Genomic DNA, 55,412 nt, shown 5'->3' with positions numbered 1-55,412 from the left:
AGGCCTCCGTGCGCGAACTGGAAGCGAGCCTGGGGCGATTGGAGTTGGAGCAGCGTGGGCTGGAGGGTGACTCGCGCGTGGCTTCGCTCTCGGATGGAGCTGCGCTGTCGGCGGCGAAGGTGGAGTTGGAGCGCTACACGGGGGAACTGGAGGAGACGCGATTGGAGGCCGCGCGGCTGGAGGTGGTGGCGCCGCGAGCGGGCACGGTGCAAGGGTTGACGGTGTTCGACCGAGGGGACGTGGTGCAGGCGGGGAGTGTGCTCGCGCTGGTGGTGCCATCGGAGGATGGGCTCGTGCTGCGCACGGTGGTGGCATCGGAGGGCATCGCCTTCCTGCGAGACGGGCAGCCGGTGCGCATCAAGCTGGACGCGTATCCCTTCCAGGACTTCGGCGTTCTGTTGGGGGAGCTGTCGCGAATCGCGGGGGACACGACGCGGCGGCAGGAGGACACGCTGGGCGCCGCGCCCTATCGCGTCGACGTGAAAGTCCCCGGTGAGCCCCGCTCCACGGCGGGAGTGCCCGTGCGGCTGCGTCCGGGGATGACGGGCACTGCGGAATTCGTCGTGCGACGCGAGCGGCTCATCTCCGCGCTGATGCGCCCACTGCGCGGCGTGGACAGCCTGGGTCACTGAGTCGCTACTGCTGCACGGAGAGGATCCGCCAGCCTGTGACATCAATGGCGTAGGTGGCGCCGATGTCCAGCAGCGGAGGCCCGCCGAACGTCGAGGCCTATCCGGGTCGAACCCTCATGAACGTTCCGTTGAAGGCGTCGGCTGGAGGCATGGACAGAGACTCCGCACGCGTGGCACTACTGCTCAGGGTGGAGTCCTGGTGGGGGAGTGCGCATGGCTGAGAGCGGCGTGGACAATGACTTCTCCATCAGTGGCGAAGTCGCGCAGTCGGTGGCTCAGCGATTCGTCCGCGGACTGAGACGAAGGTGGCCCAAGCTCGTGTGTAGCCAGGCTTGGAGAATCCTTTTCGAAGAGGGACGGATCCCGAACCCTTTCCCTCGGTACATCCTGGTCTCCAAAAACCTGGAGATGCAGAAGTGGGCAAGTGTGGAAGGCGCTGTTCTCGACGAGAACGGTGAATGCGCCGTCGGCATCTATCTTCTTCCACTCGTCGATGGTGGCGTCGACATCGACCTCATCACCGCCGAACCTGTCCCTGATGCCTTCACGGAGTTCGTCCTCGGGTGTCTCTGCTCCGCGATTGTCTCCGGGTATCGACTGAAACAACTGCGCATGCTTCGGGACCGGGGTCATCTGGTTGCGAATCGATACGCGGTGGAGGTCCCCGCGGAGCCCGTGTGGTTGAAGACCGCGATTCGACTCTGCGCGGAGAAACAGTGGCCCGGAGTCGTCGTGGTCGAGCATGCCGTCACGGTGGAACCCTTCTGGTCGATGACCGTGCCCACACCGGAGCCACGGCGGACGACGACCTTCTTCTGTGAAGCCCCGTCACAGGGACGCAGCGGAGTGTTGGTGGGAGTGAAGTTTCCTCCGGGAACCACCCGCGAATGGCGCGGTTCCGCCCAGGCCGTGCTGTGTGAAGCCGTGGGGATGTGGCACCGGGTCTTGTTCCGAGGCAGGAAGCCGCCGCACGAAGTCTTCACCGCTCCACCGGGAGAGCCTGTCCTGGAGGAGGGTGTGGTGACCTTCCAGGGAACAGGAGGGTCATTCGCGGGCGTGAAGAAGGACACTCCAATCGCGCAGGAGTTCCGCCCCATCAACTTCAAGGACTTCTGGGACCGATTGCACCGTGCCGCTGAAGCGTGCCGTCAGCTTGGGGAGATGCTGGTGACGGAGACGCTCCCTCCCTCTCTGCGCTTCGACTTCAAGGCCGCGGAGTGGCCGCCCGAGAAGGATGGCCGCGTGAAGTTCCTGGGAGGCCGGCTCCTGCGGCCAGAGGTGCTGATGGGAGTGGAGGAGAAGCAGGCCGCCCGTTACCTCTGGGTGGATGGGAAGGCCCCTGTATGGGTGAACCTGAAGGTCTGCGCCGTGGACGAGCACCACACGTACATTCAAGTGCTCTTCAATCCCGACCGGCTCACCAACGATGACACGCGCCTGATGTACCAGCAGGAAGGCTATCCACCGTTCTCCACAAGGGGTCCTCCAGGTGGTGCGCCAGACAGGAAGGTGTCGCTCCCGCCGCGAAAACCCATCAAGAGGAGCACCCATGATTGAACTCGCCGAAGGCAATCTCCTTCAAGCGGACGTCCAGGCGCTCATCAACGCCGTCAACACGGAAGGAGTGATGGGCAAGGGCATCGCACTCCAGTTCAAGCGAGCCTTCCCCGCGATGTTCAAGGAGTACGAACGCGAGGCGAAGGCGGGTCGCCTCGAGACGGGCCGCGTCCATGTCTTCGACCTGGGAGCGCTGAAGGGCCCGCGGTGGATCATCAACTTCCCGACGAAGCGGAGCTGGCGCCAGCCTTCGCGCCTGGAGTGGATTCGCACGGGCCTCGAGTCCCTCGTCGAGGAGGTCCAACGCCGGGGGATTCAATCACTGGCCGTTCCCGCCCTGGGCTGCGGAAATGGAGGCCTGGCGTGGACGGAGGTCTTCCCCTTCATCCAGGAGTCCTTCGCGCGAATCTCCTCCGTTCGGGTGCTCGTCTATCCCCCCGGCTGACGCACCCGTTCCCTGAGGTCCCGCGCGGCCCTTCGTGTCGGACCAGAGCAGTCCCTCAGTTCTTCGCCCCGCTCCCCCGCGCCTCATTCAGCGCGCTCAAATCCACCAGCCCGTTGATGTCCGAGGTGGGGATGAAGCCCAGCTCCTGCGCATGCTTCGCGGCGGTGCTCAGCGCCGTGGGCACCGGGTCCAGACTCGGCTCCAGTCGTGAGAACGCACCCTGCAGAATCGCCGGCTGCAACGGCTTCTGCGTCAGCTTCCCGAACGCCTGGTTCACCTCCGCCGTGAAACCCTTCGGGTTCTGCTGCCACCGCTCGGTCAGCTTCACGTGCGCGCGCAGCAGCGCGACGATGCGCGGACGCTGCGTCTCCAGCACCTTGCGCGTCGTCACTATCACCGTGGTGGGAAAGCGCCCCTCGGGCCACAGCGTCTTCTCATCCACGAGAATCTGTCCGCCACCCTCCGGCTCCAGCAGCATCCGCGTGCCCCAGGGCTCCGGCACCCACGCGCCCTCGATTCCTCCCCGCAGGTACTGCACCAGGATGTCCGAGTTCGTCAGCGGCACAATCTGCACGTCACCCTGTCCATCCAGGTTCGTGCTCAAGCCCTGCTGCTTCAGCCAGTGGCGCAGCGCGATGTCCTGCGTGTTGCCAAGCTGGGGCGTCGCGATTTTCTTCCCCTTCAGCTCCGCCGCCGACTTCGCCGTGCGCGTCACCAGCACCGCCCCGCCATTCACCGCGCCCGCGATGATGCGCAGGTCCTTGCCCGCCTTGAGGTACGTGTTGATGGCGGGCCCCGTGCCCACATACGACACGTCCAGCGAGCCGCCCACCAGCGCCTCCATGGCCGCGGGCCCCGCGTTGAACTGCTTCACCTCCAGCTTCCCCACGCCAGGCTCCGCCGCGAAGGCGCCCTCCGCGTTGCCCACCAGCGCCTGCGCATGCGTGATGTTGGGGAAGAACCCCATGCGCAAGGGCGCGTCGGCACCGCCAGACGCGTCACGCTTGCAACCGACCCCCAGCCCCGCGAGGCCAGCGAGAACAAGGACAGCCAGGGAACGAAAGGCGCGCATAGGCACCCAAGAGTGGGACGGCGGGACGGGTTGGCAACGGGTGTCGAAGCACAAGCGTCGGGCGCTTCACGTCCCACGCCTCACAGCGTGCCTTCCAGCCCCCACCGACGCCGCAACCGCCCCTCCACCGTCTGGAAGAAGACACGGTCCACGGTGATGCCGATGAGGATGATGGCCACCATCACCGCCATCACTTGAGGAACGTCCATCAGCTCGCGACCCACCGTGAGCAGCTGTCCCAGGCCCCCCGAGACGAACAACAGCTCGCCGGCCAGCAGCGCGCGCCACGCGAAGCTCCACCCCAGCTTGAGCCCCGTGACGATGCCCGGCAGCGCCGCCGGCAACAACACGCCGAACTGGAAGCGCAGGCCGCGAACGCCCAGCGTGCTGGCCACTCGCAACAGCTGCGGGTCCACGCCCTGCACGCTGTCCTCCGTGGCGATGGCGATGCCCAGCACACTGCCCATCACCACGACGAAGAGGATGGACGTGTCCGTCAGCCCGAACCACAGGAGCGCCAGCGGCAGCCAGCAGATGGACGGCAGCGCCTGCAGCCCCATCACCACCGGCTTCACCGCGTTGCGGAAGAAGGCCAGCCGCGCCATCAGCAGACCCAGCGGAACGCCGATGGCCACCGACATCAGATAGGCACGGCCCAGTCGCCCCAGGGAGCGCAGCGTGGCATCCAACAGCCGCCCGTCGACCGCCATGCTCCACAGGCTCTTGGCCACCGTCACCGGTCCGGGGAAGAGGTACGGAGACCAGATGCCCAGCCGGGACAGGCCCTCCCAGGCGCCCAGCAGCAACAGCATCAGGCCCAGCTTCTGCCCGTAGTTCTTCAAGGGGGCATCGCGCTTCATGGCTCACCTCACGGGCCGAGTCAGTCCCGACGCGGGCAGCGTGTGGGTCGACGCCGTCGTGGACGCGGTCGCCCGCGGCGGTGTCGCTTCCGGCAGGGTGTTTCGCTCCACCTCGCGCAAGAGTCCCTGGACATGGCGGACCATCTCCGTGAGCGCCGCGTCCTCCGGGTGTCGCGGCATGGGCAGGTGGACCTCCAAGTCCCTCACGATGCGCCCCGGCCTCGGCGCCATCAGGACGACGCGGGTGCCCAGCATCAGCGCCTCGTGCACGTCGTGCGTGACGAACACAATCGTCTTGTGGGTGCGCATCCAGATGGACTGAAGCATCTCCTGCATGTGGATGCGCGTCTGCGCGTCCAGCGAGCCGAAGGGCTCGTCCATGAGCAGCACCGTCGGGTCCACCGCGAGCGCCCGCGCCAGGCTGGCGCGCATCTTCATGCCGCCGGAGAGCTGGTGCGGCAGCGTCTCCTCGAAGCCCTGGAGCTGTACGCGGCGGATGTACTGGTCCGCGCGCTCCTTGCGCTGGGAGCGCGGCACACCTCGCGCGGCCAGGGCGAAGGTGATGTTTCCGCGCACCGTGAGCCACGGGAAGAGGGCCGCCTCCTGGAACATCAGGAGCCTGTCCGGCCCGGGGCCTCGGATGCGTTGTCCATCAATGGACACCGTGCCGCCGGTGGGCTGCACATGGCCGGCCAGCGCGTAGAGCAGCGTGGACTTGCCGCAGCCCGAAGGACCCAGAAGGCAGACGAGCTCCCCCGAGCGGACGTTCAGGTCCACGTCCTGGAGCGCCACGACCTTGTTGGCGTAGCGGTGGCCCAGCTGGGTGACGGAGATTTTCGCGTGGTCGGCCTCCACGTGCGCTGGCCGGAGCAGGCGCAGCGAGCTTCGCCATCGGCCAAGGAGGGCACGCAGCATCGGCCACAAACTAGGCACATGTGGGCAGGGCGGAAGGGGGTGGCGAGCCGCTTCGAGAGCGCTCGCCATCCTGCTTCCTCGTCCAGCAACCAGGGAGGCCCGGTGCTTGGACGTGGGTACAAGCACTTCGTGACCTCGGCTTCTGAAACGTAGGGACTCCGGAGGCGCTTGCTTCCGGTGCCCGCCCGGCTGTCCCGGACCGGAGGGCAGGTGTGGGGGTTCCCTTGGAGAGAGACCTGGGGGAATCTCCCGCCAATGCACCTGGGGAAATACGAACTCGTCCGCAAGCTGGCGACCGGAGGCATGGCGGAGGTGTTCCTGGCGAAGGCGGCCGGGCCCGGGGGCTTCGAGAAGACGCTGGTGCTCAAGCGCATCCTCCCGCATCTGGCGGAGGACCCGTCCTTCGTGGAGATGTTCCTCGGCGAAGCGCGGCTCGTCGCGGGGCTCAACCACCCGAACGTCGTCCAGATTTTCGACTTCGGTGAAGCCGAGGGCAGCTACTTCCTGACGATGGAGCTCATCGACGGGCCCAACCTGCGGCGCTGGCAGCGACAGGCCGCGACGCGGGGACAGCCGCTGGCCCCCGGCATCTGCGCCAAGGTCGTGGCGCAGGCGGCGGAGGGCCTCGCCTTCGCGCATGAGTTCGCGGACCCGACGACGGGCCAGCCGCTCGGGTTGATTCACCGCGACGTGAGCCCGGACAACATCCTGGTGTCCCGGCAGGGCGCGGTGAAGGTGGTGGACTTCGGCATCGCCAAGGTGGCGGGACAGAAGCACCGCACGCAGACCGGCATCGTGAAGGGCAAGGTCGCGTACATGCCGCCCGAGCAGGTGCGGGCGGACCCGCTGGACCGGCGCGTGGATGTGTATGCGCTCGGCGTGGTGCTGTACGAGCTGCTCACGGGACGTCTGCCCTTCGATGGGCCCTCGGAGCTGGCGATGATGCAGGCCATCGTCTCGAGCGAGCCGGTGCCCGTGAGCCGTCATCGCAAGGATGTTCCCAGCGCCCTTCAAGCCATCATCACCCGGGCGCTGCACAAGGACCGCGAGGACCGCTACGCGGACTGTCGCGCGCTTCATGCGGACCTGGAGCGCTTCGTGTTGTCCCTGGGCGAGCCGGTGGGCGCGTATCAGATTGCCCAGGCCGTCGGGCAGGTGGTGGAGGAGCGCCTCGTTCCGACGCCCGCGCCGATGTCGTCTCGGCCCGAGCCGCGGGACGCTCGGGTGGAGACGCCCGAGCGCACGGTGCCCTCCGGCCCCTCGCGAAGGCAGCACCCCGAGACACAGGACCCGCCCGCTCCCTCGGTGTTCGAACAGGACACGGAGCAGCGTCCTCGCTCGGAGGCGGGCGCCGCGCGGAAGAAGAGGCTCGTGCCGGTGGTGCTCGTGGGTGCGGCGCTGCTCGTCGCGGGGGGTGGTTACGCGCTGCTCGGAGGAACTCCGTCCCCTGTGCCCCAGACTCAGCCGGGAGCGGCGACGCAGGCACCAGGGACTCCCGCGCTCGTGGCCGCCGCGCCGCCCACGGTCCCCGCGGACACGAAGGGCACGAAGGGCGTGGAGGAGAAGCCGGACGAGGCCGAACTGGAGGCCCAGCTCGCGGTGAAGCGGGAGCAGGACGAAGGGCCCCCCGACACAGACGACTTCGACCTGCTCGCGCCCGTGGTGCCTCCCGCGAGTGACAAGCCTGTGGAGAGCAAGGAGCCCGCGTCACCAGCGGTGAAGCGCGCGCTGGGCTCGGTGGAGTTTCGCATCCGCCCCTATGCCGTCGTGTATCTCGACAAAAGGCTGCTGGGCGAAACACCGCTCGCCGTCATCGACGTCCCAGCGGGCGTCCATACCGTGACGGCCGTCAACCCGCGATTGGGGAAGAAGGTGACGCGCAGCTTCGAGGTGAAGGCGGGCGTGGCCAATGTCTTCAAGCTCAATCTGTTGCAGGAGGACTGAGCCGAGATTCATCCCGCGTGGCGGGCGGCGGGACGGAGCGCTTACGGCTCATCTTTCGCGGCGGCGGCGGGCTCGGGCTGCTCGGGTGGCGGAGTCGCGGGCTTGTCTTTCGGGCCCATCACCGTGTCCAGCGCGGAGCCCAGCGCCGAGCCGACATTCTTTCCCAGCGAGGAGCCCGCGGCGCCCAGGCGCGAACGCAAGCCTGGCTTCGACTCGTGGATGGGCAGCGGCTTCGGCTCGGGCGTGGCGTCCGCCTGCTTCTCCACGGGCGCGGGCGCGACGGCCTTCGGTTCCTCGACGACGGGGGGTGGTGCCTCCACGGGTGCGGCCTTCGCGGACTCGGTGCCCTGCTTGAGCTGCACCTGCTTGCGCACCGACTCGAAGTCCCGCTCCACCTTGGGCGCCGCCGCGACAGGCAGCTTCGCCAGGGGCCGCAGTGTGAGGCCGGTGCGGAACTCCTCCAGCGCCTGCTTCCTGCGGCCCAGGTCCGCGAGCACCAGCCCGCGATAGAGCGCCACCTCCACCTGCTCGTCGGTGGTGGACGCGACCTGCTTCGCCTGCGTCAGCCAGTTGAGGGCCTTCTCGTACTCCAGCGACTCGTACAGCGTCCCCGCGCGCTCGATGCGGTGGCGGAAGAGCCCCGAAGGGTCTTCGGCCTCAGGGGGATTCGCGGTGGCCAGTCCCGGCGCGAGCCAGGCGCACAGCACCACCATCCAGGCCCCCCAGCTTCTCGGGTTCGTCGAAGCTTCCATGTCTGGCAAAGCTAGCACGGAGCCCGTGGACAGGAATCCACCCCCTGGGGCGGCAAGCCCACGGGACGCGCGCTGGATGTCTGGGGTTGACCGGGTGCGGAGTGACCGTGTCAGGCCGCTGAAGCCTGAGCGGCCCGCTCGGCGCGGCGGTGGGTCCGCGTGCGCCACGCCAGCCACAGGCTGAAGATGAACAGCGCCACGCCCACGCCGGTGAAGGCGCCGCCCACGCGCAGGGACGCGCGCCGGTCATCCCGGGTCACCTCCAGCGGTCCCGCGCCCGGCGCGGCGAGGTAGCGCTCCACCTGCTCCTTCACGGCGGTGGCCTCGCCCTCCTCGGTGGCCCACTGCGCGAAGAGGGGCAGCTTGCCCTGCGTCGTCTCCAGTTGGGGTCGGAAGATGGGCACGGACGCGCGGCGGGCGCTGCGGCTGCGCTCCACCTTGACGGCCTGAATCGCGTCCAGCGGCAGCGTGGCCAAAGGCTCGCGCGTGAGCCACCCGGAGCGAGTGAGTGTGCAGGGCCCACCCGGCTCACAGCGGAGGTCCATCCGCGACTTTCCGTCCAGGAGCCACAGGCCGAACACCAGGAAGGGCAGGGCGAGGAGGAGGAAGGCCGCGGTGCCAATGGCCGTGGAGCGGCTGGCGAGGGGCGTGTCGTCGGTGGGGGCAGCGGGAAGGGGCTCGCTCACGGTCACCACTCATAGACCGGGAGCCTCCGGCTGGCAGCGGTTTCGTGCACTCGTCGACAGCCGCCCCCGGTCAGCGGGCGACCGGGCGCTGTGTACCCCCCAACCCTTGACCCTGGTGTCCCAGCCGCGCGGTGAACACCTCAACCAGGATTCGGCACTCGAATGGGCAGGAGCCGCGCATGAAGGCCGTCGCCGTCTTTCCCGGGAAGAAAGAGGTGCGCGTCATCGACGCGCCAGAGCCCCAGCTCCAGTCTCCCACTCAGGTGAAGGTGCGCACCCGCGAGGTGGGCGTGTGCGGCACGGACAAGGACATCGTCTCGTTCACCTACGGCTCGCCGCCTCCGGGCTCGGACTTCCTCATCCTCGGCCACGAGTGTCTGGGCGAGGTGGTGGAGGTGGGCTCGGCCGTGAAGGGGCTTCAAGTCGGGGACCTCGTCGTCCCGCGCGTGCGCAGGCCGTGTCCTCACGCCACCTGTCCCGCGTGTCGCGGCGGTCATCCCGATTTCTGCATCACCGGGGACTTCACCGAGCGCGGCATCAAGGAGGCCCATGGCTTCTGCTCGGAGCACTTCGTGGAGGACGTGGCGTATGTGCACCGAGTGCCCACGGAGCTGCGCGAGGTCGCCGTGCTCACCGAGCCGCTGACCATCGCCGAGAAGGGCCTGCGCCAGTGGGAGCACATCCAGGAGCGCCTGCCGTGGCGGCCCGCACCGGGGCGCGCGGTGGTGCTGGGCGCGGGTCCGGTGGGACAGCTCGCGGTGCTGACGCTGCTGCGGCGGGGCTTCGCCACCACGGTGTACTCGCACAGCCGCAAGCCGAACCCGAAGGCGGACGCGGCGGAGGCGGTGGGCGCGCCCTACCTCTCCACCCAGGACGTGTCCCCGGCTGAGCTGGTCCGCCGCGTGGGTCCCGCGGACGTCATCTACGAGGCCACCGGCGTGGTGAAGCCGGCGTTCGACGCGCTCGAGGCGCTGGCGAACAATGGCGTCCTCATCTTCACGGGGGTGCCGTCGGACAAACAGCCGCTGACGCTCGAGGGCGCGGAGTTCCTCAAGCAGGTGGTGCTGCGCAACCAGGTGCTGCTGGGCACGGTGAACGCGGCGGCCACGGACTTCGACGCGGCGCTGGAGGACCTGGCTCGCTTCCGTGCGCGCTGGCCGGGGGGGCTGGAGCGGCTCATCACCTCGCGCCATCCGCCGGAGGCCTTCCTCGACGTGGTGACGGGCAAGGCGGGCAAGGGAATCAAGCAGGTCATCACCTTCAGCTGAGGGCGAGGTGCGTATGCAGGGAGGCAGACATTCGGTGGCGGGGGGCTCGGTGCCCATCGAGGACCACGGCGTCATTGGCGACCTGCGCACGGTGGCGCTGATAGGCAACGAGGGCACCATCGACTGGATGTGCTACCCGCACTTCGACAGTCCCAGTGTCTTCGCCGCGCTGCTGGACCCGGAGAAGGGTGGCCACTGGCGCCTCCATCCCCAGCCGGACGGAGTGATGTGCAAGCAGTTCTACTGGCCGGACACCAACGTGCTGGTGACGCGCTTCTACACGCCGGACGGCGTGGGGGAGCTCATCGACTTCATGCCCATGGGGCGGGATGACGAGAAGGACGTGCGCGAGGTGCTCCGGCGCGTGCGCGTGGTGCGCGGAGAGATGGCGTTCGAGATGGAGTGCTTCCCGGCCTTCAACTACGCGCGGGACACGCACACGACGCACCTCATCGCCGGCGGGGCCGCCTTCGAGTCGGAGAAGCTCCAGCTCACCCTGGCGTCCTCCGTGCCCATGCGGCGCGCGGAGCGGGGTGTCACGGCGAGCTTCGTGCTGCGGGAGAACGAGTCCGCCGTCTTCACGCTGCGCGAGGGGATGCGGGTGTCGTGCGAGGAGCTGGTGCACAGCCACGACTCGGCGGAGAAGGTCTTTCGCGCCACGGTGGAGTACTGGCGCCACTGGCTGTCGGGCTGTCAGTACACGGGGCGCTGGAGGGAGACGGTGCAGCGCTCGGCGCTGGCGCTGAAGCTGATGACGTTCGCCCCGACGGGCGCGATTGTCGCGGCGCCCACGTGCAGTCTGCCCGAGTCACCCGGTGGCACCCGCAACTGGGACTACCGTTACTGCTGGCTGCGGGACGCGGCCTTCACCGTCTATGCGTTCCTGCGCATCGGCTTCAAGAAGGAGGCGGCGGCCTTCATGCGGTGGGTGGAGGCGCGGTGCGCGGAGCAGGGGGACGGGCCGCTGCCGCTGATGTTCTCGTTGGATGGCAGCCGGGTGCCGGACGAGGTGGAGCTGCCGCACCTGGCGGGCTATGGCGGCGCGAAGCCGGTGCGCATCGGCAACGGGGCCGCGGACCAGCTCCAGCTCGACATCTATGGCGAGCTGATGGACTCGGTGTACCTGTTCAACAAGTACGCGGCGCCCATCTCCTACGACTTCTGGCGGCACCTGCGGAGGCTGGTGGATTGGGTGTGCGAGCACTGGAACCAGCCGGACGAGGGCATCTGGGAGGTGCGCGGAGGGCGGCGGCACTTCGTGTATTCGAAGCTGATGTGCTGGGTGGCGGTGGACCGGGCCATCCGGCTGGCGGACAAGCGCAGCTTCCCGGCGGACCGACCCCGGTGGCTCGCGACGCGCGACGCCATCTTCGAGGACATCATGGCGCGGGGCTGGAGCGAGGAGCGCGGCTCCTTCATCCAGGCGTATGGGAAGGACACGCTGGATGCGGCGAATCTGCTGATGCCGCTGGTGTTCTTCCTGTCGCCGGTGGACCCGCGGATGATCTCCACGCTGGACCACATGCGCCAGCCGCCATCGAAGGGCGGGCTGACGTCGGACGGGCTGGTGTTCCGCTACGACGTGGAGGCCACGCTGGACGGCATCGCCGGCAGCGAGGGCACCTTCAACCTGTGCAGCTTCTGGTTGGTGGAGGCGATGACGCGAGCGAACCCGGTGCGGCCGGATTTGCTGGAGGAGGCGCGGCTCACCTTCGAGCGGATGCTGGGCTACGCCAACCACGTGGGGCTGTACGCGGAGCAGACGGGCATGTCGGGCGAGTCGCTTGGCAACTTCCCGCAGGCGCTCACCCACCTGTCGCTCATCAGCGCCGCGTACAACCTGGACCGGACGCTGGGGCGCAAGGACTGACGGGACGCAGAACCACTCGTCGTCGGCCTCCGTATTGAGGGAGAGTGAGGCTCCACCGCGTCAGGTGGGCTCACCTCTCCGGTTCCCTTCATGGCCGCTCCGCTTCCGTCCGTCCCCGTGTCCTCCCCCGCACCCGGCGCTCGTGTCCTCCGCGTCCTCAAGGGCGTTGTCGCCGTCGTGGGGTTGCTGGTGCTCGCGACCCTCGGCGTGCGCCTTCGCTACGGGGGAGGCGAACCGTACCCGGACGTGACGGGCATGCCCCTGTTGCCGGACAGCGCGCTCGAAGAGGTGGTGCGCAGCGCGGAGCCCATCGGCAACGTGGCGGTGTCCTCGACGGGGCGCCTGTTCTACACGCTCCACCCGGAGAGTCGGCCGGAGGGCGCGAAGCTGTGGGAGTGGGTGGACGGCAAGGCCGTGCCGTTCCCCGCGGAGGCGCTCCAGAAGAGGCTCTTCGACACGGTGCTCGGCATCACCATCGACCGGCGTGACTGGCTGTGGACCATCGACCATGGCAATCACGGCCTCGGCGTGCCGCGACTGCTCGCCTTCGACCTGGCCAACGGGCACCTCGCGCACGAGTTCGACTTCCCGCCGCAAGTCGCGCCGCCAGGCTCCTTCCTCCAGGACCTGCGGGTCGATGCCCAGGGCGGCACGGTGTTCATCGCGGACGTGGGCTTCTGGCGCCGCTCGCCCGCGCTCATCGTCTACGACGTGGCCGCGAAGCAGGCGCGCCGCGTGCTGGAGAAACACGAGTCCGTCTTCCCGCGCGACTTCGTCATCCGCAATCCCATCAAGGAGATGGTGTTCTTCGGCGGGCTCGCCGCGCTGAAGTGCGGCGTGGACGGCATCGCCCTGGACCCGAGCGACGAGTGGCTGTGGTTCGCCGCGATGAACCACGACACCATGTACCGGGTGCGCACCCAGGACCTGCGCGACGCCAGCCTGGATGACGAGGCGCTCGCCCAGCGGCTCCAGGCCGTGGGCCGCAAGCCGCTCAACGACGGGCTCAGCGCGGACGCGCAAGGCAACGTGCTGATGACGGACGTGGAGCACGGGGCCGTGCTGCGCATGAGTCCGGATGGACGGCTGGAGACGCTGGTGAAGTCCCCGCGCATCCGCTGGGCGGACGCGCTCAACCACGGGCCGGACGGCTGGCTCTACGTGGCCGACAGCGCCATTCCCCACCACATGCTCCAGTCCAAGGCGCACATCGCGGCGAACGGCCCCTACTTCATCTGGCGCTTCAAGCCCGGCATCGGCGGCATCGCCGGCATGTGAGGCCCGGCGCCCGGCGAGTCTCCACCCGTGTCAGCCGCCCTTGTCCGCCCGCGTCCGGCCGGCGCACGAAAGGACACGGCCATGGGAGACCCACGCAATCCGAAGCGGGCGAACGAGCCCTGGAACCCCGAGCGACTGCGCGTCAGCGAGGAGGAAGTGCTCGCGCTGGCGCCGTGGGTGACGGTGTCCGGCGGTTGGGCGTGGCACTTCATGGCGCCCCCGCATGAGGAGCTGAAGCTCTTCCACGACCACAAGGACGTGGACCTCTTCGTGGAGCCCTCGCGCTTCCCGGAGGTCGTCCCGGTGCTCACCGCCCGGGGCTACCACCGCATCTGGACGCGCTTCGACGCGACGAGCACGCACTTCTACCGCTACGCGCGGCATGACGCGGGCGGCAAGGTCATCCTCGACGTCTTCGTCCGGAGCGTCCCGTCGGTGGAGGCGCGCGGCGTGCGCGTGGTGGACCCGGCCACGCTGCTCACCTTCTACGGCGACATCCACAGCACGGAGGATTGCGTGTCCGTGCTCGCCGCCCGCGCGCTGCTCGCCAAGGGAGAGAGCCCCATCGGCCGCGCGGAGCTCGTCACCCGGCCCTCATGACTTTGGAGCGCGCGAGGCCCGTGAAGCCTCGCGCGCTTGAGTCACGTCACTGCACGTTGAAGTGGTAGTTGTTGCCGAAGTTGGAGTCCCACGCCTGGCAGCCCCAGCGGCTGGTGTTCTCGAACCAGATGGCCAGGTCGCCGCGCGTGTTGAGCGGAATCGACGGCGCGGGCGGGTTGGGCGTGGACGAGAAGCCCGCCACCCAGAAGCTCTGCACCGGGCCGTTGTTGAACTGGTAGTGGCCGGTAATCGTCCACCCCGGCGTGTTGGCGTTGATGTTGCCCCGGCACTGCGTCAATCGCGAGGCGTCGTAGACGATGCTCACGGCGCCGCCGAAGGGCAGCGGGTTGGAGGAGGCGAAGACATTCCAGCCCTGGGACGGGGACTGGAAGGTGATGCTCGGCGCCGTTTGAGACACGGCCACCGAGGCGACGAGCAGCGAGACAGCGGCCAGCAACCACCGGAAGTGACGACGCAGCAAGGCAGGACTCCTTGTCGAAAGAGGCACGGCACCAGGGATACGCGGGCCGACGGCTCCACGGGCCACGGCGACTTCCTCGCGGCTTTGCCCCGCGAGCCGCCCCGGAGTCTTCTACAGTCGGGCTCCCCCACTCCTTACGCTCCGCGCCATGGCCGACCCAAGACTCGCCTTCTACCGACTCGCCGTCCGCGTCGACGCCCACTATGACGCGATGAGCCGGAGCTTGCGCCGCTCGCTGGGCATCGCCCCGCCGCTGCGCATCCTCCCCTACCGGGGCCATGGCACCTCCGAGCGCGCCGTCATCAAGGCCCGCGTCCTGGAGGACCGCCACATCCGCCCGCAGAAGCAGCGCCACACGCTGTGGAGCAGCGCGGTGGCCTCCTACAAGCGCTACATGACGCGCGAAATCGCGGGCGCCCACGTGGCGGTGCGCTGGGGCGACAAGCGCTGGGAGGGCACCACCGACGAGGAGGGCTTCCTGGAGCTGTGGGTGACCCCTCCGGAGGGCGTGCGCTCCGGCTGGCACATGGTGGAGCTGGAGCTGTTGTCGCCGGAGCCGGAAGGAGTGCCTCGCGTGGCGGCCCCCGTGCGAGTGGCCGGCGCGAGCGCGAGCTACGGCGTCATCAGCGACATCGACGACACCGTCATCGTCACTGGCGTGACGGACCCGCTCAAGCGCGCCTGGGCCTTGTTCCTCACCGAGCACCGCGTGCGCCTGCCCTTCCCGGGCGTGGACGCCTTCTACGCCGCGCTCCAGGCGGGCGCCGAGGGGACGGGCGACAACCCCATCTTCTACGTCTCCAGCAGCCCGTGGAATCTGTACGAGCACCTGGACGAGTTCCTCGCGCTGCACCACATCCCCACCGGCCCGCTGCTGCTGCGCGACTGGGGCCTGTCCAGCCAGGGCTTCGCGCCCGGCGGCGGCCACGGCCACAAGCTGGACAAGATGCGCGGGCTGCTTGGCGACTTGGAGCACCTGCCCTTCATCCTCATCGGCGACAGCGGCCAGGAGGACGCGGAGCACTACCGCACCATCGTCCGCGAGTTCCCCGGCCGCGTCCTCTGCGTCTACATCCGCAACGTGCCCGGCCACCCCGACCGCGCACGCGAGCTGGAGCGCATCGCCGCCGACATCCGCGACGCTGGCAGCCAGCTGCTCGTCGTGGACGACACCACGACGGCTGCCCGCCACGCGGCCCGCTCCGGGTGGATTCAGTGGAAGGAGGTCCTCGAGGTGGAGGCCCATCGTCGTGAGGAGGTCTCCAGGGACCTCGGAGGCTGACTTACGAAATTACAGCGTCGGCATCATTTTGTGAGCAATGCTTGAATTCCAACCTTCAGTTGTGGCACAGGCGCACCTGATTATCCGGTCTGTCCGTTGTTTCCACATCCCTGAGGGAAGCGAGTTCTCGCGTGGCCACCTGGTGCATCCGTTTTGCTGGTCACTCACCGCGCTGGTCCCAGGCGCGTGGGGTCTGGCGGTGTTCGAGGACGCCCAAGCAGGTGTGTGCGCCGAGGGCGCGTCAGCGTCCGCCCCTGCGCACCCCGCGCCGCAAGGCGAAGTGCTCGTGGTGGACGACGCGGCGGCCCTCGTCGGCGCGCTGAAGCGGGCTGTCGGTGGGGCTCCGGACGTCGGGGCCCCGTGGTTCAAGGCAGGGGACGGCCGCCCTGGAACTGGGCCAGGCGGGTGGCGCGCTCCATGACTTCTCCCTGGGCCCAGCGCTTCTCCGCGCCCGCGGGAGGCGTCAGCCGGCGCCAGGCGCCGTCGGCCTGCAGCTCCCACGCGTGGGTGTTGTCCGCGAGGCTGCGCTCCAGCGAGTCACGCACCTGCGCGGCCAGCGTGGTGTCCTCCACCGGCGCGAGGATTTCCACACGGTGGTCCAGGTTGCGAGGCATCAGGTCCGCGGAGCCGATGTAGCAGCGCAGCTCCGTGCCGCGCTCGAAGATGTAGACGCGCGCGTGCTCCAGGAAGCGGCCCAGCGTGGACACGACGCGGATGTTCTCCGAAATGCCGGGGACGCCGGGGCGCAGGCAGCAGATGCCTCGCACGTTGAGTTCGACCTTCACTCCGGCGCGCGACGCGTCGTAGAGGGCGCGGATGATGCCCGGGTCCACCAGCGCGTTCATCTTCATCTGGATGCGCGAGGGGCGCTCCAGCGTGTGGGCGACGACGGTGCGTTTGATGTGCTCCAGCAGGCCCTCGCGCATGGTGAGGGGCGCCACCAGCAGCTTGCGGAAGCTCTTGGGGCGTCCGAAGCCGGTGAGGTAGTTGAACAGGTCCGCCACGTCCGCGCCGATGTCCGGGTCCGTGGTGAACAGGCCCATGTCCGTGTAGAGGCGCGCCGTCTTCGGATTGTAGTTGCCGGTGCCGATGTGCACGTAGTGCCGCACCCGCTCGCCCTCGCGCCGGACGATGAGGATGGCCTTCGCGTGTGTCTTCAGCGAGGGGATGCCGTACACGACGTGCACGCCCGCCTCTTCCAGCGCGTTGGCCCACTTGATGTTGGTGCGCTCGTCGAAGCGGGCCTTCAGCTCCACCATGCACACCGCCTGCTTGCCGTTCTCCGTGGCGGTAATCAGCGCGGGCACCAGCGGCGAGCTGTCGGACGTGCGGTAGACGGTCTGCTTGATGGCCAGGACATCCGGGTCCGCCACCGCCTCCGTGACGAAGCGCTCCACCGACGAGGCGAACGAGTCGTAGGGGTGGTGGACGAGCAAGTCCCCGCGCCGCATCGCCGCCATCACCGTGACGCCCTCGGGCGAGTCCGTGTCCGGACGCAGCCGGGGCTGGGTGACGGATACCCACGGCGGGTCCTTCAGCTCCGGGAAGCCGGGCGCGAAGGCGATGGCCTGCACGTCCCCCAGGCCCAAGAGGCCCTGCTCCTCGTACACCTGCCGCGACTCCAGCCCCAGCGCCTCCACCAGCGGCTCCAGCAGCTTGGGGCTCATGCCCGCCTGCACCTCCAGGCGGATGACGTCGCCGAACCGCCGCTGCCGCAGCTCCGTCTCCACCGCCTTGAGCAGGTCCTCCGCGTCCTCGGACACGGTGAAGTCCGCGTCGCGGGTGACTCGGAACAGGCTCCAGCTGAGCACCTCCATGCCGGGGAACAGGTCTCCCAGGTGCTGGGCGATGACCTCCTCCAGCGGCACGAAGACGTTGTTCTTCAGGGGCAGGAAGCGGGGGAGCAGCTCCTTGGGCACCTTCACCCGGGCCACGCTCTCCTCGCCGGCCTCCGGGTCTCTCAGCAGCACCGCCAGGCTGAGCGACAGGTTGGAGATGTAGGGGAAGTGCCGGCCCAGGCCGATGGCCAGCGGGGTGAGCACGGGGAAGATTTGCTCGCGGAAGCGCTGATCCACCTGGGCGCGCTGGTCGGCGTCCAGCTCCTTCGCGTTGAGGATGCGCAGGCCCTTCTCCGCGAGCGCGGGCCGCAGGAGCTTCTCGAAGATGGCGCTGTGGCGCTTGCTCTGCTCGAAGATGCCCTCGTGCAGCTTGTCGAGCGTGTTGCCCGGGGCCGCGCCGTCCGGCACCAGCCGAGCCACGTTGGCGCGCACCTGTTCGTGCAGGCGCGCGACGCGAATCATGAAGAATTCGTCCAGGTTGCGCGCGTAGATGGCCACGAACTTGAGCCGCTCCAGCAGCGGCTCGTCCGCGGACTCCGCCAGCTGGAGCACCCTGTCGTTGAAGGCCAGCCAGGACAGCTCGCGATTGAAGAAGAGCCCCTCATCCATCTCCGCCCCCGCTGGCAGGGCATCCCGCTCCAAGGACTTCTGGGGGGGGACGCTGCGTCCGGCGGCGCCTCGCTTCGCCATCTTTCACGACTCCTGGTTCCTACCTCGGCGGGGATGTAGCAGGCCGGCCTCCCACCGATTGTGAACTTCGATGTCACGAAAGGAAGCCCTCCAGCGCACGGTACACGCCCGGGAAGTTGCCGGGCGGGCGTTACCGGAAGGCCCGCGTGGAGTTTCTTGCATCCGCGCTGTTGGAACGGCATGTCAGTCGACGTGAGCCCGACAGAGAACCCCTTGAATGCCTCCCTGGTCTCCGCGCCGACGGACGCTGGCAACCTCTTCACGGCCTATGACAAGGAGGACCGCAAGGCGTCCCGAGGCCGCTGGGCGCTGGCGCTCCTGGCCGCCCTGGTGCCGGTGGTGCTCGCGGTGGTGTTCTGGACGATGGTGCGCGAGCAGCGCCCCACGTTCCAGGTCGTCACGCCCCATGGCTTCAAGTCCATGCACGGTGGCATGACGACGGACCAGGTGATGGCGCTTTTGGGCCGCCCCATGACGCGCGAGCGCGACGCGACGGGCGCGGACTGCTACCGCCACGGCGCGCCGTCGGTGGAGAAGGAGTTCTTCCTCGTCTATTCGGTCTGTTACGAGGACGGGAAGCTGAGGGACGTGAAGCAGCAGAAGTTCTCCGCGTGGTCCGTGGAGCCGGAGACGGGCAGCTTCAAGGCCCCGTCCGGCGACGTGGCGCCCGCGCCCACCGGCGCCCCGGAAGCGGCGGCCCCGTCGTCCACCGCGGGCTCGCGGTAGTCCCTCCGCTCCAGGCACTCCCCTGACTCGCGGCGGGCCCGACTGCCCGCCACCCGACGCCAAGCCGTCCCATGGGCGGGGGTGTGGGCTCATGGCCGGCAGCGCCACCTTGTGGGCTGGGTGAGGTTCGGGCTGGAGGCTGATGTCCGGAGGGGGGCGGCGTGGGGCGGCCGTGGACGTTCTCACAGCGCGTCGGCGCTGGCTTCATCGCGTCCCTGCTCGTGGCGCTGGCGCTGGCGGTGACGTCGGCGGTGGCGCTGCTGTCGGTGCGCTCCGGCCACAAGGCGAGCCTGCTCGAGCTGTCCATGGACCTGCTGGAGGTGGAGCGCCTGCGCCGGGCCTTCAGCGACAAGGTGTCCAGCGAGCGGGGCTATGCGCTGTCGGGTGACGCGCTCTTCGCCGAGGAGATGGTGGCGTCGCGCGAGCGCTTCATCGCCACCTATGAGCGGCTGAAGCCCCGGCTGGGCACGGAGCCCTCGGCGTCGCTCCTGGAGTCCGTGATGCGCGCGGAGCAGGAGCATGAGCAGGCCGTGCGGGAGCTGGTGGTGGCGCATGCCAGCCAGGTGCCCCGCTCTCGGTTGGAGACCCTCTTCGAGGAGCGGGTGGGGGACACGCGCCTGCGCGCCTATGAATCGCTCCAGCAGCTCTCCGCGAGCGTGGAGGAGCGGCTCGCGCTGGGCATCCAGGCGGCGGTGGAGGTGGACGAGCGGGTGCTGGTGCTCACCCTGGTGGCGGCGAGCCTGGGCCTGGCCCTGGCCGGGGTGCTGGCGTGGGTGTTGTTGCGGCGGCTGCGTCCCTTGCGGGAGGAGGCCGAGGCCAGCACGAAGCGCTTCCAACTGCTCGTCGAGGGGGTGCAGGACTACGCGCTGCTGCTGCTGGACGAGCGGGGCCGGGTGGCGAGCTGGAACCCGGGCGCCACGCGCATCACCGGCTATCAGGCGGCGGAGGTCGTGGGCGAGTCGGTGGACCGCTTCTACCCTCCGGACGAGGTGGCGCTGGGGCTTCCGGAGAAAGATTTGGCGCGCGCGCGGCGGGACGGGCGGCTGCGCACGGAGGGGTGGCGCACGCGCAAGGACGGCACGCACTTCTTCGCGGAGGCCCTCATCAACACGCTGCTCGACGACGACGGCGAGGTGCGGGGCTACGCGGCGGTGACGCGCGACATCACCGAGCGGCAGCGCGCCGAGCGCACGCAGCGGTTGTTCGCGGAGGCCGGCCGCGTCTTCCAGCAGTACCTGGACCCGGACCTGATGGTGGCGGAGCTGGCGCGGATGATGGTGCCGGAGGTGGCGGATGTCTGTCTGCTGTACATGCTGACCCCGTCCGGACAGCTGCGGCCCCGGGCGGTGAAGCATGTGGTGGCGCAGAAGGAGCCCTCGCTGTGGGAGGCGGTGCGGCGCTATCAACCTCCGCCGGATGTCCCCCAGGGCCTCTGGCAGGTGGTGCGCACGGGGCGCTCCCAGTGGGTGCCGGACGTGTCGCCGGAGATGCTGACGCAGGGAGCGCAGGACGCGGAGCACTTGAGACTGATGGAGCAGGTGGGCGTGCGCTCGTACCTGGCGGTACCGCTGCGCGCCGGAGAGCGGACGCAGGGGGTGCTGGTGCTGCTGATGTCCCTGCCGGAGCGGCGGCTGACGCTGTCGGACCAGGTCTTCATGGAGGAGCTGGCCGGGCGCGCGGCGCTGGCGCTGGACAACGCGCGGCTCTTGCGCGAGGCGCGTGAGGCGGTGGAGCTCATCGGCGTGGCGGCGCATGACCTGGGCAATCCGCTCAACACGCTCCAGTTGCTCTTGCGCAGGCTGCTGCGCACGGACCAGGCGGTGGAGCGGGAGAAGGTGCGTGACGGCCTGGGCACGGCGCTGAAGCAGACGCAGCGGCTGGGGCAATTGCTGCTCAACCTGCTGGACTTGTCGCGACTGTCCTCGGGGCGACTGGTGCTGGACGTGGCGCCGGTGGACCTGGCGGACCTGGCGCACGAGGTGGTGGAGCGCTTCGCCGCGCACGCCGCGGAGGTGGGCAGCAAGTTTGTCTTCGACGCGGAGCTGGGGCTGGTGGGCCAGTGGGACCGGCTGCGATTGGACCGCGTGGTGACGAACCTGGTGTCCAACGCGCTGAAGTTCGGCGCGGGACATCCGGTGGTGGTGCGGGTGGAGCGCGCGGGGCTGGCGCGGGCGCGACTGGTGGTGCGCGACTTCGGCGAGGGCATCGCCCTGGAGTCGCAGCGGCGCATCTTCGACCGCTTCGAGCGGGTGCCCTCGGCGGGCCGCCACGCGGGCTTCGGACTGGGGCTCTACATCGTCCGGCAACTGGTGGACGCACACGCGGGCTCCGTCCACGTGGACAGCACGCCGGGCGAGGGCTCCACCTTCACGGTGGAGCTGCCATTGATGGAGCTGGGCGCGGAGCTGGAGGACGACGCCATGGAGCCGGCTCCGCCCGGGGCGACCTAGGCTAGAGCTTCTCCATCGTGTCCGCGGTGCGCTCCTCGCGGACGTTGCCGGTGTTGAGGGTGGTGGCCGGCTCGAAGAGGAGGACATGGACCTCCTCCTCCGCGACGGGCCGGTGCTCCACGCCCCGGGGGATGATGATGAACTCGCCGGGCTCCACCTCCACGGTGCGCTCGCGCAGCTCCATGCGCAGCCGGCCGTGGAGGACCAGGAACAGCTCGTCCTCGTGCTCGTGGTGGTGCCAGGTAAAGGGGCCCATCAGCTTCGCCAGCCGGACGTGTTGTCCGTTCAGCTCACCCACCACTTTGGGGGACCAGTGCTCGGAGAACAGGGTCAGCTTCTGGGCAAGATTGACCTTGTCCACGCTCGGCGATGCCATGTGTGTGCTCACTTCATTCGTTTCCGCCTCCGCGGTGTCGGTCTCGACGCGGCGGCGGGAGTCCCAGCGGGGCGGGCGCGCGCAACTGGAGCTGGGGCTTCGGGGGGGTGCGCTCATTCCGGGGTCTCTCCTATCAGGACGCGGAGTCTTGAATCCACCATGCACGAGGCCCGGGACGGATGTCTGTCTTTCCATCCAGACACCGCCGCTCATGGACACCTCGCGCGAGGTTGGGTCGACTACCCGACGAAGGGTGAGGCCTGACTCAGTCTGGATAGAACATCGGGTCCCGCGTGATGACGAACGAGGAGATGACGGAGGCCACCTCGTGCGGCAGTCCGGTGAACTGCACGCCCACCCCGGGCATCAGCTCCGGCATGCGGGGATTGGACTCGCGCACCCAGCGCACCACGCCCGTCACCTTCATGGGCCGGCCACCCGGCAGCGTGAAGTCCAGCTCCACCTGCGTGCCGCGAGGCACCGCGTCCACCGTGGCGATGAAGACGCCGCCCTCGCTGATGTCCATCGAGAAGCCGGTGAAGAAGTTGGAGTCGCTGCGCATGTCGATGGACGTGTGCATCCGCACGCGCCCGTTGCGCCGGGCCTCCTGGCCGTCCGCGCTCGCCGCTCCCCGCGCCGGGGGGGAGGGCAGCGCCAGGCCCTGGGACTTCACCGTGGCGGCGGCCTGCGCCAGCTCCGCCTGACGCACGCGAGCGGCCTCCTGCTGCGCGCGCGTGGCGGCCTCCTGTCGGGCCCGGGTCCGCGCGGCGCTGGCCTCCACCTGCTGCTTCAGCGCGGCCTCCGCGTCCGCCACGGCGCGTGACACCTGCGCGGTCTGCTCCTGCTGGATGCGCAGCGCGGCCTGCACCTCCGTCCCCATCCGCTTGCGCGCCTCCAGGGCCTTCTCGCGCGCCTCCAACGCCTTCGCGCGCGCGGCCTCCACGTCCAGGGACGGCACGCGAGCGGCCTGGAGCCTGGCCGCCTGCTCGCCCACCTGCGGGTCGGCGTCGGGTTCCTGGTGGGCACGGGCCAGCGCGGCGCGCACGCCGTCGAGTCGGGAGGTGAGGGCGGCGGTGTCGGCGAGGGCGCGCGTCACCTGCTCCGCGAGGCGGGACTCCTGGGCGGACAGCTCGCTCTCGGCGCGAGCCAGCTCGGCCTCACGGGGGCCCGACGGGGGGACGCGGGCGGCAGGGGACGGCGAGGTCATTCTTGGGACTCCAGAGGGCCGGCACTGTAGCAGGCTCCCCGGGAAGTCCACGCGCCCCTCGCGTGTGGGTCAATCCGCGCCCTTGATGCAGGCGACGGGCTTGAGGCGCCGGGCGACTCGGGCGAGCCCCGCCATCTCCACCGTCTCCAGCACGTCGTCCAGGTTCTTGTAGCAGGGGCCGGACTCGTCGAGCGGCGTCTGGCGGGTGTTGAGGATGATGCCGGACTCCGCCATGCGCGCGTCGGTGGCGCCCTGGTCCAGCACGCGCCGGGCCTCGCCTCGGGACAGGCGCCGGCCGGAGCCGTGGTTCACCGAGTAGATGGACTTGGACGCGCCCTCTTCGGCGAAGAGGATGGCGCTGCCGGTCTCCATGGAGCCTGGAATCAGGATGGGGTGGCCGGTGTCCTCCCACGTGGTGCGCTTGAGCGCGGGGTGGCCCGCGGGGAACGCGCGCGTGGCGCCCTTGCGGGCGACGAACTTCCCGGCCTCCTTCTGGATGAGGTTGTGGGAGATTTCGTAATAGACGCTCGCGGTGCCGCCGAAGACGTCCTCCAGCGCGGCGCACACGGCCTCACCGATGATGAGCCGGTTGGCCACGGCGAAGTTGGCCGCCATGTTGTGCAGGTTCCAGTACTCGCGGCCCATCGGGCTGTCGGCGTCGAGCCAGACGAAGTCCTCGCTGCGGCTCTTCAGGCCCAACTGGGCGGCGCCCTTGACGAAGAACGTCTTGGCGATGTTCCACCCGAAGCCCCGGCTGCCGGTGTGGAGCATCACCCAGACGCGGCCCTCTTCATCCACCTGCATCTCGGTGAAGTGGTTGCCACCGCCCAGGCTGCCCAACTGGCCGCGCTTCTCGTAGGCCCGGTCGGGGATGTCCACCCGGTCGTCTTCCACGGGGATGAAGTCGCGCTCGGTGATGGCGGAGCCTCGGCCCAGGGCCTTGGCGCCGTGGCGGACGACCTCCGCGAAGGCTCGGTCGGACACCTTGCGCTGTGCCTGCACGCGACTGGCGCCCACGCCCACGGCGATGCGGCGGGTGACCTGCTCAATCCACTGGCGGCGCTTCGCCGGATCCGCCACGTCCTCCGCGTTGAGGGACGTCTGGAGCTGCACCATGCCGCAGCCGATGTCGTAGCCGGCGGCGGTGGGCAGGAGGATGCCGTCGGTCTCCACCACGGTGCCGATGGGGACGCCGTAGCCCACGTGACAGTCGGGGGTGACGGCGACGCGGGTGACGCCGGGGAAGGACGCGGCGTTGACCACCTGGTCGAAGACGGCGTCCTCCATGCCGGGAAAGTCGGGGCCTTCGCCCCACAGGAGCTTGTCGGAGAGGAACAGGTCCGCGTCGACCTTCATGGTCTTGGTCTTCGGCAGGACGTAATGGCCTTCGGCGGCCTTTTCCAAACGCTGCTTCCAACTCATGGCTTTGACTCCCCTGACGCCCCTGGACAGGGGTGAACACGCGCGAGGGACGGGAGCGTCCGAAAGAAGCTGACCCGGGCGCCCGGGTTTGTCCGAGCCTCCGAGGATGCTGGGAGAGCGGGCGGGAAAGCGAGCGAATTTCCGGGGTTTTCCCTCGGAGAACGGGGGAGGGCGCCAGGGCGCGACGCGGTGCGTGGGTGGCGCCTGCCCCGGACCTTGGGACGATGAAGAAGGGCGGGTGCTGTTGCCGTCTCGACGTCGGCAACGCATCCTCGTGGTGGCCCCGAGGCCTGGTTCGCACACCCGGACAGTCGACCGAAAGTCGGCTCGCGTGCGAAGCGCGGGAATTGGATCGGCCGAGGACTTGCCGCATTCCGGCTCCAGGCCCATCCATCTCCCATCCAGGCAGGGGGTGGGCGATGGGTTTCCTCGGTGGGATGTTCCTGGCGGTGGCGTTGCAGGCGGTGCCGGCGGATACGTTGGCGGGGCCGGTGTTCAATCCGTCGATCTGCGCGAAGAAGCGCGTCGATGCGTGCGGTTGTCACCACGTGTATGGGATTCGGCACTGCCATCCCAACCGGAAGGGTGAGCACTGCGAGGCGCCGGTGAAGGCGCAGGTGTCGGAGGAGAAGGCGGAGGCTCCGGTGCTGGAGAGCCGCGAGTCGGAGCCGGCGAAGACGACGGAGCAGGAGAAAGCCGCGCAGCCTCCGGCGACGCACGAGAAGAAGCGCTTCGACCCGAAGAAGTCCGTGCCGATGTAGCCCGCGAGCGCCGCGCAAGTCCTGGTGTGAAGGCTGGATGCGCCTCCGTCGTGTGGGGCGCTCCGCCAGACGCGTGTCAGCGACGGTGGGCGAGGATGCGCAGGCCCACGGGCTGGAGCGAGTGCTCGTCCAGGCGACGTTGCTCGACGGTGAGCAGGTGCTCGGCCACGCGCTCACCGGAGACGGTGTTGTCGTGGGCCTCGATGGTGCCTCTCGCCAGATAACGGAACAGATAGGGGCCGCGAGCCACCTGGGAAACCTCGAAGCCCCCGTCGCGGAGCGCGGTGAGCATCGCGGCTCCGGTGTGGAGTGGCTCGTCGTGGTGCTCGTGCTCGTGGTGCCAGCGCTCCAGGGGTGGCTCGGAGGGGGCGCCGTGGACGGCCTCGGCGGGAAAGCGTCCGGCGACGGCCAGCAGGTCCTGGGTGTCGTAGTACCAGCGCGCGGTGGTCTCGTCCGGCGCGGCCAGGTCGAAGTCATCCACGACGAGAACACCTCCGGGGACGAGCAGCTCGCGCAGCCTCGCCACACTCGCGTCGAGCGGAGTGATGTGGTGGAGGACGGTCACCGCGACGACGGCGTCGAAGGGCTGCTCGGAGGTGAAGCGCAGCAGGTCTGTTTCCTCGAAGCGGACGCGCGGTGAGCGTGGCGTGTCGCGCAGGCGAGTGTCGATGGCGACGACGTCATGGGCCTGGGCGGCGAGCTGGCCCGCGAGGGAGCCGTCACCGCAGCCGACTTCCAGGACTCGGCGCCGAGTGGAGAGGGCGGGAGCGACGAAGGCGAGCGTCTCGCGAAGGGTGAGGGGCGTCATGGCGGTGACGTGCATCGTGGTCGGCGGGGACCGCGAGGGGCAAGCTTCAGCGCCAGGATTCACGGCTGGGACGGGCGCACCGTGGAGTCGCGAGCGCGAGGGCAGGTCGGTTGCCAGGAGAGGTCGCCGAACCCGTTCGTGCTGCGCGGGTTGGCGGTGTCCGTGTCAGTGCGCGATGAGCGGAGTGGTGTCCGAGATGGGTTCGTCGCGGGGGTGTGAGGACACGTCTCGAGGGGGCAGCGGGAGGGACTCCGCGCGGCTCAACGACAGCGGTCCCTCGGCGCGGATGATGACCCAGTGGGACTGAGGCGAGACTCTCATCGCCACGCTGTTGGGGCTCAGCCATCGAAGCTCGGGCCGATAGGTCGCCACGGGCGTCACCGTCACGGGGCCACCGGTGGTCCAGAGACTCGCGCTCACCTCGACCTTGGGTGTCTCGCGAGGCACGGGAGCCGACGCGCTCACGGTGGTGTGTAGCGCCTGGGCGGGAGACATGGACGCGCTCGCGGTGGTGTGCAGCACTGTCGTGCGAGACAAGGGCGGGCTCGCGGTGGCGTGCAGCGCCTGGGCGGGAGACCGGAGTGCGTTCGCGGTGGCCGTTGCTGCCTGCGCGGGAGACAGGGGCGCGATTGTAGTGGTGCGTGGTGCCTGGGCGAGAGACAGGGGCACGCTGCCGGTGGTGTGCAGTGCCTGAGCGGGAGACAGGGGCGCGCTTGCAGTGGTGCGTGGTGCCTGGGCGAGAGACAGGGGCATGCTGCCGGTGGCGTGCAGTGTCTGAGCGGGAGACAGGGGTGCGATTGTCGTGACGCGTGGTGCCTGTGCGGGAGACACGGCTGCGCTCATGGTGGCAGTTGCTGCCTGCGCGGGAGACAGGGGTGCGATTGTCGTGGCGCGTGGTGCCTGAGCCGGAGACACGGCTGCGCTCATGGTGGCAGTTGCTGCCTGCGCGGGAGACAGGGGCGCGATTGTAGTGGTGCGTGGTGTCCGGGCGGGAGACCGGGGTGCGCTCGCGGTGGCAGGCAGTGTCTGAGCGGGAGACAGGGGCGCGATTGTAGTGGTGCGTGGTGCCTGAGCGGGAGACAGAGACGTGCTTGCGGTGGCGTGAGGTGCCTGCGCGGGAGACCCGGCCGCGCGCATGGTGGCCGTTGATGCCTGCGCGGGAGACAGGGGCGCAATCGTAGTGGCGCGTGGTGCCTGAGCGGGAGTCGGGAGCACGCCTGTCAGTGGAACCGTGGTGTCCCGTGCCGCGACGAGCGTCCCGCGCACCACGGGCACGGCGATTTCACGCGGCGCCTCCACCTGTCGTGGCGCGACCGCACCGCGCGGCGGAAACGAGCTCGGCATCGTCGGTGCGGAGGGCACGGGTGCCCGAGTCGCGGGCCCAGGTGGCTTCACCTTCACCGGCGCAATGGCCGGCGCCGAGGGCAGCGGCCCCGGCACTCGAGTCTCTTCCGCGGCTCGCAGCACGAAAGGAGGCGGCGGAGGAGGCGGTGTCTTCACTCGCGCGTCCGTGGTGCGCGGAGCCACCGCCACCGGAGCCTCGCTCACCGTGACGAGCCCCGCCGCGTGACTGTAGAGCCGCTCGTCCTCCAGCGCCGTCGAGGGCGGCAGCGACGCCTGTCCCATGCGCGTGAAGTCCGACAGGAGCACCGGGTCCCTCGGGTCCAGCTCCAGCGCCGCGCGAAGCGACGCGCGGGCCCGCGCCTCACAGCCCTGCGCGAGCAACAGCTCCGCCGCCGTGCGATACGACGCGATGGCGGCCTGCCGGTCCCCCGTGCGGCGACAGATTTCCGCGTGACGCACCCGCGCGTTCGGGTCCTTGGGCACCATCCGAAGGATGCGCGAATGGACCTCCGCGCATTCGGCGTACCGCTCCTGGACGAACAACAACTGCGCGGCTTCCTTCAACGCTCTCAACTGGGCCTGTGCGCGCTCGCTCATCGTCCTGTCCTCCGGAACGGATGCCCTGCGGGGGAAAGCAGGCGGCATGCCGTGGCGCCCGCGCACGCTCGAACGGTCCACTGTCCACCGGAGACACTGGCTCATGGCGCGAAAGCCCGTCTTCGAGCGAGCATCCACCGGGGACTCCGGGGTGAGGCGGGACGCGCATCGAGGCTCGCGACCTAAGGGAGAGCCTGTAGAAAAGGCGCCCCGCGCTGTAACAATGAAAGCCCGGTGTGTACCGGCGGTGGCCCGTTCCGAGGTGTGCATGTCGAAGCAGCACAGCCGCTCGCACCTCTTCGTCCAGCACCTGCCACCCGCCGCCCGTCGCTGCGCGGAGGTGCCCGGACTGGAGGCCCTGCTGGAGTCGTGGGTGTCCACCGGACGACACGCGTGGCCGGACGTGGTGCTTCCCGAAGAGGACTTCCTCCGCCATGTGGCCCAGCGGCTCATGCCGGGCCAGGAGCCCGCGGACACGCTCGCCGCCGTGCCCGTGTCGGACCTCTATCTGGCCTGTGCCTGCGCGCGAGGACTGCCCGCGGCCCACGCGGCCCTGGAGCGGCACTTCTTCCCCAAGGTGGCCAGTGCCATCTCCCGGGTGCGGGGTGGCGGCGTGGACGCGAAGGAAGTGCTCCAGCAACTGCGTCAGCGACTCCTGGTCCCCGCCCAGGACGGCGCCGAGCCGAGAATCGCCGAGTACCAGGGAGGAGGTCCGCTGGCGGCCTGGCTGCGCGCGGCGGCGGTGCGGACGGCGCTCAACCTCCAACGCGCGGAGGGCCGGCGTGCGCGCGCGGAGGAGGACGGGGACGGGACGATGTTCGAGCGGGTGGGCGAGGCCGGCCGGGACATCGAGCTGGACTACCTCCGCCGACGTCACCAGCAGGACTTCCGTGATGCCCTGTCGGGAGCGCTGGCGACCCTGTCCGCCCGGGAGCGCACCGTGCTGCGGCTGCACGTCGTGGACGGGGTGAGCCTGGAGTCCATTGGCGTCATGTACCGGGCGCACAAGTCCACGGTGTCGCGCTGGATGTCGCAAGCGAGGCAGACGGTGCTGGTGGGCGTGCGGGAGCGGCTCGCGGAGCGCCTCCAGTTGTCGTCGGGCGAGCTGCACAGTCTGATGCACGCGGTGCGCAGCCAGCTCGACATGAGCCTGTCGGGGTTGCTGCGCGGCGAGCCCGGGCCCGGATAGGCCCAGAGGCCCTCTCCACTTTTTTCGCGGTCCGCGTGCAACACGCCACGGGGAGCGGTGTCACCGGAATGAAGGCGGGGCAAACGCGCCTCGGTTCACTCAAGGAAGGACACACCTCATGCGGAACGGACTGGTGGGATTCACGTTGATGGCGCTGGCGCTGGTGGGCACGAGCGCGGCGGCGGAAGAGCGCATCGAACTCAAGCCGGGCGAGCAGCGAGTGCTCGACCTGAAGGACCTGACGCGGGTGGCGCTGGGAAACGTCAATACGGCGGAAGTGAAGACGCTGGGCAAGGGGCAGCTTGAAGTCACCGGCAGGGAGGCGGGCACCACGAAGCTGCTGGTGTGGAAGAAGAGCGGCGAGCGGCTGGAGTATTCCATCGTCGTGACGGACGGCGCCGCGAAGGAGAAGTAGGCCGCGCGGCGGGTGTGTCGTGGCGCATGGGGAGGAGGGCCCGAGTCCTTGCCGGGCCCCTCTCTCCTTCCTTCTAGGGGGGCGAGGTGGTGAAGTTGCGACGCACGCACATGAGCCCGCTGCCCACTTCCGCGTCCCCGGCGTGTCCGGATGAGAACGCGCTCGCCGGCTTCGCGAGTGGCGTGTTGCCTCCGGCGGATGTCCCGGGGATGGCCGCGCACCTGGACGTCTGCGAGGACTGTCGAGCCCTGGTCGCCGCGGTGGCGGCCGAAGCCTCCGCGCCGAATCCAGGTGGGCTGTCCCAGGGGCCCACGCGGCTGGACTCGAGGGTGCCATCCCCGGAAGGGGAGAAGCCGGGCATCGCGGGAGAACTCCTGCTCGAAGGGACGCGACTGGGGCCCTATGTCCTGCGCGAGCTGCTGGGCGTGGGAGGCATGGGCGTGGTGTACGCGGCGGAGGACCCGAGGCTGGAGCGAAGGGTCGCGGTGAAGCTGCTGCGTCCCCTCCGCGAGGGCATCGAGGGTCAGAATCGGGTGCGCCTGTCGCGAGAGGCGCAGGCGATGGCGCGCCTGTCCCATCCCAACGTGCTGCCTGTCTTCGAGCTGGGCTCGGTGGATGGACGGGACTACCTGGCGATGGAGTGGGTGGAGGGAACGACGCTCGCGGGCTGGCTGCGCGAGCGGGAACGTCCCTGGCGTGACGTGCTGGAGTTGTTCCTCGCGGCCGGAGCGGGGCTGGTTGCCGCGCATCAACAGGGACTGGTCCACCGCGACTTCAAGCCGGCCAACGTGCTGGTGGGCAGGGATGGACGTCCTCGTGTGACGGACTTCGGTCTCGCCCGTCGATGGCGGCGCGAAGACAGTGATGCACGCGCCGCCGCCGAGGTCTCCACGACGACGCTGCCGCTCGCGAAGGACCAGGAGGAGACCGCGCTCACGCGAGAGGGCACCACGCCGGGCACGCCCGCGTACATGTCACCCGAGCAGCGCCAGGGCAGGGCCGTGGACGCGCGAAGTGACCAGTACAGCTTCTGTGTCGCGCTCTACGAAGCCCTCCACGGCGAGCGTCCCGACAGGTCGTCGAAGCGGACTTCCGTCGAGGCTCGCGGCAAGAAGGGCCCCAGGTTGCCGGCGCACGTGCGGGCCGCGCTGGCGCGAGGGCTCGCGAGTGAACCGGAGGCACGCCACCCCTCGATGGAGGCCTTGCTCCAGGCGCTCTCCGGGCCCTCGTCCGTGAGCAAGAAGTGGCTGGGGGGCATGGCGCTCGTGCTGGTGGTGCTCCTCGGAGCGGGCACGTGGGCGCGGGCGTGGCTCCAGCCGGAGTTCGCTCCGAAAGAGAGCGAGGCCTTCCTGTCGGAGGTGGAGTCCGCGCGGAAGGCCAGCGGCAACGTCTTCTTCCCGATGCTGCTTGGGGAAGCGCGCAAGCTGGAGCTGCCCGGACTCAGTCGCGTCGCCATCGGGCGCTCGGACCTCGTCGAAATCCAGTCCGTGGAGAACGGGTTGTTGCTCGCGCCGCTCTCCACCGGCGCCACCCACCTGCTGGTCTGGACCCGCGATGGGAAGAGGGGGCTCTACACCGTGTCTGTCACGAGCCCCTGACCCACGCTTTCAAGGTCACGCGGTGACACGGGCCGACGGGAACACCGTCGGGCCGCATCGTCACAGCCTTCGCGGAAGCTACGCGGGCCACGGGGACAGCATCTGCGTCTCGTACTTCCCGAGCAGGGCGTGCGTCGCGCGCGCCGCGGCTTCGACCTCGGCGTGGCCGAGTCCCTTGGGCAGCGTCGAGATGACCGTGGGGAACGCCCCGTCGAACACGAGCAGGTTCTCCAGCTCCAGCGGGTCGCTCTGGAGGTCGTAGAGCTCCCACTGGTCGGCGTGCTCGCCCGACGGGTCCCACGTCCGCGCGAGCTTCCAGCGCGGCGTGCGCACGCACCGGACGTGGTTGGGCTGGCACACCGCGCCGGGCTTGAGGTCCGGCACCTTGCCCGCCTTCGTGGTGCCTTCGCGCAGGGCGTCGACGGAGCGTGTGAACACGGCGAACAGCGCATCGTCATGCGCCTGGTGCGGGTCGCCGGTGTGCGGCAGCGTCTCCGTAATCTCGTCGTCGGTGATGAAGAGCACTCCGGCGCGAGGCGTGCCGTCGGGCTCCGTCACGGTGTCGGTCTCTCCGCGCGCCAGCGGGCTCAGGTCCGCGCCGACGAAGGGAGGCACCGGGCGGTGGAGGCGCAGGTCGGTGCGAATCGCGTCGAGCGCGGCGCCTTCGATGCCCGCGAGCCCCAGGAGCGTGGGCAGCACGTCCACGTGGCTGCTGAGCGCTTCAATCTGCCGCGTCTCCGGAGCGACGTCCTTCTCCACGGGGAACTGGACGACGAGGGGCACGTGCAGCGCCTCCTGATAGGCGGTGTGCCACTTCTCCATCATGTAGCCGTGCGAGCCGGCGTACTCGCCATGGTCGGAGAGGAACATCACGAGGGTGTTCTCGCGCAGGCCGCTCTCGTCCAGCGTCCGCAGCACCTGGGCGATGTGCGCGTCCACCACGTGGATGAGCCACGTGTAGTACTGGTTGAAGCGCAGCGTGGACACGTCCGGGGCGGCCGTGAGCTGGAAGGGGATGCCCGAGTTGAGGGTGACGGCGACGGGGTCGATGTTCTCGTTCGCCTGATACAGGGTGAGCCCCGTCTTGGCCGCGAGCGCCAGGCCCATCTTGTACGAGTAGTCGCGCTGACAGCTCGGCTTGTTGACGAGCGAGTCGTGCACGTTGGGAGGCAGGTGCGCGTTCTCCTGCGGAAAGTCCTGGGGATTGAGGAAGAAGGAGAGGCTCCCCGAGACAGGAGTCACGGAGCGCGCCGTCTGTGTCGGCACGTGCAGCGGGCCCAGCGGGCGCGATTCGGAGTCCAACTGCCGGGGCAGGATGGGATACGTCGCGATGTCGTGGGGGTTGGTGAAGGACGCGACGGCGAGCCACGGCTGCGGCTCGGTGGAGGGTGCTTCGCCGAGCGGGGCCGTATAGGACTGCTGGGCGAGCGCGCGGTTGTAGGGCTGACCCAGTGCCATCCTGCGCAGGAAGGTGCAGGCCAGGTCCGCGAAGCCGATGTCGCGGAAGGTGCCCAGGTTGTTGACGGAGGAGCCGTGCGGCTCCGGATACGACAGCTCCCAGTCATCGAAGCCGTACTGCTTCAGCGAGTGGTCCGGTGGATTGCTGACGTGCCACTTGCCGAAGTAGTGCGTGTGGTAGCCGGCCTTCTGGAACCAGTGGCCGATGGTGGGAATCCCATCGGGCTCCAGCCAGGGGAACGCCGAGGCGTCGCCGCTCTTGAACAGGCCGTCCGTCTGCGTGACGCCGGTGCGCGTGCCGTACTGGCCCGTGTAGATGGCGGCGCGGCTGGGGATGCAGGCCGAGGTCGCGATGGTGTGGTTGCGGAAGACGGCGGCGTTCTTCCGCAGCGCGGTGAAGCCGGGGAAGTACTTCCGGTAGGGATTGTCCTCACCGCCCTCGTCGATGAAGCCGAGGATGTCCTTGATGCCGGGAAGGAAGCCCCCCTCCGGGCCATAGGCGAACCGGGGGAACATCAGCTGGTCCACCGTCAGCAGGAGGATGTTGGGGCGCGAGGCTTGGGTCATGGGTTCTCCGGGACGCCAGGAGGGAGCAAGGCTGGCGCCCGGAGTTGCACCCACCGTGCCCGTGCGCGCGGAAGAGGCTTGCTGTCCAAGGTCCGGGGGCCTCACCCGACGCGCGGCGTAGCGATGGAACGCGGCTGCGTTCGCCTCGGACGCGGCGCGCGGGAGAGGAGGGGACTCACGCCGTCGAAGCCTCGGTGCGGCGGTGGCCCGCGAACGGAAGCTCGGCCCGGTGACACGTCGTCCGTTCGCGGTCTTCGAGCCCGTGGTGCGGTCAGCGTCCGCCGCGCGGAGCCTGTCGCGCCTGACGCGGCGTCTCCTGGCCCAGCAGGCGGTATGCGCTCTGGCGGTGTTGCTGGAGCTGGGGCAGCAGGTTGTCGAGCATCGTCTTCAGCGCGGTGTTGTCGACGAACTGCTGCTGTCCGGCCATCACCTTGGCGATGACCACGTCATGGTCGCCCACCATGGCCGCCAGGAACGCGCGGTCGAACGCGGGGCCCTGGAGCGCCTGGAGCTTCTCCATCGTCGCGTGCTCCGCGCCCTGCATCGCCTTGGCGAGCGACGAGTCCGCCTTCGGCTCTCCCAACTGGAGCTTCTTCGTCTTCGCGAACGCGAGCAGGTTCTCATCGGCCTGTCCGTGCTCGCGCTCCATGCGGGCGCCAAAGTCCTTCACTCCCTGGGAGCTGCCGTTCTTCTGCGCGAGCTTCCCCATCTGGACTTCCATCTGGTTCGCGTGGTGCAGCTCCTCCAGGAAGGCCTTCTCCTCGGTGGGGATGGGCAGCAGGCCCTCGCGCATCCACTTCGCGGCCTGCGCGTCGGGCTGCCCGGAGCCGCCCGTGCCGGGCCAGGCGCTCGGGTCCTTCTGGATGTCTTCTCCATGGTCGATGGCGTCCGCCTCGCCCATGCGAATCATGCCCTGGCTGTCACCGGTGCCATTGTTCTGCGTCGTCGGTGTGTCCGACGCCTTCGCGTCCTGGTTGTCCTGCGCCCCCGCGGTGCCACCCAGCACCAGCGAACCCACGAGCATCCAACCGTGCCATCGCATCATCGCCAGCCTCCCGAGAGTGGAACTCCAGGAGGCAAGGTGGCGATGGGGAAGCGCCGGTGGCCAGGGAACACCAGGGGAGCGGACAGGGGCTCCGTCCCCGGGAGGGCCCCGAGCCTCAGGGCTCCGCGAGCAGGAACAGGGCGTGCGCGCTGGCGATGGGACGGGTGCGGTCGTCCTGCCAGGCCTCGACGCGGACGTTGGCCACGCGGCGGCCCTGGCGGGTGATGAAGGCGCGCGCGAAGGTGTCCTGCGCCTTGCCCGAGCGCAGGAAGTCCACGGTGATGGAGATGACCTTGGGCACGCGCGGCGTCTCCGTCTGGAGCAGCAGCTCGAAGATGGCGGACGACTCCAGGAGCGCGCCCAGCGTGCCGCCGTGCAGCGCGGGGATGAAGCTGTTGCCGATGAGCTTGGGCGTGTAGCGCATCCGGCAGAGCATCTCCCCGGCCAGGTTCTCCACGCCGATGCCCATGAAGCGCGTGTAGGGGATGGCGTCGGTGAGCTGGCCGTACTCGCGCGTCTTGCGCACGTGGTGCACCAGCTCGGCGAGGGCGGAGGGGGACTTGGCGTCACTCACGTCATTCCTCCAGCCGCATGAAGGTGCCCTGCGCGGAGGCCACCGGATTGCTCTTGTCACCCTGGTGTACGAGCGCGCGGACGAAGGCAATCTGTCGCGTGCTGCGATAGCACTCGGCCACGGCGATGAGGGAGACGTGGGGGCGGGCGGGGCGCAGGTAGTCGATGCGCAAATCCAACGTGACGAGCGGCTGGATGCGACCCAGCTTGAGGATGACGGCGGAGCCGCAGGCCGCGTCGATGAGCGTCGTGACGGCGCCGCCGGCGATGACGCCCGTCTCCGGGTTGCCGACGAGGAAGTCCGCGTAGGGCAGCTCGACGGTGGCCTCGGCGGGGCCGATGTCCAGGAGCTTCAGGCCCAGCGCGTGGTTGTGGGGGACGATGTCCGAGTAGAACAGGGCGGCGCGTTCCATCCGCTCGGCCTTGTCTTCGGGAAGGGTGAAGTCCGACATGGGGAGCGGATAACAGAATCAGGTCCGGATGGCGCGTGACGTTTCGCGTCGAGCCTTTGTCGGCCGCTCAGGAAGAGGGCTGCCCGGTCCCCTGTTCACGCTCGTCGAGCCTGTCTGCCCTGGGCCGGGTAGTCTCCCCGCCCCGCACGGCCGTGTCTCGCGCAGTCCCCCATCACGAGGACCTCCGGTGAAACGACTGACCTCCGCCCTCTGCGTCGCCCTGCTGGTACCGGGCACGCTCTTCGCCGCGCAGCCCGTGGCGACCCCTCCCTCCGCTCGGCAGGATCCGCTGCCTGCTCCCCAGAAGAAGGACGAGGCCGCGCGCGAAGCCGGCCGCGCCGTGGAGGTGGACCCCAACGCGCCGTCCGCCGAGGCAGGCCCGAAGGAGGACAAGGAGAAGGACGCCTGGAAGGTGGACGCCCCGGGCTTCCCCGCGAGGCAGGTGGACATCGACGTCACCGAGGGGACGTGGATGAACGTGGATGTGAGCCCGAGCGGAGACGAACTTGTCTTCGACCTCCTGGGCGACATCTACGTGTTGCCGCTGGCGGGCGGCGAGGCGCGCGCGCTCACCTCCGGCGTCGCGTGGGACATGCAGCCGCGCTTCAGCCCGGACGGCAAGTCCATCGCCTTCACCAGCGACAGGGGTGGCGGCGACAACATCTGGGTGATGAAGCGGGATGGCTCGGACGCGAAGCCGGTGACGCAGGAGAAGTTCCGCCTGCTCAACAGCCCCGCGTGGAGCCCGGACGGACAGTTCCTCATCGCGCGCAAGCACTTCACCTCGCGGCGCTCGCTGGGCGCGGGTGAGGTGTGGATGTATCACCGCTCCGGCGGCGAGGGCGTGCAGCTCACCGAGCGCGCCAACGAGCAGAAGGACCTGGGCGAGCCGGTGTTCTCTCCCGACGGCCGCTACGTCTACTTCAGCCAGGACGTCACGCCGGGCAAGACGTTCGAATACAACAAGGACCCCAACGGCGAGATTTACGCCATCCAGCGGTTGGATGTGGAGACGAAGGAGATTGACCCGTTCGTCTCCGGGCCGGGTGGCTCCATCCGTCCGACGCCGTCGCGGGATGGCAAGCAGCTGGCGTTCATCCGCCGCGTGCGCACGAAGTCGGTGCTCTACGTCACGGACGTGGCCTCCGGCGCGGAGCGCCCGCTGTACGACGGGCTGGACAGGGACATGCAGGAGACGTGGGCCATCCACGGCGTGTACCCGACGCTGGCGTGGACGCGGGACGACAAGGCGATTGTCTTCTGGGCGGGCGGCAAGCTGCAGCGCCTGGATGTGGCGACGAAGAAGCTGACGCCCATTCCCTTCCACGTGAAGGGGACGCGGACGATTTTCGAGGCGGTGCGCTCGCCGCAGGCCGTCGCGCCGGAGCGCTTCGCCACGAAGATGCTGCGCTGGGTGCAGGTGTCTCCGAAGGGAGACCGCGTGGTGTACCAGACGCTGGGCAAGCTCTACGTGAAGGAGCTGCCGGGCGGCGCGCCGAAGCGGCTGACGAAGCAGGAGGACCACCTGGAGTTCTATCCGTCGTTCTCTCGCGACGGGCGCTCCATCGTCTACACGACGTGGGATGACGAGAAGCTGGGCGCCATCCGCGTGGTGTCCGCGACGGGCGGCGAGGGCAAGGTGGTGACGTCGAAGCCGGGCTACTACGTGGAGCCGTCACTGAGCCCGGATGGCAAGTCCCTGGTGTACCGCGCCACGGGAGATGGCTACCTGATGCCGGGGCAGTGGAGCCGGGAGACGGGCCTCTTCGTGCAGCCCGCGTCGGGTGGCACGCCGCGCAGGCTGGCGCGGGATGGCGAGCAGCCGCACTTCGGGGCGCGCTCGGACCGCGTGTACTTCCTGCATGTGGAGCACAAGGAGAAGGAGGACGTCCGCTCGCTGAAGAGCGTGGGCCTGGATGGCGGCGAGGAGCGCACGCACGTGACGAGCGCGGAGGCGACGGAGCTGCGCGTGTCGCCGGACGAGCGGTGGGTGGCGTTCCGCGAGAACTTCAACGCCTTCATCACGCCCTTCCCGAAGGGCGCCAAGGCGGCGACGGTGGGGCCCGAGGCGAAGGCGTTGCCGGTGGCGAAGGTGAGCCGCGACGCGGGTGAGTACCTGCACTGGTCCGGTGACAGCGCGAGCCTGCACTGGGCGCTGGGGCCTGAGCTGTTCACCCGGGCGCTGAAGCAGTCCTTCTCCTTCGTGGACGGCGCGCCGGAGAATCTGCCCGCGGTGCCGGAGAGGGGCGTGGACCTGTCCTTCCAGGTGAAGGCGGACGCGCCGGAGGGCACGCTGGCGCTGGTGGGCGGCCGGGTCATCACCATGAAGGGTGACGAGGTCATCGAGCAGGGCGTGGTGGTGGTGCGCGGCAACCGCATCATCGCGGTGGGGCCGGTGGGCAAGGTGCAGGTGCCCTCGGGCGCGAAGGTCGTGGACGTGAAGGGCAAGACGCTGATGCCGGGGCTGGTGGATGTGCACTGGCACGGGGCCATGGGCGTGGAAGGCCTGATGCCCGAGCAGAGCTGGGTGCAGGCGGCGTCGCTGGCCTTCGGGGTGACGACGCTGCATGACCCGTCGAACTCCTCGGAGGAGGTCTTCGCGGCCAGTGAGCTGGGCCGGGCCGGAGCGCTCATCTCTCCGCGCATCTTCTCCACGGGCACGATTCTGTATGGCGCGGCGGGGGTGGGGTACCGCACGCCGATTGAAACGCTGGACGACGCGCGCTCGCACCTGCGGCGGATGAAGGCGATGGGGGCCTTCAGCGTGAAGAGCTACAACCAGCCTCGGAGAGACCAGCGGCAGAAGGTGCTCCAGGCGGCGCGGGAGCTGAACATGCTGGTGGTGCCGGAGGGCGGCTCGCTGCTCCAGCACAACCTGACGATGGTGGTGGATGGGCACACGGGCGTGGAGCACGCGATTCCGGTGGCGCGCATCTACGCGGACGTGAAGCAGCTCTGGGGCAAGAGCGGCACGGGCTACACGCCGACGCTCGGCGTGGCGTACGGCGGCAACTGGGGCGAGAACTACTGGTACCAGAAGACGAACGTCTGGCAGGACGAGCGACTGTTGTCCTTCGTGCCGCGCCGGGTGGTGGACTCGCGCAGCCGTCGGCGGACGATGGTGCCGGATGACGAGCTCAACCACGTGGACGCGGCGAGGACGGCGCGCGAGCTGAACGACGCGGGCGTCAACGTGCAGTTGGGCGCGCATGGTCAGCGCGAGGGCCTGGCGGCGCACTGGGAGCTGTCGATGTTCGGTCAGGGCGGGATGAAGCCCTTGCAGGCGCTGCGCGCGGGGAGCCTGGGCGGAGCGCGTTACCTGGGCATGGATGGGGAATTGGGCTCGCTGGAGGAGGGCAAGCTCGCGGACCTCATCGTGCTGGACAAGAACCCGCTGGAGGACCTGATGAACAGCCGCTCGGTGCGCTTCACCATGGTGAACGGCCGCCTGTTCGACGCGGCCACGCTCAACGAGGTGGGGACGCGGCAGCGGCAGCGCGCGAAGTTCTACTTCGAGAAGGACGGCAACGAGGGCTGGAGCCCCAAGGCCACCGCGCACACGCACACGCACGAGTGCGACTGAGCGTCGGGTGATGTGACTCGGGCTCCGGGGGCGAGGGTGTCCCTGGAGCCCGAGACCGCTCCGGCCGGAAAAGGCCACCCGCGAGCGCTCCCGTGCTTTCCGTCTATTCGAGGTTTGTCGGCTTTGTCTTGAAGACAGGTGTAGTCCTTCCTAGATTGCCCGAGCACCGTCGGTGGGCACCTGGGGAGGCCGTGGAAGATGTGGGTGAACGCGCAAGGGCCAGGGGTCGCGCTGGCCATCGCCGCCCTGGGGGTGTGCGGGTGCTCGTCGCCGCAAGTGGCTGACCCCGACATCGTGCGTCCCGCGCCGGGAGCGCCGTTCCTGGACAAGCTCCCGGGGCCAATGCTGGGGCCGTTCAGCTCGCCCTCCAGCGCCCTGCTCGCGGCCTGCCGGAAGATTCTCACGAAGCCCCACTCGAGCGCGGGTGCTCGGGACCACCAGGACTTCGATATCCGGTGGCGTGTCTCCAGTGAGTACTGCGCCTGGATGTATTACACGCCGGACCAGCAATACGTCGTGAGCAAGCTGACGGACCAGTCGCGAGTCGACCCGTTGCAGCGGAGCAAGAGCTGTCTGCTCCCCTCCTGGGTGGATGACCCCCGCTATCCGCCCGACGCCATCCGATACATCTACGCCCTGCACAACCATCCCTATGGCAGCAGCCTGACGGAGAACGACATCCGGTTCATTGTCTCGGAGGGGCTCGCGCACGGCTTCGAGAGCGAGACGAAGGATGGGCGCTTGCGGCTCTCCGTCGTCGCCTTCTTCTCCCGGAACGCATCGGAGCCTTCGTGCGACGGCTTCCACCAGTACATCCCGCTGACCGGGCAGTTGTTGAAGTGGTCGCGCAGTGGGGCGAACTGGCAGTGCGAACAGACGGGCTCGGTGCGCTGGTCGGACGCTGATACACGAACGTTCTCGGTCCAGAAACGAAGCGCGCCGTGCGAAAGGAGCCATACACCATGAAACATCTGCTCCTTCCGCTGCTGGTGCTCCTGTCGAGCTGCGTCCGGCATGCGGGCGCGCGCACCGCGAATCCGCCGGAGGACCCGTCCATCCAGTTCCCGGAGGCGCTGGGACAGGACGCCATCTCCCTGGGCGCGGAGGGACAGGCCTATGTCCTGGATGGCGCGATGCTGGGCGCGCTCTCGATTGCCGCCGAGGACCTCCTGCCGTTGGAGTCGCGCGGGCGCTCGTGCTGGAACCGGCAGGAGTCGTACCTCTATCGCGTGCTCCGACAGGGGGACGTGTTCTTCGTGAGCATCTCCGCGAACCCCTCCGCGTGCGGAGCGGAGCCCCGGATGTTGGATGGTGGCGCCGCGTACGCCATTGGAATGGATGGGCGCATCCTCCGACGCCGCTTCGACGGAGCGCAGGAGCCGTTGTCGCCGGATGCGGGAACGGAGCCTGATTCGGGCGCGTCCCCGGACGCCGGTATCCCCGTGGGCGATACGACGTGGGGCAAGCCGCTCCAGCCTGTTCCCTCCTGGTGGACGGATGGCGGGACGGATGCGGGAGCGGTGCCCCGCTGAATCGGGCGTGACGGCCCCGGGGAGGCGTGTGGCCCCCGGAGCCGGTGTGCTGCCGCGAGTCAGGGGATGAGGGTCAGCGCCAGCGTCTGGAGGGCCGTGTACTGAGGAAGCCCTTCAGGGGAGGCGCAGGCATTCTCCAGGTCGGCGGTGACGAAGGTCAGGGTGCGCACGGCGGTGGCTCCCGCGTACTTGCCGGAGACGACCGTGCCAATCTGGGCTGTCTCCTTCACGGAGGAACCTCCGCTGATGACGACCTGGGTGAGCGAGAGCTGAGACGTCTCTCCGGTGTTCCAGACGATGTTCACCGTGCCGCCTCGGATGCCGAGCACGTCATCACAGGCGAGGCCCGGTCGGAGCGCTGCGGGGAAGTTCGTGGTGCCGGACGTCACGGGGCTGGTCAGCAGGGAGATGCAGTTGGTGAGGCTGCCGACGCCTGAGACAGTCGTGTCCTGCGGGGTGTTGGTGAGGGGCGGCGAGAAGGAGATGGTCGTCGTCCCGAGCAGACATGTCACGGTGCCAAGCAGCGGCGCCTCGCTGGACTCCAGCGTGGATTCAAGCGGAGGCGTCGGTGGGGCGTCGGTACCACATCCGGAGAGGGTGCCGGAGACCAGGAAGAACGTCGTGAGCCACAGCCAGGGTTGTCGTGTGCGCATGTCCGCCTCGGGGTTGGAGGTGGAGACACCGTAACGGTGCATCGCACGGCGGTCGCACGGGGCTTGGGGGCCCTATCGGTTGTGAGTCATCGCGCTTGTACATACGTCCAATGCGCCGGGCCCGCAGCGTACCCCGCAGGGTGTTTCACGCGGTGGCGCGAGCCGCGAGCTTTCGGGACAGCAGTGCATCGAGCGAGAAGCGCCCGGGCCCGGCGGTGAGCAGCAACACGGAGACGGCGATGTACAGCGTCGCCAGCTCCGAGGAGCCGGAGCCACCCGCGCTGCGTCCTCCCGCGCGGACGAGCCAGGTGGGCAGTCCACCGAACGGCTCACCGGGGCCCGTGGTGAGTCCCATCACGCTGAGCCGGATGAACGGGTCGCCAAAGGGAATGTGCGCGATGACGATGCCCACGAGCATCGTCACGGCGACGCCGAGCGTGGCCAGCGGTGTCGCGACTCCCACCATCCACGCCAGGCCTCCGAAGAACTCGGCGGCGGCGCCGAGGAACTGGAGCACGCCGGGCACGGGCGCGCCTTCGCCCATCCACGTGAAGGGCGTCACCATCTTCCCCGCGCCATGCAGGGCCATGAGTCCACCGGTGAGGACCCGCAGCACGAGCAGGCCGGTGGAGAGAGAGCGGTCCGCGGTGCGCGGGTCGACGAGGATGCGAGACAGGGTGTGGGTCATCTGGACTTCTCCGGGGAATCGTTTTCCAGCAGCGACAGGGCGAAGCGCAGGGAGGAGCGGACGAGCGCGGAGTCGGGCTCCGTCTTGCCCACCACGCTCATCCCCTGCACGAGCACGACGAGGTGCGCGGCCAGCTCCCGCGCGTCATGCCGTCGACTGAGGAGTCCCTGCTCCTGGGCTTCCAGGATGGCGGGCACCAGCGCGGCGGCGAGCTTGGCGAAGGATTGTCCGACCACGGCACGAACCTCGGGGTCATGCGGCGCGACCTCCGCCGCGGTGTTGGCGAGCAGGCATCCACGCGTCCTTCCCGGCCCCGTGCAGCCCTTGCCGCGCACGCGCAGGTAGTGTTCCAGGCCGGCGCGAGGGTCGGCACCATGGGAAAGCAGCTCCCGAATCTGCACGGCGCTCTGGTCCGCGTAGCGGCGCAGCGAGGCGAGGAACAGCGCGCGCTTGTCACCGAAGGCCGCGTAGAGGCTGCCCTTCAGGACACCTGTTCCCGTCTCGAGGTCTCGGACCGACACGGCGTGGTAGCCGGTCGTCCAGAATTGCTCGATGGCGCGGTCCAGCACCGCGTCCTCGTCGAAAGTCTTGGGTCGCCCCATGCCTGCTCCTCGCGAGACCCGAGGGGCCCGCGCGTTCTTGGACGCTCGTTCAAATAATGATTGTTGGACGAGTGGTCAAGTTCAAGTGACGTGAAGGGGAACAGTCTCACGGGGGCGAAGGAGCCCACACTGGATGTGGGCGAGCCCGATAGGAGTCGACACATGTGGGTGGGTGGACCCGGAGGGGCACGGCACGAGCTGCCTGCTGCCGTGGAGGCTGGATGACCCGCGCTATCCGCCAGGGTCCTCCAGGAGGACGACGGTCCTGTACAGCGGTGTCCATGGAAGTGAGTTGTCGGAGGACGAGCTCTCCTTCCTGGCGTCGGAAGGGGAGCGCCACGGCATCGAGACCGAGCCAGGTCGTGCGAGTGCGTGGCTCTCCATCACGCTCACCATCGCGAGGAATGCCAGGACGCTCTCGTGAAGTGGTGGAGTCAGCGCGGCTTCATTGCCTGACGGTCACGGAGCGCTAGTAACTCACGTGCAACCATGCGGTCCTTGTCGCGACCCACGTGCTGCTTGATGGCGATGAGATCATCCAGACCGATGATTCGGCACGGATGCCCGTACAGCTCCATGGACACGGCTTTGGATGCCACGTCGTCATACGTGCCAACAGGCTGCGCCGTGGAGAGGATGTCGAGCCTCCCCAGGTCCGTCAGCAGGTAGAGGTTCTGGTAGGTCGCAAGCTCCGTGGGTGGCTCCGTCACAGGGCGCTTGGGAACGGCCAGGGCATAGCGAGGATGGTACGGAGCCAACGCATCGAACAGCTTCGTGAAGTTGTGCTCGGTGAATGGCGCGACGATGTCGAGGTCCAGGGTAAAGGTGGCCGACCCGTGGGCAACCGCCGCGACGCCTCCGATGATGACGAACTGAACCTGTGCATCGAGCAACAGCGTCAGAATCTCAGGAGTCCGCTGCATCGCTGCTCGCATCCTTGGGGCGGAGTGCTTCGTACAGCTCCGTCATGCGCTGTAACTGCTCGATGCGCTCCGTCGGAGTGAGCTCGAGGTTCTGTAGCAGAAGGGACACGTCCACGCCCGCATCGATGGCGGCGTCCCAGTGAGGGCCATAGCTGGGAAAAGACTGCCGGAGCAGGTCCCGCATATCCATGGCCCTACTCTAGGTCGGGAGCGTTTTGTCTGCAGCACTCCTCGACTCTCTGCTGGCCACCTCACAGGAGGACCTGGCGGGCCATTGCTCAGAGGGCCCGCTTCTCTCCTCGCTGTCCGAGACGCTACTTCTTGGATGCGAGGCGCCGCCGCGCGGTGGAAGTGAAATACGAAGGACGGCCGCGCTTGTCGTGCTCAGGGCGCAGCGCCGCGGGTGTTGGTCCCGCACTTCGCTTCGAAGAGCTGGAGCCTGTCGCGCAGTTGCTTGCGGTAGGAGTCCGGGGTGGACTCGTGCAGCATGTCCAGCGCGCGACGCTGGAGTCCGAGCGCCTCTTTGCAGCGGTCCAACTGGAAGGACATCGCCGCCTGGAGCGTCAGCGCGTAGGGGTCTCCCGGTGCGAGCTCCACCGCGCGACGGGCCACGGGGAGGCCCTTCTCCGGCTGCTGGGTCTGCTGGTAGTGCGCCGCGAGGCTGGCGAGGATGCGTGAGTCGTTGGGCAGCAGCTCGGCGGCGCGCTGTCGGGCCTGCTCCAGCGCCTGGCGTTCGCTGTTCATGTCCAGGTGCTCCGCAAGCAGGTCCCAGGCGCGACCATCGTCGGGGTGTGCCTGCACCAGCGTGCGGGCGCGAGCCAGGTGCTCCTGGGGGTTCTGCTGGAGCTGCGCGGCGAGCACGGCGACGCTCACGCTGACAGGGTCCTCCTTCAGGCCCTGCTCCACCTCGGCGCGCGCCTTCTGGATTCGCTCTTCCTGGGGCCGCGCGCCAATGCCATGCAGGTGCAAGCGCCCGCGCAGAGCGTGGACGTCCGCGGAGTCCAGCTCGCGCACGGTGACGTCTCGGGGCACGGGGGGCAGGGGCAGGGTGAGGATGGCGGAGCGCCCGCTCCAGACAAACGTGCGCAGGTCCCCTCGCAGGTCCCCCGCGTCCTTGAAGGCGATGTCCCAGGCGGTGCGCGGGTCCTCGGCGCGGGCCAGCCGGGTTTGAAGCTCGTCGAAGCGCTCGGTGTGCATGTTGATGAGGTAGTGAACCCAGACCCAGGCAGAGGCGTAGTGCTGCTGCGTCTCCGCCGCGCTCATCGACTCCTTCTGGTCCCAGGCCCAGAGGTCGTCGACGTCGAGCCAGCCGTGCTGCCGCACATAGGCGAGGCTGTTCTTGTTCGCGCGGCCGAGCACGGCCTCCTGGGTGCTGACCTTGACGTGGGTGGTCTGCAGGTACTGGGCGAGCCCCTCCGCCAGCCACCGGGACTGGCGCAGCAGCACGTGCCGGCTCAGCTCATGCGCCAGCTCGTGCGTCTGCAGCTCCTGCTCGGGCCCGTCGTCCAGCACGTAGCCCTCGCCCGACATGACGAGCAGCGTGCCCTGCTGCGTCGGCGCCACGAAGCCCACGTAGTCGCCCTGGATGAACTCCTTCAGCTCGTTGGTGTTGCGCAGGAGGATGACGTCCACGGAGCCGGGGGGATTGAAGTCCGTTCCCCACGCCAGCAGCAGGGCGCGGCGGAGCTTCTCCAGCTCGAGCGCCGTCGTGGTGGCCGACTGGGGCGTCAGGTTCGTCTGGATGCGGAAGTGCTCGCTCTGGACTTCGGACCAGGTCCGCCCGCCTTCACGGGGACACAGCGCGCGGGAGCCCGCGCAGCCGGTGGAGAGCGCCAGGACCAGACTCATCAAGACAACGTGGAATTTCATGCGCGGGGTTCTGGCATGAACGCCAAGAGAAGGAGAAGAGACGCGCCGAGGGGGGACGCGTGAGTCCTCCCCGTGAAGTTCGGCATCCCCGCGGGAAGTCCCGAGGTCTCCGCCGCTACTTCTTCTCGTCGCCCGCCAGGATGCGAGGCGCCGCCGCGCGGTGGAAGCCCTCGTACGGCTTGGACGCGGAGGTCTCCTCCAGCGGGAAAATCTTGGTGTTGCACGACGCGCCACCGTCAATCTTGATGACCTCGCCGGTGATGAACGCCGCCACGTCCGTGAGCAGGAACACGATGGCGCCGCTCACCTCCGCCTCCGTGGCCAGTCGCTGCAACGGCACTTCCTTCTTCAACAGCGGGATGAGCGCCTTGACGCCCTCGTCCTGGTAGCTGTCCATGCCGCTGGACGCGACCCAGCCCGGCGCCACCGCGTTGACTCGCACGCCCGTCGCCGCCCACTCCACCGCCGCCGTCTGCGTCAGGTTGAGCATGCCCATGCGCGCCGCGCCCGAGTGCCCCATCCCCGGCATCCCGCCCCACGCGTCCGCGAGCATGTTGACGATGGACCCGCCGTGGTTGCTCATCGACTGGAGATACACCTCGCGCGCCATCAGGAAGCCGCCCGTGAGGTTGGTGGCCACCACCGCCTCGAAGCCCTTCTTGGAGATGGCCGCGAGCGGTGACGGGAACTGCCCGCCCGCGTTGTTCACCAGGCCGTGGATGCGCCCGCGCGCCGCGACGATGCGGCCGACGGTGGCCTTCACGCCCTCCTCGTCACGGATGTCCACCGTCTCCAGCGAGCACTCGCCGCCGTCCTCGCGCAGCTCCGCGGCGACCTTCTCCAGCTTGTCCAGCTTGCGGCCCACCAGGACGACGTGCGCGCCGAGCGCCGCCAGCTCGTGCGCGGTGCAGCGCCCGATTCCGCTGCCGCCTCCCGTCACGACGATGTTCTGTCCCTTGAAACAACCCGGTGCGAATACAGAGCGGTAACCCATGTCGTCTCCCGAAGTGGCCCCGTGCGTGGCGAGAGGGCCCGTGGTGTCCGTGGTCGCCTCGCGGCGTCAGTCTCCCGCTTTCCGCCCGCGCCGGGAACGCAGCGCGTCCTCCAGCGTGAGCGCCCAGCGGTGGAGAATCTTCTTCCTGCGCGCGCTGTCGTCCCGCAGCAGGTTGGCGAGCCCCAGGCCCCGGATGAGGTCCAGCGTCGCCTGCACCAGCTCGCGCGTCTCCGGCTCGCGGTCATCCACGCCGAGCAGCGCCACCGTGAGCCGGTGTACCTCCCGCCCCACCTTCGCCTCCACCGGCAACAACTGCGCGCGCAGCTCCGCGTCCGCGCTCGCCGCCACCCAGAGCTGCGCCGCCGCGGCGAAGAGTGGCTGCGTGTAGAAGCCCGCCAGCATGTGCAGGATGCTCTCGGTCCGCCGCACGTCCGCTGGCAGGCGGGCCGCTCTCCGGCTGAGCTCCTCCACCTGCTGGTGCCCGACGTACTCCACCGCCGCCGCGACCAGGTCGCCTCGCGTGGGGAAGTGGTGCTGGCACGCGCCGCGAGACACGCCCGCTCGCTCGGCGATGACCGTCATCGTGGAGCCCGCCCACCCCAGCTCCGACAGGGCGCCAATGGCGGCCTCCATCAAGCGCTGCCGTGTCACGCGGCTGCGCTCCTGTTCCTGTCTGCCCGGCGGCGGTGCGTCGCTCACGAAGTCAGCTTGAAAGGCACCCTCGAAAAAAGCAAGCGCGCTTGCTTTTTTAGGCATGGGCTCCCAGACTGCCCGCATTCAGGCTGGACGTGGAGAGCGCATGAGCGAGTCCCCCCTCCGTATCGGCAATGCCTCGGGCTTCTATGGAGACCGGTTCTCGGCCGTCCGGGAGATGCTCGAAGGCGGCCAGTTGGACGTCCTCACGGGCGACTACCTGGCGGAGCTGACGATGTTGATTCTTGGCCGGGACCGGATGAAGGACCCGTCCACCGGCTACGCCAAGACGTTCCTCCGGCAGATGGAGCAGTGCCTGGGGCTCGCGCTGGACAAGAAGGTGAAGGTCGTCGTGAACGCGGGCGGGTTGAACCCGTCCGGCCTCGCGACGGCGCTGCGCGAGCTGAACGACAAGCTGGGCCTCAAGGCGCGCATCGCGCACGTGGAGGGGGATGACCTCTCCGGCAGCGCGGACGAGCTGGGCCTCGGCTCTCCCATCACCGCGAACGCGTACCTGGGCGGCTGGGGCATCGCCGAGAGCCTGCGCGCGGGCGCGGACGTCGTCGTCACCGGTCGCGTGACGGATGCCTCGCTGGTGGTGGGCCCGGCCGCCGCGCACTTCGGCTGGAAGCGGGACGACTGGGACAAGCTCGCCGGGGCCATGGTGGCCGGCCACGTCCTGGAGTGCGGCACGCAGGCGACGGGCGGCAACTACTCCTTCTTCAAGGAGCTGGATGTCCGCCGGCCCGGCTTCCCCCTGGCGGAGCTGTTCGCGGATGGCTCGTCCGTCATCTCCAAGCACGCGGGCACGGGCGGCGCGGTGACGGTGGACACGGTGCTCGCGCAGCTCCTCTATGAAATCACCGGGGCCCGGTACGCGGGGCCTGACGCGACGGCGAGGTTCGACTCCATCACCCTGGCGGCGGAGGGGAAGGACCGCGTGCGCATCTCGGGCGTGAAGGGTGAGCCGCCTCCGCCCACCGTGAAGGTCTGTCTCAACCACCTGGGTGGCTACAAGAACGAGGCGACGTTCATCCTGGTGGGGCTCGACATCGAGGAGAAGGCGGCGCTCATCCGAGGACAGATGGAAGCGGCGCTCACGCGCAAGCCGAAGGAGACGCACTGGACGTTGGTGCGCACGGACCGCGAGGACGCCGCCACGGAGGAGCAGGCCGCGGCCTTCCTGCGCGTCGTGGTGAAGGACGCGGACCAGAAGCTCGTGGGTCGCTCCTTCAGTGGCGCCGCCGTGGAGCTGGCGCTGGGCACCTATCCTGGCTTCACCATGACGGCGCCGCCGTCGGATGGCGCGCCTTACGGTGTCTACACGCCGGCCTATGTCGATGCGACGCGCGTGGAGCACGTCGCCGTCCTGCCGGATGGCGCGCGCACGGTCATCGCGCCCACGGAGCAGTCGCTGAAGCTGGCTCCTGTCGAGAAGCCCGCGTTGCCGGAGGCGCTGCCTTCGGGTCCCACGCGGCGGGCACCGCTGGGGCGCATCGTCGCGGCGCGCAGTGGGGACAAGGGCGGCACGGCGAACATTGGCGTGTGGGCGCGGACGGACGCGGCCTGGCGGTGGCTTGCGCACTTCCTCACGGCGGAGACGCTGCGCGAGCTGCTACCGGAGACAGCGGCCTTCGCGATTGAGCGGCACGACTTCCCCCAGCTCCGAGGGGTGAACTTCGTGGTCGACGGGATTCTGGGCGAAGGCGTGTCGTCGTCGACGCGCTTCGACCCGCAGGGCAAGGCGCTGGGGGAGTGGCTTCGCTCGCGCCATGTGGACATCCCCGAGTCGCTGCTTCGTGAAGGAGAGGGTTGAGGCCGATGCCAAGAATCACATCGCGGGTGAACACGGGCTCGGAGTCGTTCCAGGCACAGCGCGCGGACATGCTCGGGCGACTCGCGGAGCTGCGGGGCGTGGAGGCGAAGGTCCGCGCCACCGAGAACAAGGCGACCGAGAAGTTCCACAAGCGCGGCCAACTGCTGCCTCGCGAGCGGCTGATGATGCTGTTGGACAGGGGCTCGCCGTTCCTGGAGCTGTCCACGCTGTGCGGGTACGGCTACCACGACGACAGTGACGGCTCGCTGGCGGGCGGCAACAGCATCGCGGGCATCGGCTACGTGTCTGGCGTGCGGTGCTTCGTCTTCGTCAACAACTCCGCCATCAAGGGTGGCACCGCGTCTCCCTGGGGTGTGCAGAAGGCGCTGCGCGGACAGGCCATCGCGCTGCAGAACAAGCTGCCCATGGTGTCGCTGGTGGAGAGCGGCGGCGCGAATCTCATGTACCAGCAGGAGATCTTCATCCCGGGCGGGGAGACCTTCTACAACCAGGCGCGGATGTCGGCGGCGGGCATCCCGCAAATCACCGTGGTCCACGGCTCCAGCACGGCGGGTGGCGCCTACCTGCCGGGCCTGTCCGATTACGTGGTGATGGTGAAGAAGAAGGCGAAGGTGTTCCTCGCGGGCCCGCCGCTGCTCAAGGCGGCGACGGGCGAGGTCGCCACCGACGAGGACCTGGGTGGCGCGGAGATGCACGCCACCGTCGCGGGCACCGCGGACTATCTGGCCGAGGACGACGCCGACGCCATTCGCATGGCGCGGGAAATCGTGTCCAAGCTCGGCTGGAACGAGCGACTGGCGGCGGCCGCGCCCACGCTCTACGAGGAGCCGCGCTACTCGCCGGACGAGCTGTGTGGCGCCATCCCGGCGGACTACCGCAAGCCCTACGACTGCCGCGAAATCATCGCGCGCTTCGTGGACGGCTCCGACTTCACGGGCTTCAAGGACGCCTATGACGCGCACACCGTCTGCGGGTGGGCGAACCTCTTCGGCGCGCCCATTGGCATCATCGGCAACAACGGCCCCATCAGCCCGAAGGGCGCGACGAAGGCGGCGCAGTTCATCCAGCTCTGCTGCCAGTCGGGCACGCCCATCGTCTACCTCCAGAACACCACGGGGTATCTGGTGGGGACGCAGCCGGAGCAGGGCGGCATCGTCAAGCACGGCTCGAAGATGATTCAGGCGGTGGCGAACGCCACGGTGCCGCAGGTGACGTTGCTGGTGGGTGGCTCGTTCGGCGCGGGCAACTATGGAATGTGCGGCCGTCCGTTCCATCCGCGCTTCATCTTCGCGTGGCCCAACGCGCGCACGGCCGTCATGGGCGGCGAGCAGGCGGCGAAGGTGATGTCGATTGTCTTCGGCGAGAAGCTCGCGCGCGGCGGTGAGGTGGTGGACGAGGAGGCCATCCGCGCCTTCACCCAGCCCATCGTCGACCAGTTCGACAAGGAGTCGCACCCCTTCAACGCCTCGGCGCGGTTGTTCGACGACGGCATCATCGACCCGCGCGATACGCGACGGGTGCTCGGGTTCGTCCTGTCCATCTGCCGCGAGGCGGGGCGACGCGAGGTCAATCCCAACAGCTTCGGAGTCGCACGCCTGTGAGAGGAGCGAACGGGATGGAGCGTTTCAGCAAGGTCCTCGTCGCGAACCGGGGCGAAATCGCCGTGCGGGTGATTCGCACGTGCAAGCGGCTGGGTTATCGGACGGTGGCGGTGTTCTCCGAGGCGGACCGGGGCGCGCCGCATGTGCTCGCGGCGGACGAGGCGATGCCGATTGGAGCGTCGCCCGCGAGGGAGTCCTACCTCGTCATCGACAAGCTCATCGGCGCGGCGAAGGCGTCGGGGGCCCAGGCGATTCATCCGGGCTACGGCTTCCTCTCCGAGAACGCGGCCTTCTCGCGCGCGTGCAAGGAGGCGGGGCTCGTCTTCATCGGCCCGGACGCCGAGGCCATCACCCTGATGGGCAACAAGCGTCAGGCGAAGCTGCGGATGATTGCCGCCGGCGTGCCGTGCATTCCCGGCTACGAGGCGTCGGACGCGGACGACGAGGCGCTGGCGGTGGAGGGCGAGCGCATCGGCTTCCCGCTGATGGTGAAGGCGGCGGCCGGTGGTGGTGGGCGCGGCATGCGACTGGTGCACGAGGCGTCGCAGCTCCGCGCCGCGCTGCGCGGGGCACGCTCGGAGTCCACCAACGCCTTTGGCAGTGGTGAGCTCATCCTGGAGCGGGCCGTCATCAACGCGCGGCACGTGGAGATTCAGGTCTTCGCGGACGAGCACGGCAACGTGGTGCACCTGGGTGAGCGCGACTGCTCGGTGCAGCGCCGTCACCAGAAGATTGTTGAGGAGAGCCCGTCCCCCGCCGTCAGCGCGGAGCTGCGAGAGCGGATGGGACAGGTGGCCGTCACCGCGGCCCAGGCGATTGCCTACAAGGGCGCGGGCACCATCGAGTTCCTCCTCGCGCCGAGCGGCGAGTTCTACTTCATGGAGATGAACACCCGTCTCCAGGTGGAGCACCCCGTCACCGAGGAGATTACCGGCCTGGACCTGGTGGAGTGGCAGCTCCGCGTGGCCTCGGGCGAGGTGCTGCCGCGCGAGCAGAAGGACATCACGTGGAAGGGGCACGCCATCGAGGTGCGCCTGTGCGCCGAGGACCCGGCGAAACAATACGCACCGCAGGCGGGGAGGCTGTTGACGTGGCGGCTGCCCTCGCGCGAGGGCGTGCGAATCGACCATGGCGTGCGCGAGGGGCAGGACATTCCGCCCTTCTACGACTCCATGCAGGCGAAGGTGATTGCGTACGGCTCGGACCGGGAGCAGGCGCGGCGGCGACTGGTGGAGGCGCTGCACGAGCTCACCGTATTCGGTGTCACCACGAACAAGGCCCTGCTGCTCCACGTGCTGCAGGACGGGACATTCCGCTCCGGCGTCTACGACACGGGCTTCATCGGGAAGCACGCGGACGGCGCGACGCTGGCGCGGCTGTACGAGACGACTCCCCGTGAGCGGGCGCTGGCGGCGACGGCCCTCTTCCACGATGAGGCGCAGGTCCTCGCGAAGAGGAGCGGGCTGGATGGCTCGCTGGTGAACTGGAACACGGCGTACACGCATCCGGTGGCGATGACGCTGGAGGACCGGAGCGGTGAGTCGAAGGTCTCCGTGCGGCCGGTGTCTCCATCGCAGTACGAGGTGAGCGCAGGCGGCGAGTCGCTCGAAGTCGGCGTGTTGGGGTTGGCGGACAGCGTGTTCGACTACTCCGTTGGCGGGGCGCGAGGCCGTGCGCGCTATCTCCGGAGCGGGGACTCGCTCTGGTTGGATTTGGGCGTCGGGGCACGCCGCCTCACGGACGTGACGTTTCGTCCGGCGAAGTCGTCGGAGGGGGCGGGCACAGGCCGACTGCTCGCGCCGATGGACGGACGCATCCTGCGCGTGGATGCGAAGCCGGGCGACGTGGTGAAGCCGGGTGACGTCCTCCTCGTGCTGGAGGCGATGAAGATGGAGTTCCAGCTCGCGGCGGACATTCCCGGTGTCGTCGAGGCGGTGAATGCCTCGGCGGGTGGACAGGTGTCCGCGAAGCAGTTGCTCGTGGTGCTCACGCCGGAGGCGAAGCCGAAGGAGCCGCCGGCCTGAGTCGAGCGACGGTGCGGGCAAATCAGGCCACGGACGTCCCTTGTCCGGGAGTGGAATGACAGTGGCGGGACTCCCACCTGTACCTGAAGGGGCTGGGGCACTTCGTGTGCTCCTCCAGGGATGACGTCGTGGCGCTCGAGATTCCTTTCGTGGACATCACGACGCTGGCGCCGCTGCCCGTTCGCTCGATTCAGTGGTGGTGGGGCTGTGTGTCGTCGGAGGGCTGAGCGCTGTTTCGGCTCAGTCCGAGCACGGCGAGTCCCACGAGGCACAAGGCCGCGCCCGACGCGCATACGCCCGCCCAGCCCCAGTGGGTCCACGCGGTGGTGCCCAGCCAGGAGCCGCCCGCGCCGCCCGCGAAGTACGTCACCATGTAGAGGGTGTTGAGGCGGCTGCGAGCCTCCGGGCGCAGGGCGTAGACGCGCGTCTGGTTGGAGATGTGGTTGCCCTGGGCGCCCAGGTCGAGCAGCACGACACCCAGCGCGATGCCCCACAGCCATTGGCCCAGCGGCCACATCAGCACGAAGGACAGGAGCAACACGGCGATGGCCAGCATGTTGATGCGCCGTCCACCGTGCGAGTCCGCGTAGCGGCCCACGAGGGGGGCGATCAACGCGCCGACGACGCCGACGACTCCGAAGAGGCCGGCGACCTGGGGGCCGTAGTGTTGGGGGAGACTCTGGAGGTACAGGGCGAGCGTGGACCAGAAAACGCTGAAGGCGCCGAAGGTGAGCGCGCCGAGGACGGAGTGGATGCGCAGCACGGGCTCGGTGCGCGCCAGATGGACCAGCGAGCGCATCAGCTCCGGGTAGGGCATGGCGGCCACGGCCGGTTGCGAGGGCAGGGTGAAGCGCAGCAGCAGCGCGAGCAGGAGCATCATCCCGGCGGCGATCCAGAACATGGCGCGCCAGCCCAGGTGGGTGCCCACGAAGCCGGCGGCGGTGCGCGACAGGAGGATGCCGATGAGCAGGCCGCTCATGACGGTGCCGACGACTCGGCCGCGCTGTGCGGCGGGGGCCAGGTGCGCGGCGAAGGGCACGAGGAGCTGCGGGACGATGGTGGTGGCGCCCACGATGAAGCTGGCGAGCACGAGCCACGGAAGGGTGGGCGCGAGCGCGACGCCGACGAGGGCCAGGCTCACCAGCGCGGACATGGTGACGATGACGCGCCGTCGCTCCAGGCTGTCGCCGAGCGGGACGATGAGCAGCATTCCCGCCGCATAGCCGACCTGGGTCAGCGTGGGCACGAGGCCGAGTGAGCTGCCGGAGGCGTTCAGCTCCCGGCCGATATCTCCGAGCAGGGGCTGGTTGTAATAGAGGTTCGCGGCGGTGGCGCCGGAGGCGGCGGCCATGAGCCACACCAGCCCGGAGCTGAGGGTGGTGTGAGACGGTTCCGAGGGTGCTCGTGTCGACATGGGAGGCGCGGCGCACTCTCTTCCTGGAGTGCGCTCAGGTCCAGCGGCGTGTGAGGCGCGTCACGCCTGCTTGCTGGTGGGCGCGGAGTGCGTGGGAGCGCCGCGCGCGTGGATGCCGTGAGGTGGAGGGGGTTCCTGGAGTGCGCCCGGGTTCAACAGCACGTGAGGCTTTAGTCAGCCTGTTTGTCCTGGTGGTCGAGGGGAAAGCGGGAGCACCGCACGCGTGGAAGCCGCGAGGTAGATGGGTGCGAGGGAAGTAACGCCGGGCCAGGGAGTGCGCAGGGGTTCTCGTGGAGGACAGGTGTGAGGTCGGGCTCCACGAGTGCGGGTCGGTGTAGGCTTCCGGGTATGGCTGGAGTCACCACCGCGCCGGAGCGTCTGCCCGTCATCGACATGTCCCCGCTGTTCGACGCGTCCCCTTCCGAGGCACGGAAGCGGGTGGCGCGTGAAATCGAGCAGGCGTGTCGTGACACCGGCTTCTTCTATGTCTCCGGCCACGGGGTCTCGGACGAGGTTCTCGCGCGGCTGGAGGATGAGAGTCACCGTTTCTTCGCGCTGCCGCGTGAGGCGAAGGAGGCCATCGCCATGGCGCACGGCGGGCCTGCGTGGCGTGGCTGGTTCCCGCTGGGAGGCGAGCTGACGTCGGGGAAGCCGGACCGCAAGGAAGGGCTCTATCTGGGCACGGAGCTGGGGCCCGAGCATCCTCGAGTGAGGGCGGGCTGGCCGCTGCACGGTGCGAATCTGTGGCCGCCGGAGGTGCCGGGGCTGCGCGCGGTGGTGCTCGACTACATGGCCAGTGTGACGCGCGCGGCGCATGCGTTGATGGAGGGCGTGGCGGAGAGCCTGGGACTGGAGCGGGACTACTTCCACCGGACGTACACGGCGGACCCCACGGTGCTGTTCCGTGTCTTCCACTACCCCGCGGAGCCGGAGCCCGCGGATGGCGAAGAGCGCTGGGGCGTGGGGGAGCACACGGACTATGGGTTGCTGACGTTGCTCGCGCAGGACTCGAATGGTGGGCTGCAGGTGAAGTCGCGACGCGGGTGGGTGGAGGCGCCGCCGCTGCCGGGGACCCTGGTGTGCAACATCGGCGACATGCTCGACCGGCTGACGGGTGGTTGGTATCGCTCCACACCGCATCGAGTGAAGAACGTGAGTGGGCGAGACAGGCTCTCGTTCCCGCTCTTCTTCGACCCGGACTTCGCGGCGGAGGTCCAGCCGCTGCCGAATGTGGCTTCGGCAGATGTGGACGAGGACCGGGCTCGGCGTTGGGATGGAGCGAGCGTCCACGCGTTCGACGGCACCTACGGTGACTATCTGCTGGGGAAGGTGTCGAAGGTGTTCCCGCAGCTCGTGCGGCGGGTGTTGTAGTTCACGCGTGGCGTCGAGGCGAAAGCCCCTCGCCTCGACCTCACCGCGCGCCGCGACGAGCGGACCCTCGGGCCCGCCGCGCGTCCGCGTTGCTCAGCTCCCGCTTGTCGCCGGTGCTTCCGTGCGCGGCAACAGGCGCCCACCCAGCATGGTGATGCGTCGAGCCGCCAGTCGCTCACGCGCCTCGGGCTGGATGTCCTGCGGCGTCCACTTCAGGTCGTGGTCGAACTCCACGTGCACCGACTCGACGCCCTCCTGACCCGTGAGGCGCTGCTCGATTTCCCGCATGAAGTACGCCGCCATCATGCACATGGGAGACGTGATGTGCAGCCGCACCGTCACCTTGCCATCGCGGTGCTCCACGCTCTGGATGAGCCCCATCTCACCAATGCCCAGCGGCACCCCCGTCGCCAGGCTGCACGGGTCCGGAATCGACTGGATGCGCTCGCGCAGCGCCGCTTCCATCGTCA

The 55,412-nt window shown here is 69.1% G+C and carries 50 protein-coding genes (2 of these 50 cut by a window edge); 23 read left to right on the top strand and 27 right to left on the bottom strand.

Annotation, left to right across the window (positions count from 1 at the left end):
* The 3 genes from HUA78_RS27095 to HUA78_RS27085 form a co-directional block, all read left to right on the top strand.
* Positions 1–632, top strand: the 3' portion of a protein-coding gene (locus HUA78_RS27095) for an HlyD family efflux transporter periplasmic adaptor subunit (protein ID WP_174477449.1). The gene continues 613 nt to the left of window position 1, outside the view; the window shows 632 of its 1,245 coding nt (coding positions 614–1,245); the start codon falls outside the window, past its left edge; its stop codon occupies positions 630–632.
* Positions 633–1,040: 408 nt separating this feature from the next.
* Positions 1,041–2,189, top strand: a complete 1,149-nt coding sequence (locus tag HUA78_RS27090) for a hypothetical protein (RefSeq protein ID WP_217442611.1) — start codon at positions 1,041–1,043, stop codon at positions 2,187–2,189.
* Positions 2,182–2,634, top strand: a complete 453-nt coding sequence (locus tag HUA78_RS27085) for a macro domain-containing protein (RefSeq protein ID WP_174460323.1) — start codon at positions 2,182–2,184, stop codon at positions 2,632–2,634. The genes HUA78_RS27090 and HUA78_RS27085 overlap by 8 nt, the downstream gene beginning before the upstream one ends.
* Before the next feature lie 55 nt (positions 2,635–2,689).
* Here HUA78_RS27085 and HUA78_RS27080 read toward each other — a convergent pair whose 3' ends face one another.
* From HUA78_RS27080 to HUA78_RS27070, 3 genes are all read right to left on the bottom strand, one after another.
* The gene (locus HUA78_RS27080; RefSeq protein ID WP_141641871.1) at positions 2,690–3,706 is read right to left on the bottom strand and encodes an ABC transporter substrate-binding protein; all 1,017 of its coding nucleotides are present in this window, start codon (positions 3,704–3,706) and stop codon (positions 2,690–2,692) included.
* A gap of 80 nt (positions 3,707–3,786) precedes the next feature.
* The gene (locus HUA78_RS27075; protein WP_371745670.1) at positions 3,787–4,566 is read right to left on the bottom strand and encodes an ABC transporter permease; all 780 of its coding nucleotides are present in this window, start codon (positions 4,564–4,566) and stop codon (positions 3,787–3,789) included.
* A gap of 3 nt (positions 4,567–4,569) precedes the next feature.
* Complete coding sequence (locus HUA78_RS27070; RefSeq protein ID WP_246137084.1) at positions 4,570–5,481, bottom strand: ABC transporter ATP-binding protein; 912 nt, start codon at positions 5,479–5,481, stop codon at positions 4,570–4,572.
* Positions 5,482–5,736: 255 nt separating this feature from the next.
* Here HUA78_RS27070 and HUA78_RS27065 point away from each other — a divergent pair, with 255 nt between their 5' ends.
* Positions 5,737–7,425 (top strand): serine/threonine-protein kinase, encoded by a 1,689-nt coding sequence (locus HUA78_RS27065; protein ID WP_174477447.1) that lies wholly within the window; start codon positions 5,737–5,739, stop codon positions 7,423–7,425.
* A 41-nt stretch (positions 7,426–7,466) separates the two neighbouring features.
* On the opposite strand, the gene HUA78_RS27060 is transcribed toward HUA78_RS27065, so the two are convergent.
* Both HUA78_RS27060 and HUA78_RS27055 read right to left on the bottom strand, forming a co-directional pair.
* On the bottom strand, positions 7,467–8,177 hold the full coding sequence (locus HUA78_RS27060) for a tetratricopeptide repeat protein (RefSeq protein ID WP_174477446.1): 711 nt from the start codon (positions 8,175–8,177) through the stop codon (positions 7,467–7,469).
* A gap of 110 nt (positions 8,178–8,287) precedes the next feature.
* Positions 8,288–8,863 carry a hypothetical protein gene (locus HUA78_RS27055; RefSeq protein ID WP_174477445.1) on the bottom strand — a complete coding sequence of 192 codons (576 nt, stop codon included), beginning with the start codon at positions 8,861–8,863 and terminating at the stop codon, positions 8,288–8,290.
* Positions 8,864–9,042: 179 nt separating this feature from the next.
* On the opposite strand from HUA78_RS27055, the gene HUA78_RS27050 reads away from it, so the two are divergent.
* The 4 genes from HUA78_RS27050 (at position 9,043) to HUA78_RS27035 (ending at position 13,879) form a co-directional block, all read left to right on the top strand.
* A complete protein-coding gene (locus tag HUA78_RS27050; RefSeq protein ID WP_174456046.1) occupies positions 9,043–10,131 on the top strand; it encodes a glucose 1-dehydrogenase in 1,089 nt (362 codons plus the stop codon).
* A gap of 13 nt (positions 10,132–10,144) precedes the next feature.
* Positions 10,145–12,001, top strand: coding sequence for a glycoside hydrolase family 15 protein (locus HUA78_RS27045; protein ID WP_174456045.1), 1,857 nt, complete (start codon positions 10,145–10,147; stop codon positions 11,999–12,001).
* 117 nt (positions 12,002–12,118) lie between these two features.
* Positions 12,119–13,279: an L-dopachrome tautomerase-related protein gene (locus HUA78_RS27040; protein WP_174477444.1), complete on the top strand. Its 1,161-nt coding sequence runs from the start codon at positions 12,119–12,121 to the stop codon at positions 13,277–13,279.
* 81 nt (positions 13,280–13,360) lie between these two features.
* Positions 13,361–13,879, top strand: coding sequence for a hypothetical protein (locus HUA78_RS27035; RefSeq protein WP_141641878.1), 519 nt, complete (start codon positions 13,361–13,363; stop codon positions 13,877–13,879).
* A 46-nt stretch (positions 13,880–13,925) separates the two neighbouring features.
* Here the strand turns inward: HUA78_RS27035 and HUA78_RS27030 are convergent, their stop codons facing one another.
* Positions 13,926–14,360 (bottom strand): DUF6209 family protein, encoded by a 435-nt coding sequence (locus HUA78_RS27030; RefSeq protein ID WP_174456043.1) that lies wholly within the window; start codon positions 14,358–14,360, stop codon positions 13,926–13,928.
* 148 nt (positions 14,361–14,508) lie between these two features.
* Here HUA78_RS27030 and HUA78_RS27025 point away from each other — a divergent pair, with 148 nt between their 5' ends.
* Positions 14,509–15,642: an App1 family protein gene (locus HUA78_RS27025; RefSeq protein WP_141641880.1), complete on the top strand. Its 1,134-nt coding sequence runs from the start codon at positions 14,509–14,511 to the stop codon at positions 15,640–15,642.
* Positions 15,643–16,007: 365 nt separating this feature from the next.
* On the opposite strand, the gene ppk1 is transcribed toward HUA78_RS27025, so the two are convergent.
* Complete coding sequence (ppk1, locus tag HUA78_RS27020; RefSeq protein WP_174456042.1) at positions 16,008–18,170, bottom strand: polyphosphate kinase 1; 2,163 nt, start codon at positions 18,168–18,170, stop codon at positions 16,008–16,010.
* A gap of 180 nt (positions 18,171–18,350) precedes the next feature.
* Here ppk1 and HUA78_RS27015 point away from each other — a divergent pair, with 180 nt between their 5' ends.
* Together HUA78_RS27015 and HUA78_RS47565 are read left to right on the top strand one after the other, a co-directional pair.
* Entirely contained in the window at positions 18,351–18,896 is a 546-nt protein-coding gene (locus tag HUA78_RS27015; RefSeq protein ID WP_254614000.1) for a hypothetical protein, read from the top strand.
* A 161-nt stretch (positions 18,897–19,057) separates the two neighbouring features.
* Positions 19,058–21,346, top strand: a complete 2,289-nt coding sequence (locus tag HUA78_RS47565; RefSeq protein WP_174460320.1) for an ATP-binding protein — start codon at positions 19,058–19,060, stop codon at positions 21,344–21,346.
* 1 nt (position 21,347) lies between these two features.
* On the opposite strand, the gene HUA78_RS27005 is transcribed toward HUA78_RS47565, so the two are convergent.
* The 3 genes from HUA78_RS27005 to HUA78_RS26995 form a co-directional block, all read right to left on the bottom strand.
* On the bottom strand, positions 21,348–21,722 hold the full coding sequence (locus HUA78_RS27005; RefSeq protein ID WP_174465237.1) for a cupin domain-containing protein: 375 nt from the start codon (positions 21,720–21,722) through the stop codon (positions 21,348–21,350).
* A gap of 265 nt (positions 21,723–21,987) precedes the next feature.
* Positions 21,988–22,929 (bottom strand): TIGR02266 family protein, encoded by a 942-nt coding sequence (locus tag HUA78_RS27000; protein WP_174465077.1) that lies wholly within the window; start codon positions 22,927–22,929, stop codon positions 21,988–21,990.
* Between the two features lie 69 nt (positions 22,930–22,998).
* Positions 22,999–24,351, bottom strand: a complete 1,353-nt coding sequence (locus HUA78_RS26995) for an RtcB family protein (RefSeq protein WP_141641885.1) — start codon at positions 24,349–24,351, stop codon at positions 22,999–23,001.
* 419 nt (positions 24,352–24,770) lie between these two features.
* On the opposite strand from HUA78_RS26995, the gene HUA78_RS26990 reads away from it, so the two are divergent.
* Entirely contained in the window at positions 24,771–25,112 is a 342-nt protein-coding gene (locus HUA78_RS26990; RefSeq protein ID WP_174465078.1) for a hypothetical protein, read from the top strand.
* Positions 25,113–25,188: 76 nt separating this feature from the next.
* Here HUA78_RS26990 and HUA78_RS26985 read toward each other — a convergent pair whose 3' ends face one another.
* On the bottom strand, positions 25,189–25,935 hold the full coding sequence (locus tag HUA78_RS26985) for a trans-aconitate 2-methyltransferase (protein WP_217442610.1): 747 nt from the start codon (positions 25,933–25,935) through the stop codon (positions 25,189–25,191).
* Positions 25,936–26,085: 150 nt separating this feature from the next.
* On the bottom strand, positions 26,086–27,861 hold the full coding sequence (locus tag HUA78_RS26980; protein WP_174477441.1) for a bacterial transcriptional activator domain-containing protein: 1,776 nt from the start codon (positions 27,859–27,861) through the stop codon (positions 26,086–26,088).
* A gap of 268 nt (positions 27,862–28,129) precedes the next feature.
* On the opposite strand from HUA78_RS26980, the gene HUA78_RS26975 reads away from it, so the two are divergent.
* From HUA78_RS26975 to HUA78_RS26965, 3 genes are all read left to right on the top strand, one after another.
* On the top strand, positions 28,130–29,050 hold the full coding sequence (locus tag HUA78_RS26975; protein WP_174477440.1) for a sigma-70 family RNA polymerase sigma factor: 921 nt from the start codon (positions 28,130–28,132) through the stop codon (positions 29,048–29,050).
* 118 nt (positions 29,051–29,168) lie between these two features.
* Positions 29,169–29,465, top strand: coding sequence for a pilus assembly protein N-terminal domain-containing protein (locus HUA78_RS26970; RefSeq protein WP_174456033.1), 297 nt, complete (start codon positions 29,169–29,171; stop codon positions 29,463–29,465).
* Positions 29,466–29,554: 89 nt separating this feature from the next.
* Positions 29,555–31,063 (top strand): protein kinase, encoded by a 1,509-nt coding sequence (locus HUA78_RS26965; protein ID WP_371745669.1) that lies wholly within the window; start codon positions 29,555–29,557, stop codon positions 31,061–31,063.
* Positions 31,064–31,141: 78 nt separating this feature from the next.
* Here the strand turns inward: HUA78_RS26965 and HUA78_RS26960 are convergent, their stop codons facing one another.
* From HUA78_RS26960 to HUA78_RS26945, 4 genes are all read right to left on the bottom strand, one after another.
* On the bottom strand, positions 31,142–33,088 hold the full coding sequence (locus HUA78_RS26960; protein WP_174477439.1) for a sulfatase-like hydrolase/transferase: 1,947 nt from the start codon (positions 33,086–33,088) through the stop codon (positions 31,142–31,144).
* Positions 33,089–33,359: 271 nt separating this feature from the next.
* A complete protein-coding gene (locus tag HUA78_RS26955; RefSeq protein WP_174477438.1) occupies positions 33,360–34,133 on the bottom strand; it encodes a DUF4142 domain-containing protein in 774 nt (257 codons plus the stop codon).
* 115 nt (positions 34,134–34,248) lie between these two features.
* Positions 34,249–34,707: a PaaI family thioesterase gene (locus HUA78_RS26950; RefSeq protein WP_141641894.1), complete on the bottom strand. Its 459-nt coding sequence runs from the start codon at positions 34,705–34,707 to the stop codon at positions 34,249–34,251.
* 1 nt (position 34,708) lies between these two features.
* A complete protein-coding gene (locus HUA78_RS26945; RefSeq protein ID WP_141641895.1) occupies positions 34,709–35,158 on the bottom strand; it encodes a PaaI family thioesterase in 450 nt (149 codons plus the stop codon).
* A 187-nt stretch (positions 35,159–35,345) separates the two neighbouring features.
* Here HUA78_RS26945 and HUA78_RS26940 point away from each other — a divergent pair, with 187 nt between their 5' ends.
* The 3 genes from HUA78_RS26940 to HUA78_RS26930 all read left to right on the top strand — a co-directional run bounded on the left by HUA78_RS26940 (position 35,346) and on the right by HUA78_RS26930 (position 40,273).
* Positions 35,346–38,741, top strand: coding sequence for an amidohydrolase family protein (locus tag HUA78_RS26940; RefSeq protein WP_174477437.1), 3,396 nt, complete (start codon positions 35,346–35,348; stop codon positions 38,739–38,741).
* Positions 38,742–38,939: 198 nt separating this feature from the next.
* Positions 38,940–39,707, top strand: a complete 768-nt coding sequence (locus HUA78_RS26935; protein ID WP_174477436.1) for a hypothetical protein — start codon at positions 38,940–38,942, stop codon at positions 39,705–39,707.
* A complete protein-coding gene (locus tag HUA78_RS26930; RefSeq protein ID WP_174477435.1) occupies positions 39,704–40,273 on the top strand; it encodes a hypothetical protein in 570 nt (189 codons plus the stop codon). Before HUA78_RS26935 ends, HUA78_RS26930 begins: the two co-directional genes overlap by 4 nt.
* A 59-nt stretch (positions 40,274–40,332) precedes the next feature.
* Here the strand turns inward: HUA78_RS26930 and HUA78_RS26925 are convergent, their stop codons facing one another.
* The 3 genes from HUA78_RS26925 to HUA78_RS26915 form a co-directional block, all read right to left on the bottom strand.
* Positions 40,333–40,926 (bottom strand): hypothetical protein, encoded by a 594-nt coding sequence (locus tag HUA78_RS26925; protein ID WP_217442608.1) that lies wholly within the window; start codon positions 40,924–40,926, stop codon positions 40,333–40,335.
* 145 nt (positions 40,927–41,071) lie between these two features.
* Positions 41,072–41,614: a DoxX family protein gene (locus tag HUA78_RS26920; RefSeq protein WP_141641900.1), complete on the bottom strand. Its 543-nt coding sequence runs from the start codon at positions 41,612–41,614 to the stop codon at positions 41,072–41,074.
* Complete coding sequence (locus tag HUA78_RS26915) at positions 41,611–42,216, bottom strand: TetR/AcrR family transcriptional regulator (RefSeq protein ID WP_174456026.1); 606 nt, start codon at positions 42,214–42,216, stop codon at positions 41,611–41,613. Before HUA78_RS26915 ends, HUA78_RS26920 begins: the two co-directional genes overlap by 4 nt.
* Before the next feature lie 133 nt (positions 42,217–42,349).
* Between HUA78_RS26915 and HUA78_RS45970 the strand changes: the two genes are divergently transcribed.
* Positions 42,350–42,640 carry a hypothetical protein gene (locus HUA78_RS45970; RefSeq protein WP_217442607.1) on the top strand — a complete coding sequence of 97 codons (291 nt, stop codon included), beginning with the start codon at positions 42,350–42,352 and terminating at the stop codon, positions 42,638–42,640.
* A gap of 10 nt (positions 42,641–42,650) precedes the next feature.
* Here HUA78_RS45970 and HUA78_RS26910 read toward each other — a convergent pair whose 3' ends face one another.
* The 5 genes from HUA78_RS26910 to HUA78_RS26890 all read right to left on the bottom strand — a co-directional run bounded on the left by HUA78_RS26910 (position 42,651) and on the right by HUA78_RS26890 (position 46,635).
* Complete coding sequence (locus tag HUA78_RS26910; protein ID WP_174477433.1) at positions 42,651–43,139, bottom strand: hypothetical protein; 489 nt, start codon at positions 43,137–43,139, stop codon at positions 42,651–42,653.
* The gene (locus tag HUA78_RS26905; protein ID WP_141643946.1) at positions 43,123–43,329 is read right to left on the bottom strand and encodes a hypothetical protein; all 207 of its coding nucleotides are present in this window, start codon (positions 43,327–43,329) and stop codon (positions 43,123–43,125) included. Before HUA78_RS26905 ends, HUA78_RS26910 begins: the two co-directional genes overlap by 17 nt.
* Positions 43,330–43,523: 194 nt before the next feature.
* A complete protein-coding gene (locus HUA78_RS26900; protein ID WP_174456024.1) occupies positions 43,524–45,008 on the bottom strand; it encodes a DUF1570 domain-containing protein in 1,485 nt (494 codons plus the stop codon).
* A 115-nt stretch (positions 45,009–45,123) separates the two neighbouring features.
* Positions 45,124–46,002 carry an SDR family oxidoreductase gene (locus HUA78_RS26895; RefSeq protein ID WP_174477432.1) on the bottom strand — a complete coding sequence of 293 codons (879 nt, stop codon included), beginning with the start codon at positions 46,000–46,002 and terminating at the stop codon, positions 45,124–45,126.
* 66 nt (positions 46,003–46,068) lie between these two features.
* Positions 46,069–46,635, bottom strand: a complete 567-nt coding sequence (locus HUA78_RS26890; RefSeq protein ID WP_217439456.1) for a TetR/AcrR family transcriptional regulator — start codon at positions 46,633–46,635, stop codon at positions 46,069–46,071.
* Positions 46,636–46,801: 166 nt separating this feature from the next.
* Between HUA78_RS26890 and HUA78_RS26885 the strand changes: the two genes are divergently transcribed.
* From HUA78_RS26885 to HUA78_RS26875, 3 genes are read left to right on the top strand one after another with little or no spacing between them, the layout of a single operon-like run.
* The gene (locus HUA78_RS26885; RefSeq protein WP_174477431.1) at positions 46,802–48,511 is read left to right on the top strand and encodes an acyclic terpene utilization AtuA family protein; all 1,710 of its coding nucleotides are present in this window, start codon (positions 46,802–46,804) and stop codon (positions 48,509–48,511) included.
* A gap of 5 nt (positions 48,512–48,516) precedes the next feature.
* The gene (locus HUA78_RS26880; protein ID WP_141643951.1) at positions 48,517–50,133 is read left to right on the top strand and encodes an acyl-CoA carboxylase subunit beta; all 1,617 of its coding nucleotides are present in this window, start codon (positions 48,517–48,519) and stop codon (positions 50,131–50,133) included.
* 14 nt (positions 50,134–50,147) lie between these two features.
* The gene (locus HUA78_RS26875) at positions 50,148–52,157 is read left to right on the top strand and encodes an acetyl-CoA carboxylase biotin carboxylase subunit (protein WP_174477430.1); all 2,010 of its coding nucleotides are present in this window, start codon (positions 50,148–50,150) and stop codon (positions 52,155–52,157) included.
* A gap of 190 nt (positions 52,158–52,347) precedes the next feature.
* Here the strand turns inward: HUA78_RS26875 and HUA78_RS26870 are convergent, their stop codons facing one another.
* Positions 52,348–53,508, bottom strand: a complete 1,161-nt coding sequence (locus HUA78_RS26870; protein ID WP_371745668.1) for an MFS transporter — start codon at positions 53,506–53,508, stop codon at positions 52,348–52,350.
* A gap of 411 nt (positions 53,509–53,919) precedes the next feature.
* Here HUA78_RS26870 and HUA78_RS26865 point away from each other — a divergent pair, with 411 nt between their 5' ends.
* Positions 53,920–54,942, top strand: coding sequence for an isopenicillin N synthase family oxygenase (locus HUA78_RS26865; RefSeq protein ID WP_174477429.1), 1,023 nt, complete (start codon positions 53,920–53,922; stop codon positions 54,940–54,942).
* 93 nt (positions 54,943–55,035) lie between these two features.
* Here the strand turns inward: HUA78_RS26865 and HUA78_RS26860 are convergent, their stop codons facing one another.
* Together HUA78_RS26860 and HUA78_RS26855 are read right to left on the bottom strand one after the other, a co-directional pair.
* On the bottom strand, positions 55,036–55,407 hold the full coding sequence (locus HUA78_RS26860) for a metal-sulfur cluster assembly factor (protein WP_141643972.1): 372 nt from the start codon (positions 55,405–55,407) through the stop codon (positions 55,036–55,038).
* Positions 55,408–55,409: 2 nt separating this feature from the next.
* Positions 55,410–55,412, bottom strand: the 3' portion of a protein-coding gene (locus tag HUA78_RS26855) for an amidohydrolase family protein (protein ID WP_371745667.1). Its footprint extends 1,098 nt past the window's final position; 3 of the gene's 1,101 nt are visible here — the last part of the coding sequence; its start codon lies off the right edge, out of view; its stop codon occupies positions 55,410–55,412.

Origin of the sequence: Myxococcus sp. CA033, from assembly GCF_013336625.1 — a bacterium.
Lineage (GTDB): Bacteria > Myxococcota > Myxococcia > Myxococcales > Myxococcaceae > Myxococcus > Myxococcus llanfairpwllgwyngyllgogerychwyrndrobwllllantysiliogogogochensis.
Note: the sequence above shows the minus strand (reverse complement) of the source record. Positions and strands in the feature narration are given on the sequence as shown.

What these genes read in the sequence shown, in the direction of transcription:
- HUA78_RS27090 (WP_217442611.1), top strand. Translation starts at nt 1,041, where the DNA reads ATGCAGAAGTGGGCAAGTGTGGAAGGCGCTGTTCTCGACGAGAACGGT.
- HUA78_RS27085 (WP_174460323.1), top strand. Translation starts at nt 2,182, where the DNA reads ATGATTGAACTCGCCGAAGGCAATCTCCTTCAAGCGGACGTCCAGGCG.
- HUA78_RS27080 (WP_141641871.1), bottom strand. Translation starts at nt 3,706, where the DNA reads ATGCGCGCCTTTCGTTCCCTGGCTGTCCTTGTTCTCGCTGGCCTCGCG.
- HUA78_RS27075 (WP_371745670.1), bottom strand. Translation starts at nt 4,566, where the DNA reads ATGAAGCGCGATGCCCCCTTGAAGAACTACGGGCAGAAGCTGGGCCTG.
- HUA78_RS27070 (WP_246137084.1), bottom strand. Translation starts at nt 5,481, where the DNA reads ATGCTGCGTGCCCTCCTTGGCCGATGGCGAAGCTCGCTGCGCCTGCTC.
- HUA78_RS27065 (WP_174477447.1), top strand. Translation starts at nt 5,737, where the DNA reads ATGCACCTGGGGAAATACGAACTCGTCCGCAAGCTGGCGACCGGAGGC.
- HUA78_RS27060 (WP_174477446.1), bottom strand. Translation starts at nt 8,177, where the DNA reads ATGGAAGCTTCGACGAACCCGAGAAGCTGGGGGGCCTGGATGGTGGTG.
- HUA78_RS27050 (WP_174456046.1), top strand. Translation starts at nt 9,043, where the DNA reads ATGAAGGCCGTCGCCGTCTTTCCCGGGAAGAAAGAGGTGCGCGTCATC.
- HUA78_RS27045 (WP_174456045.1), top strand. Translation starts at nt 10,145, where the DNA reads ATGCAGGGAGGCAGACATTCGGTGGCGGGGGGCTCGGTGCCCATCGAG.
- HUA78_RS27035 (WP_141641878.1), top strand. Translation starts at nt 13,361, where the DNA reads ATGGGAGACCCACGCAATCCGAAGCGGGCGAACGAGCCCTGGAACCCC.
- HUA78_RS27025 (WP_141641880.1), top strand. Translation starts at nt 14,509, where the DNA reads ATGGCCGACCCAAGACTCGCCTTCTACCGACTCGCCGTCCGCGTCGAC.
- ppk1 (WP_174456042.1), bottom strand. Translation starts at nt 18,170, where the DNA reads ATGGCGAAGCGAGGCGCCGCCGGACGCAGCGTCCCCCCCCAGAAGTCC.
- HUA78_RS27015 (WP_254614000.1), top strand. Translation starts at nt 18,351, where the DNA reads ATGTCAGTCGACGTGAGCCCGACAGAGAACCCCTTGAATGCCTCCCTG.
- HUA78_RS27005 (WP_174465237.1), bottom strand. Translation starts at nt 21,722, where the DNA reads ATGGCATCGCCGAGCGTGGACAAGGTCAATCTTGCCCAGAAGCTGACC.
- HUA78_RS27000 (WP_174465077.1), bottom strand. Translation starts at nt 22,929, where the DNA reads ATGACCTCGCCGTCCCCTGCCGCCCGCGTCCCCCCGTCGGGCCCCCGT.
- HUA78_RS26995 (WP_141641885.1), bottom strand. Translation starts at nt 24,351, where the DNA reads ATGAGTTGGAAGCAGCGTTTGGAAAAGGCCGCCGAAGGCCATTACGTC.
- HUA78_RS26990 (WP_174465078.1), top strand. Translation starts at nt 24,771, where the DNA reads ATGGGTTTCCTCGGTGGGATGTTCCTGGCGGTGGCGTTGCAGGCGGTG.
- HUA78_RS26985 (WP_217442610.1), bottom strand. Translation starts at nt 25,935, where the DNA reads ATGCACGTCACCGCCATGACGCCCCTCACCCTTCGCGAGACGCTCGCC.
- HUA78_RS26980 (WP_174477441.1), bottom strand. Translation starts at nt 27,861, where the DNA reads ATGAGCGAGCGCGCACAGGCCCAGTTGAGAGCGTTGAAGGAAGCCGCG.
- HUA78_RS26975 (WP_174477440.1), top strand. Translation starts at nt 28,130, where the DNA reads ATGTCGAAGCAGCACAGCCGCTCGCACCTCTTCGTCCAGCACCTGCCA.
- HUA78_RS26970 (WP_174456033.1), top strand. Translation starts at nt 29,169, where the DNA reads ATGCGGAACGGACTGGTGGGATTCACGTTGATGGCGCTGGCGCTGGTG.
- HUA78_RS26960 (WP_174477439.1), bottom strand. Translation starts at nt 33,088, where the DNA reads ATGACCCAAGCCTCGCGCCCCAACATCCTCCTGCTGACGGTGGACCAG.
- HUA78_RS26955 (WP_174477438.1), bottom strand. Translation starts at nt 34,133, where the DNA reads ATGATGCGATGGCACGGTTGGATGCTCGTGGGTTCGCTGGTGCTGGGT.
- HUA78_RS26945 (WP_141641895.1), bottom strand. Translation starts at nt 35,158, where the DNA reads ATGTCGGACTTCACCCTTCCCGAAGACAAGGCCGAGCGGATGGAACGC.
- HUA78_RS26935 (WP_174477436.1), top strand. Translation starts at nt 38,940, where the DNA reads ATGTGGGTGAACGCGCAAGGGCCAGGGGTCGCGCTGGCCATCGCCGCC.
- HUA78_RS26930 (WP_174477435.1), top strand. Translation starts at nt 39,704, where the DNA reads ATGAAACATCTGCTCCTTCCGCTGCTGGTGCTCCTGTCGAGCTGCGTC.
- HUA78_RS26925 (WP_217442608.1), bottom strand. Translation starts at nt 40,926, where the DNA reads ATGCGCACACGACAACCCTGGCTGTGGCTCACGACGTTCTTCCTGGTC.
- HUA78_RS26920 (WP_141641900.1), bottom strand. Translation starts at nt 41,614, where the DNA reads ATGACCCACACCCTGTCTCGCATCCTCGTCGACCCGCGCACCGCGGAC.
- HUA78_RS26915 (WP_174456026.1), bottom strand. Translation starts at nt 42,216, where the DNA reads ATGGGGCGACCCAAGACTTTCGACGAGGACGCGGTGCTGGACCGCGCC.
- HUA78_RS45970 (WP_217442607.1), top strand. Translation starts at nt 42,350, where the DNA reads ATGTGGGCGAGCCCGATAGGAGTCGACACATGTGGGTGGGTGGACCCG.
- HUA78_RS26910 (WP_174477433.1), bottom strand. Translation starts at nt 43,139, where the DNA reads ATGCAGCGGACTCCTGAGATTCTGACGCTGTTGCTCGATGCACAGGTT.
- HUA78_RS26905 (WP_141643946.1), bottom strand. Translation starts at nt 43,329, where the DNA reads ATGGATATGCGGGACCTGCTCCGGCAGTCTTTTCCCAGCTATGGCCCT.
- HUA78_RS26900 (WP_174456024.1), bottom strand. Translation starts at nt 45,008, where the DNA reads ATGAAATTCCACGTTGTCTTGATGAGTCTGGTCCTGGCGCTCTCCACC.
- HUA78_RS26895 (WP_174477432.1), bottom strand. Translation starts at nt 46,002, where the DNA reads ATGGGTTACCGCTCTGTATTCGCACCGGGTTGTTTCAAGGGACAGAAC.
- HUA78_RS26890 (WP_217439456.1), bottom strand. Translation starts at nt 46,635, where the DNA reads ATGGAGGCCGCCATTGGCGCCCTGTCGGAGCTGGGGTGGGCGGGCTCC.
- HUA78_RS26885 (WP_174477431.1), top strand. Translation starts at nt 46,802, where the DNA reads ATGAGCGAGTCCCCCCTCCGTATCGGCAATGCCTCGGGCTTCTATGGA.
- HUA78_RS26880 (WP_141643951.1), top strand. Translation starts at nt 48,517, where the DNA reads ATGCCAAGAATCACATCGCGGGTGAACACGGGCTCGGAGTCGTTCCAG.
- HUA78_RS26875 (WP_174477430.1), top strand. Translation starts at nt 50,148, where the DNA reads ATGGAGCGTTTCAGCAAGGTCCTCGTCGCGAACCGGGGCGAAATCGCC.
- HUA78_RS26870 (WP_371745668.1), bottom strand. Translation starts at nt 53,508, where the DNA reads ATGGCCGCCGCCTCCGGCGCCACCGCCGCGAACCTCTATTACAACCAG.
- HUA78_RS26865 (WP_174477429.1), top strand. Translation starts at nt 53,920, where the DNA reads ATGGCTGGAGTCACCACCGCGCCGGAGCGTCTGCCCGTCATCGACATG.
- HUA78_RS26860 (WP_141643972.1), bottom strand. Translation starts at nt 55,407, where the DNA reads ATGGAAGCGGCGCTGCGCGAGCGCATCCAGTCGATTCCGGACCCGTGC.